The sequence below is a fragment of the uncultured Vibrio sp. genome (assembly GCF_947488985.1).
Lineage (GTDB): Bacteria > Pseudomonadota > Gammaproteobacteria > Enterobacterales > Vibrionaceae > Vibrio.
Genome location: NZ_CANLBV010000008.1, coordinates 1 through 57671, shown reverse-complemented (window position 1 = coordinate 57671; position 57671 = coordinate 1). Strand labels below are relative to the sequence as shown.

The 57671-nt window shown below is 45.7% G+C and carries 50 protein-coding genes and 10 tRNA genes (1 of these 60 running past the window's edge); 14 read left to right on the top strand and 46 right to left on the bottom strand.

Annotated elements, in window-relative coordinates:
• Positions 1-706: the 3' portion of a pantoate--beta-alanine ligase gene (panC, locus tag Q1A70_RS03275; protein WP_299686899.1), read on the top strand. 185 nt of this gene lie to the left of the window's left edge; only the last 706 of its 891 coding nucleotides appear in the window; the start codon falls outside the window, past its left edge; its stop codon occupies positions 704-706.
• Between the two features lie 122 nt (positions 707-828).
• On the opposite strand, the gene Q1A70_RS03270 is transcribed toward panC, so the two are convergent.
• From Q1A70_RS03270 to Q1A70_RS03260, 3 genes are all read right to left on the bottom strand, one after another.
• Positions 829-1599, bottom strand: a complete 771-nt coding sequence (locus Q1A70_RS03270; RefSeq protein WP_299686901.1) for an ABC transporter permease — start codon at positions 1597-1599, stop codon at positions 829-831.
• Position 1600: 1 nt separating this feature from the next.
• Entirely contained in the window at positions 1601-2518 is a 918-nt protein-coding gene (locus Q1A70_RS03265) for an ABC transporter ATP-binding protein (RefSeq protein ID WP_299686903.1), read from the bottom strand.
• A gap of 315 nt (positions 2519-2833) precedes the next feature.
• On the bottom strand, positions 2834-4465 hold the full coding sequence (locus Q1A70_RS03260; RefSeq protein ID WP_299686987.1) for a SulP family inorganic anion transporter: 1632 nt from the start codon (positions 4463-4465) through the stop codon (positions 2834-2836).
• A gap of 288 nt (positions 4466-4753) precedes the next feature.
• Between Q1A70_RS03260 and can the strand changes: the two genes are divergently transcribed.
• On the top strand, positions 4754-5413 hold the full coding sequence (gene can / locus Q1A70_RS03255) for a carbonate dehydratase (protein WP_299686905.1): 660 nt from the start codon (positions 4754-4756) through the stop codon (positions 5411-5413).
• A gap of 90 nt (positions 5414-5503) precedes the next feature.
• On the opposite strand, the gene hpt is transcribed toward can, so the two are convergent.
• On the bottom strand, positions 5504-6034 hold the full coding sequence (gene hpt, locus Q1A70_RS03250) for a hypoxanthine phosphoribosyltransferase (RefSeq protein WP_060982661.1): 531 nt from the start codon (positions 6032-6034) through the stop codon (positions 5504-5506).
• A gap of 334 nt (positions 6035-6368) precedes the next feature.
• On the opposite strand from hpt, the gene Q1A70_RS03245 reads away from it, so the two are divergent.
• Positions 6369-6974: a LuxR/HapR/OpaR family quorum-sensing transcriptional regulator gene (locus tag Q1A70_RS03245; protein WP_299686910.1), complete on the top strand. Its 606-nt coding sequence runs from the start codon at positions 6369-6371 to the stop codon at positions 6972-6974.
• A gap of 297 nt (positions 6975-7271) precedes the next feature.
• On the opposite strand, the gene lpdA is transcribed toward Q1A70_RS03245, so the two are convergent.
• The 5 genes from lpdA to ampD form a co-directional block, all read right to left on the bottom strand.
• Positions 7272-8699, bottom strand: coding sequence for a dihydrolipoyl dehydrogenase (gene lpdA, locus Q1A70_RS03240; RefSeq protein WP_299686912.1), 1428 nt, complete (start codon positions 8697-8699; stop codon positions 7272-7274).
• A gap of 241 nt (positions 8700-8940) precedes the next feature.
• Complete coding sequence (gene aceF, locus Q1A70_RS03235) at positions 8941-10848, bottom strand: pyruvate dehydrogenase complex dihydrolipoyllysine-residue acetyltransferase (protein ID WP_299686914.1); 1908 nt, start codon at positions 10846-10848, stop codon at positions 8941-8943.
• Positions 10849-10878: 30 nt separating this feature from the next.
• Entirely contained in the window at positions 10879-13557 is a 2679-nt protein-coding gene (aceE, locus tag Q1A70_RS03230; RefSeq protein WP_299686916.1) for a pyruvate dehydrogenase (acetyl-transferring), homodimeric type, read from the bottom strand.
• A gap of 62 nt (positions 13558-13619) precedes the next feature.
• Entirely contained in the window at positions 13620-14381 is a 762-nt protein-coding gene (gene pdhR / locus Q1A70_RS03225) for a pyruvate dehydrogenase complex transcriptional repressor PdhR (RefSeq protein WP_299686918.1), read from the bottom strand.
• A gap of 565 nt (positions 14382-14946) precedes the next feature.
• Positions 14947-15555, bottom strand: coding sequence for a 1,6-anhydro-N-acetylmuramyl-L-alanine amidase AmpD (gene ampD / locus Q1A70_RS03220; protein WP_299686920.1), 609 nt, complete (start codon positions 15553-15555; stop codon positions 14947-14949).
• Positions 15556-15638: 83 nt separating this feature from the next.
• On the opposite strand from ampD, the gene nadC reads away from it, so the two are divergent.
• From nadC to yacG, 8 genes are all read left to right on the top strand, one after another.
• On the top strand, positions 15639-16529 hold the full coding sequence (nadC, locus tag Q1A70_RS03215; protein ID WP_004738163.1) for a carboxylating nicotinate-nucleotide diphosphorylase: 891 nt from the start codon (positions 15639-15641) through the stop codon (positions 16527-16529).
• A gap of 255 nt (positions 16530-16784) precedes the next feature.
• Complete coding sequence (locus tag Q1A70_RS03210; RefSeq protein ID WP_299686923.1) at positions 16785-17195, top strand: prepilin-type N-terminal cleavage/methylation domain-containing protein; 411 nt, start codon at positions 16785-16787, stop codon at positions 17193-17195.
• Position 17196: 1 nt separating this feature from the next.
• The gene (gene pilB, locus Q1A70_RS03205) at positions 17197-18885 is read left to right on the top strand and encodes a type IV-A pilus assembly ATPase PilB (protein ID WP_299686925.1); all 1689 of its coding nucleotides are present in this window, start codon (positions 17197-17199) and stop codon (positions 18883-18885) included.
• A gap of 15 nt (positions 18886-18900) precedes the next feature.
• A complete protein-coding gene (locus Q1A70_RS03200) occupies positions 18901-20130 on the top strand; it encodes a type II secretion system F family protein (protein WP_299686927.1) in 1230 nt (409 codons plus the stop codon).
• Positions 20131-20196: 66 nt separating this feature from the next.
• Positions 20197-21066, top strand: coding sequence for an A24 family peptidase (locus tag Q1A70_RS03195; protein ID WP_299686929.1), 870 nt, complete (start codon positions 20197-20199; stop codon positions 21064-21066).
• A 2-nt stretch (positions 21067-21068) separates the two neighbouring features.
• On the top strand, positions 21069-21683 hold the full coding sequence (gene coaE, locus Q1A70_RS03190) for a dephospho-CoA kinase (protein WP_299686931.1): 615 nt from the start codon (positions 21069-21071) through the stop codon (positions 21681-21683).
• Between the two features lie 26 nt (positions 21684-21709).
• The gene (gene zapD, locus Q1A70_RS03185; RefSeq protein WP_299686933.1) at positions 21710-22450 is read left to right on the top strand and encodes a cell division protein ZapD; all 741 of its coding nucleotides are present in this window, start codon (positions 21710-21712) and stop codon (positions 22448-22450) included.
• 80 nt (positions 22451-22530) lie between these two features.
• The gene (gene yacG, locus Q1A70_RS03180; protein ID WP_299686935.1) at positions 22531-22728 is read left to right on the top strand and encodes a DNA gyrase inhibitor YacG; all 198 of its coding nucleotides are present in this window, start codon (positions 22531-22533) and stop codon (positions 22726-22728) included.
• Positions 22729-23179: 451 nt separating this feature from the next.
• On the opposite strand, the gene rplS is transcribed toward yacG, so the two are convergent.
• The 5 genes from rplS to ffh form a co-directional block, all read right to left on the bottom strand.
• Entirely contained in the window at positions 23180-23536 is a 357-nt protein-coding gene (gene rplS / locus Q1A70_RS03175; RefSeq protein WP_299686936.1) for a 50S ribosomal protein L19, read from the bottom strand.
• Between the two features lie 59 nt (positions 23537-23595).
• On the bottom strand, positions 23596-24336 hold the full coding sequence (trmD, locus tag Q1A70_RS03170) for a tRNA (guanosine(37)-N1)-methyltransferase TrmD (RefSeq protein WP_299686938.1): 741 nt from the start codon (positions 24334-24336) through the stop codon (positions 23596-23598).
• Between the two features lie 27 nt (positions 24337-24363).
• Positions 24364-24918, bottom strand: a complete 555-nt coding sequence (gene rimM / locus Q1A70_RS03165) for a ribosome maturation factor RimM (protein WP_017629425.1) — start codon at positions 24916-24918, stop codon at positions 24364-24366.
• A 24-nt stretch (positions 24919-24942) separates the two neighbouring features.
• Positions 24943-25191, bottom strand: a complete 249-nt coding sequence (gene rpsP, locus Q1A70_RS03160) for a 30S ribosomal protein S16 (protein WP_004410028.1) — start codon at positions 25189-25191, stop codon at positions 24943-24945.
• A gap of 212 nt (positions 25192-25403) precedes the next feature.
• Entirely contained in the window at positions 25404-26798 is a 1395-nt protein-coding gene (gene ffh / locus Q1A70_RS03155) for a signal recognition particle protein (protein ID WP_299686941.1), read from the bottom strand.
• A 200-nt stretch (positions 26799-26998) separates the two neighbouring features.
• Between ffh and Q1A70_RS03150 the strand changes: the two genes are divergently transcribed.
• Both Q1A70_RS03150 and Q1A70_RS03145 read left to right on the top strand, forming a co-directional pair.
• The gene (locus Q1A70_RS03150) at positions 26999-27793 is read left to right on the top strand and encodes an inner membrane protein YpjD (protein WP_299686943.1); all 795 of its coding nucleotides are present in this window, start codon (positions 26999-27001) and stop codon (positions 27791-27793) included.
• A gap of 126 nt (positions 27794-27919) precedes the next feature.
• A complete protein-coding gene (locus Q1A70_RS03145) occupies positions 27920-29191 on the top strand; it encodes a CNNM domain-containing protein (RefSeq protein ID WP_299686945.1) in 1272 nt (423 codons plus the stop codon).
• 157 nt (positions 29192-29348) lie between these two features.
• Here Q1A70_RS03145 and luxS read toward each other — a convergent pair whose 3' ends face one another.
• From luxS to Q1A70_RS03025, 24 genes are all read right to left on the bottom strand, one after another.
• Positions 29349-29867, bottom strand: a complete 519-nt coding sequence (gene luxS / locus Q1A70_RS03140) for an S-ribosylhomocysteine lyase (protein WP_299686947.1) — start codon at positions 29865-29867, stop codon at positions 29349-29351.
• Positions 29868-29891: 24 nt separating this feature from the next.
• Positions 29892-30542, bottom strand: a complete 651-nt coding sequence (locus tag Q1A70_RS03135; protein ID WP_299686949.1) for a hypothetical protein — start codon at positions 30540-30542, stop codon at positions 29892-29894.
• 10 nt (positions 30543-30552) lie between these two features.
• A complete protein-coding gene (gene gshA, locus Q1A70_RS03130) occupies positions 30553-32121 on the bottom strand; it encodes a glutamate--cysteine ligase (protein WP_299686951.1) in 1569 nt (522 codons plus the stop codon).
• 97 nt (positions 32122-32218) lie between these two features.
• The gene (locus tag Q1A70_RS03125; RefSeq protein ID WP_299686953.1) at positions 32219-35077 is read right to left on the bottom strand and encodes a pitrilysin family protein; all 2859 of its coding nucleotides are present in this window, start codon (positions 35075-35077) and stop codon (positions 32219-32221) included.
• Between the two features lie 9 nt (positions 35078-35086).
• The gene (locus Q1A70_RS03120; RefSeq protein WP_299686955.1) at positions 35087-35548 is read right to left on the bottom strand and encodes a YqaA family protein; all 462 of its coding nucleotides are present in this window, start codon (positions 35546-35548) and stop codon (positions 35087-35089) included.
• Between the two features lie 6 nt (positions 35549-35554).
• A complete protein-coding gene (locus Q1A70_RS03115) occupies positions 35555-36508 on the bottom strand; it encodes an NADP-dependent oxidoreductase (protein ID WP_299686957.1) in 954 nt (317 codons plus the stop codon).
• Positions 36509-36673: 165 nt separating this feature from the next.
• A complete protein-coding gene (locus Q1A70_RS03110) occupies positions 36674-37804 on the bottom strand; it encodes a sodium ion-translocating decarboxylase subunit beta (RefSeq protein ID WP_019825842.1) in 1131 nt (376 codons plus the stop codon).
• 9 nt (positions 37805-37813) lie between these two features.
• Complete coding sequence (gene oadA, locus Q1A70_RS03105) at positions 37814-39598, bottom strand: sodium-extruding oxaloacetate decarboxylase subunit alpha (protein WP_299686959.1); 1785 nt, start codon at positions 39596-39598, stop codon at positions 37814-37816.
• 31 nt (positions 39599-39629) lie between these two features.
• Positions 39630-39887: an oxaloacetate decarboxylase subunit gamma gene (locus tag Q1A70_RS03100; protein WP_299686961.1), complete on the bottom strand. Its 258-nt coding sequence runs from the start codon at positions 39885-39887 to the stop codon at positions 39630-39632.
• A 374-nt stretch (positions 39888-40261) separates the two neighbouring features.
• Positions 40262-40338 (bottom strand) — tRNA-Arg (locus Q1A70_RS03095).
• 82 nt (positions 40339-40420) lie between these two features.
• Positions 40421-40497 (bottom strand) — tRNA-Arg (locus tag Q1A70_RS03090).
• Positions 40498-40576: 79 nt separating this feature from the next.
• A tRNA-Arg gene (locus tag Q1A70_RS03085) sits at positions 40577-40653 on the bottom strand.
• A gap of 68 nt (positions 40654-40721) precedes the next feature.
• A tRNA-Arg gene (locus Q1A70_RS03080) sits at positions 40722-40798 on the bottom strand.
• 82 nt (positions 40799-40880) lie between these two features.
• Positions 40881-40957 (bottom strand) — tRNA-Arg (locus Q1A70_RS03075).
• Between the two features lie 79 nt (positions 40958-41036).
• Positions 41037-41113, bottom strand: a tRNA-Arg gene (locus Q1A70_RS03070).
• A gap of 69 nt (positions 41114-41182) precedes the next feature.
• A tRNA-Arg gene (locus tag Q1A70_RS03065) sits at positions 41183-41259 on the bottom strand.
• Positions 41260-41348: 89 nt separating this feature from the next.
• Positions 41349-41441, bottom strand: a tRNA-Ser gene (locus Q1A70_RS03060).
• Positions 41442-41485: 44 nt separating this feature from the next.
• Positions 41486-41562 (bottom strand) — tRNA-Arg (locus Q1A70_RS03055).
• A gap of 43 nt (positions 41563-41605) precedes the next feature.
• Positions 41606-41698 (bottom strand) — tRNA-Ser (locus Q1A70_RS03050).
• 474 nt (positions 41699-42172) lie between these two features.
• On the bottom strand, positions 42173-42370 hold the full coding sequence (gene csrA / locus Q1A70_RS03045) for a carbon storage regulator CsrA (protein WP_009847619.1): 198 nt from the start codon (positions 42368-42370) through the stop codon (positions 42173-42175).
• 92 nt (positions 42371-42462) lie between these two features.
• On the bottom strand, positions 42463-43644 hold the full coding sequence (locus tag Q1A70_RS03040) for an aspartate kinase (protein ID WP_299686989.1): 1182 nt from the start codon (positions 43642-43644) through the stop codon (positions 42463-42465).
• Between the two features lie 219 nt (positions 43645-43863).
• Positions 43864-46446: an alanine--tRNA ligase gene (alaS, locus tag Q1A70_RS03035; RefSeq protein ID WP_299686968.1), complete on the bottom strand. Its 2583-nt coding sequence runs from the start codon at positions 46444-46446 to the stop codon at positions 43864-43866.
• Positions 46447-46777: 331 nt separating this feature from the next.
• A complete protein-coding gene (gene recA / locus Q1A70_RS03030; RefSeq protein WP_299686970.1) occupies positions 46778-47815 on the bottom strand; it encodes a recombinase RecA in 1038 nt (345 codons plus the stop codon).
• A 139-nt stretch (positions 47816-47954) separates the two neighbouring features.
• Positions 47955-48449, bottom strand: a complete 495-nt coding sequence (locus tag Q1A70_RS03025; protein WP_299686991.1) for a CinA family protein — start codon at positions 48447-48449, stop codon at positions 47955-47957.
• A 124-nt stretch (positions 48450-48573) separates the two neighbouring features.
• Here Q1A70_RS03025 and mutS point away from each other — a divergent pair, with 124 nt between their 5' ends.
• Entirely contained in the window at positions 48574-51135 is a 2562-nt protein-coding gene (gene mutS, locus Q1A70_RS03020) for a DNA mismatch repair protein MutS (RefSeq protein ID WP_299686972.1), read from the top strand.
• A gap of 150 nt (positions 51136-51285) precedes the next feature.
• Here the strand turns inward: mutS and rpoS are convergent, their stop codons facing one another.
• The 8 genes from rpoS to ftsB form a co-directional block, all read right to left on the bottom strand.
• Complete coding sequence (gene rpoS, locus Q1A70_RS03015; RefSeq protein WP_299686974.1) at positions 51286-52263, bottom strand: RNA polymerase sigma factor RpoS; 978 nt, start codon at positions 52261-52263, stop codon at positions 51286-51288.
• 98 nt (positions 52264-52361) lie between these two features.
• A complete protein-coding gene (locus tag Q1A70_RS03010) occupies positions 52362-53312 on the bottom strand; it encodes a peptidoglycan DD-metalloendopeptidase family protein (RefSeq protein WP_299686976.1) in 951 nt (316 codons plus the stop codon).
• A gap of 35 nt (positions 53313-53347) precedes the next feature.
• On the bottom strand, positions 53348-53974 hold the full coding sequence (locus Q1A70_RS03005) for a protein-L-isoaspartate(D-aspartate) O-methyltransferase (RefSeq protein WP_299686978.1): 627 nt from the start codon (positions 53972-53974) through the stop codon (positions 53348-53350).
• Positions 53975-54718, bottom strand: a complete 744-nt coding sequence (surE, locus tag Q1A70_RS03000; RefSeq protein ID WP_299686980.1) for a 5'/3'-nucleotidase SurE — start codon at positions 54716-54718, stop codon at positions 53975-53977.
• Positions 54719-54799: 81 nt separating this feature from the next.
• Complete coding sequence (truD, locus tag Q1A70_RS02995) at positions 54800-55846, bottom strand: tRNA pseudouridine(13) synthase TruD (RefSeq protein WP_299686982.1); 1047 nt, start codon at positions 55844-55846, stop codon at positions 54800-54802.
• Between the two features lie 22 nt (positions 55847-55868).
• Complete coding sequence (ispF, locus tag Q1A70_RS02990; RefSeq protein ID WP_299686993.1) at positions 55869-56348, bottom strand: 2-C-methyl-D-erythritol 2,4-cyclodiphosphate synthase; 480 nt, start codon at positions 56346-56348, stop codon at positions 55869-55871.
• Between the two features lie 2 nt (positions 56349-56350).
• Positions 56351-57052, bottom strand: coding sequence for a 2-C-methyl-D-erythritol 4-phosphate cytidylyltransferase (gene ispD, locus Q1A70_RS02985; protein WP_299686984.1), 702 nt, complete (start codon positions 57050-57052; stop codon positions 56351-56353).
• A complete protein-coding gene (gene ftsB / locus Q1A70_RS02980; protein WP_299686986.1) occupies positions 57052-57333 on the bottom strand; it encodes a cell division protein FtsB in 282 nt (93 codons plus the stop codon). Before ftsB ends, ispD begins: the two co-directional genes overlap by 1 nt.
• Positions 57334-57671: the final 338 nt, after the last annotated feature.

Here is a 57671-nt window from a genome sequence, read left to right as displayed (position 1 = left end):
TGATCGCACCGATGACCTCAATAACTACCCTCGCACGTTAGAAGCGGATTTAAGCAAGCTAACTGGCGAAGGGGTTGAGTTGGTATTTACCCCGACCCCAGAAATCATGTATCCAGATGGCCTAGACAAGCAGACATTTGTTGAAGTCCCTGGTATATCTCAGATGCTAGAAGGGGCATCTCGCCCAGGTCACTTCCGTGGCGTCGCGACGATTGTCACTAAACTGTTTAATATCGTTCAGCCAGATTTTGCATGTTTCGGCGAGAAAGATTTTCAGCAACTTGCAATCATTCGCCAGATGACCACTGACCTGGCGTTAGACATCCAGATCGTGGGTGTGGCAACGGTTCGTGAAATGGACGGTTTAGCCATGAGTTCGCGCAATGGCAACCTGACGTTTGATGAACGCCAGCGTGCGCCCGTTCTGGCACGCAGTATGCGTTGGATCAGCAGTGCAATTCGTGGCGGTCGTGATGATTACGCTTCAATCATTGAAGATGCAACAGACCAGCTTCGCGCTGCAGATCTTCAACCTGACGAGATCTTCATTTGTGATGCGAAAACGCTGCAAGCGATCACTGCAGAATCAACTCAAGCCGTGATTCTAATGTCGGCTTTCCTAGGTAAGACCCGTCTTATCGATAACCAAATATTAGATTTGGTCACGGAAACCAAGGAAGAAGTGAAAGAAGAAACCGCAGACTAAGCGGATTCTGCTTGATACGCAGAACATAAAACGCGAAGCAAAGACACAAAAAAGGTCGATATTACATCGACCTTTTTCTTTACCTGTTATTCAGGATAACCAGTTATTTACTACGATTGGTATTAGCTACGTAAGCCAATCCCCTTGGTCACTAGGTAGTGTGCAATGCCATACAGCACAACAATAAACACACCTAGTACGCCAAACGACGTCACGATGCCCACATCAGACACACCTAAGAAGCCATATCGGAACGCGTTGACCATGTACACAATCGGGTTCAATTTCGATAGTCCTTGCCAGAACTCAGGCAATAGACTGATCGAATAAAACACACCGCCAAGATAGGTCAGTGGCGTTAAGATGAAGGTTGGAATGATTGAAATATCATCAAAGGTACGGGCGAAGACGGCGTTGATTAGGCCGCCAAGCGCAAACACGATCGATGTTAATAACACCGTCGCGATGATCACGCCCCAGTGGTCAACTTGTAGGTCAACAAAGAACAGTGAAACGAACGTCACTATCGTACCCACTAACAAGCCACGAACTACGCCGCCCATCACGAAACCTGCGATAATCACGTAGTTAGGAACCGGAGCGACAAGCAGCTCTTCAATGTTCTTCTGAAACTTGGCACTAAAGAACGACGAAGCAACGTTAGAGTATGAGTTGGTGATCACCGACATCATGATCAAACCAGGCACTATGTATTCCATGTAACTAAAGCCGTTCATCTCGCCAATGCGCGCACCAATCAGGTTGCCGAAGATGATGAAATACAGCGTCATAGTAATCGCAGGTGGCACGAGAGTTTGCACCCAGATGCGGGTGAAGCGATTGATCTCTTTGGTCAACAAGCTACAAAAAGCAGTCCAATAAAGGCTGTACATATTATTTACTCCCCTCACGGACGATACTGACAAACAACTCTTCTAAACGGTTGGCTTTATTACGCATAGAGAGGACTTTCACCTGTTGCTCACTCAATTGAGAAAAAATGGTATTCAAACCTAGGTTCTTATCAATTTCGATTTCTAACGAGCCGTTAACCATCACTTGGCTATTGACCCCCTCAAGCTTAGGTTCAACCACACCCTCTTCCAGATCTAGAATAAAGGTCTCTGCGCTTAGCTTACCTAGCAGCGCCTTCATGGTCGTATTCTCAATCAGCTCACCGCGATTGATGATACCAATATTGCGACACAGCATTTCTGCTTCTTCTAGGTAGTGGGTAGTCAGAATAATGGTGATGCCCTGCTTTTCGTTGATCTCTTTCAAGAACTCCCACATTGAGCGACGCAGCTCAATATCAACCCCTGCCGTTGGTTCATCAAGGATCAACAGTTGTGGCTCATGCATCAGTGCACGCGCGATCATCAAACGGCGCTTCATACCACCAGACAAAGTACGCGCCCGTTCACCGCGCTTTTCCCACAAATCGAGTTGAGATAGGTATTTTTTCGCTCTCTCTTTCGCCAGTGCTTTTGGCACACCGTAATAACCGGCTTGCTGCAACACAATCTGTTCAACGGTTTCGAACGGATTAAAGTTAAACTCTTGAGGGACTAAACCTAGATTTTGTTTCGCCAGCTCCAAGTCGGTATCGATGTCATAGCCGAACACCTTAACCTTGCCAGAGGTCTTGTTAACCAGAGAGGAAATCACACCAATAGTGGTCGACTTTCCGGCACCGTTAGGGCCAAGTAACGCGTAAAAATCGCCTTTTTCTACTTGTAAACTAATGCCTTTAAGAGCTTCAAAGCCCCCAGCATAAGTTTTTCTTAATTGCTCAATTTCTAATGCATACATAGAGATAGACTGCCATTTGCTATAGATAGATGTTGATGACCGAGCATGAGGAAGAGAGTGAAACGTAAAACGAACTAGCTGAAGCTAACTCAAGATTTGTCTACTCGGCCATTTTACGAACAAGTTTATCGTTGATTGACGATGAATACAAATGTCGATTCGTGCTTTATTTTTTAAACAATGGAAGTTCTAAGCTAACTGAAAACAATGCATGTGTTCGATAAATAAAAAAATGCCGCTAAGTCATTCGCTTAACGGCATTCTTATCAGAATAAAATGATGAACCGATTAATAAAATAAATTCACCTCTGAAGCTTAGACTGACTCAAATTGGTACTCGTCTCTCTCAACATAGCTGGTTGCAGCCGTCAGCGCTTCATATCTGAATCGGTAAGTATTTGATTCAGGAACCAAGTCAATTACATGGAATTTCTCAAGCTGCTGGCGCGTATTTTCATTAGGACACAACAAGTACACCTCACACTGCGCATCCAAGGCATCTTTAATCGCGTTTTCTAAAGCCAGCCCAACCGTTACGTCGATCATCGGAACGTTCGTTAGATCTAAGATCATCGCCTCATAATCAGAGATACTGGAGTGCTGGCGAGAAATCGCCTTTGAAACGCTGAAGATCATCGGCCCAGAAAGATAGAAAAACAGCACTTTACCATTCGCGCTATCGAGTAGCTGACGTTCACTATCTGTGAGTGGAATATCATCTTCGTTATCACCATCACTGATCGCCTTAACTTGCCTAGCTTGCTCTCGGCTGAGCCTTTCAATGATAAGGATATTCGAGATAAAGACACCAAGCCCTACCGCAATAATAAGGTCAACGAATACGGTTAGCAGCATTACACCATACATAACGCCCATGCCAGCATAACTGACCTTGTGTGCGCGCTGAATGAAACTCCAATCAAGGATGTTGAAACCCACATACATGGCGATACCTGCCAACACCGCCATAGGAATAGGTTCGGTTAAGCCACCAGCTACCAAAACAACTAGCGCTAATACTAAGGCACGGATTACACCAGACAGTGGAGAGCGTGCACCAACCTGAATATTGGTCACAGTACCCATAGTCGCCCCCGCACCAGGCAGTGCGCCGAACAGGCCAGAAAGCATATTTGCGATACCTTGTCCTCGCAGCTCTTTATCAGAGTCATGCTCTTTACGAGTCAGTGAATCACCGATAACCGCAGTCAAAAGCGTGTCAATACAACCCAGCGTACCAAGCACTAGGGCGTCGATAACCATAGTGGTGAACTGCTCGCTGCTGATCGTCGGGATCACAAGAGAAGGCAGCCCCGCTGGGATTTCACCAATGCGGCGAATAGAATCGGTATCGAAGAAGATAACAGACAGCAGAGTCACAGCCACTAACGCGACCAGTTGCGCCGGCACATATTTACGGTATTTTGAAGGAAAACCAAACAGGATACCGAGCGTCAATGCACCTAAAAACAGCTCGCTGATTTTCATGTTGGCTAAGGTATCAGGCAGCACAGACAGTGTACCCATTACGCCACCTGATGGTGCGGCGTGTCCTAATAAAGGCGAAAGCTGCAAGATGATCAGAATAACACCGATGCCCGACATAAAGCCGGAGATCACGCTATATGGCATCAAGGTAACGTATTTACCGAGCTTTAATGTGCCTAATACTATCTGAAATGCTCCGGCCATCATCACCACGGTAAAGGTCATCGCCATGCCCGTCTCAGGGTATTTAGCGACCATACTGGTCATCACCGCTGTCATGATCACCGTCATCGGCCCGGTGGGCTCTGAGATCAAGCTGCTTGAACCGCCGAACAGTGCCGCAAATAGGCCGACCATAATCGCGCCCCATAACCCCGCCTCAGCGCCTGCTCCAGAAGCAACACCAAATGCCAACGCTAAAGGCAATGAGATGATCGCGGTTGTCACACCACCAAACATATCCCCTTTGAGATTGATATCCGTAAAACGACTTCCCAACAAAATACACCTTCCCTGATGATTGAAATGACAAACCTTATCACTGTAACAAATGGATCGCCCTCTCAGAAAGTGTTAATGCAATTACATTATTTATGTCTTATAACCAGAACTGTATTTTTTAGCTAAGTTAATGATTTTAAGAACTATGAGACATCAGACGAGTGCTATTTGACACAGTTTTTACAAGATTGAATTTATAACATTGTGTATAGTTGGGGTTCTTAATTAAGGGATGTAAGACGCAAAATGCCAGAGATTAAACAGCTTTTTGAAAACAACTCTAAATGGTCTGAAGAAATCCGCTCTGAAAGACCTGAGTATTTTACAACGCTTGAAGAGGGTCAAAGCCCTGGTTTTTTATGGATCGGCTGCTCAGATAGCCGTGTTCCAGCCGAGCGTCTCACCGGTTTATATTCAGGCGAACTGTTTGTTCACCGTAATGTGGCAAACCAAGTGGTTCATACTGACCTAAACTGCCTATCCGTGGTGCAATACGCGGTCGACGTACTCAAAGTAAAACACATTATCGTTTGTGGTCACTACGGTTGTGGCGGTGTCAATGCCGCAATTGATAACCCTAGGCTAGGTCTTATCAATAACTGGTTGCTGCACATTCGCGATAATTACCTAAAATATCGCAAGCAAATTGAATCACTGCCTCGTGAACAATGGGCAGATAAACTGTGCGAAATTAACGTTGCAGAGCAGGTGAACAACCTAGGCAACTCGACCATCATGCAAACCGCATGGGAACGAGGCCAAGACGTGGAGATCCACGGTATGGTTTATGGGATCGGTAATGGCAAACTGCAAGACCTTGGGGTACGTTGCTCAAGCTATGAGACATTAGAAAACCTTCACTTAGATGCGATTGAAAAGATCTTATCAAAGCCAACCCTTAGCTAGTCTATGCTCTAAAAACAAGGCTCGCATAATGCGAGCCTTGTTTGTTTATATTGTTCTCAGAGTGGCGATTACTGTTCAGCAGAGTCGTTATTACTCTTGAGGTACCACTTTACCGATGTACGGCAGGTGACGATACTTCTGTGCATAATCGATGCCCACACCCACAACGAACTCGTCTGGGATTTCAAAACCGATCCATTTCGTATCAACCGTCACTTCACGACGTGAAGGCTTGTCTAGTAGTGTACAAATCTCGATAGATTTTGGACCACGTAAGCTCAGGATCTCTTTTACCTTAGTCAAGGTGTTACCCGTATCGATAATATCTTCGACAAGCAGTACGTCTTTGCCTTGTATATCGTCATCAAGGTCTTTCAAAATACGAACATCGCGTGAGCTTTCCATGCCGTTGCCGTAGCTAGATGCGGTCATGAAATCAACTTGGTGGGTTAAATCGATAGCACGAGCAAGATCCGCCATAAAGACAAAGGAGCCACGTAACAGACCCACTAAGACAAGATCTTCACTACCTTGATAGTGCTCCGTGATCTGTTTGCCTAGTTCGTTCACTCGATCCTGAACTTCTTGCTCAGAGATCATGACTTCAACTGTATGCTTCATACTGTTCTCATTTTATTTGGTGATTGCGACGAGTGCTGATCGTTTAATCTCAGATGTCGCTCAATTTTGAGGATAAGTCTAGCATTGCTCAAATATCCGTACCACCATGCGGGGCGAATTTAATATTATATGGTCAACGCAATCCCCACCAATCCTTCGCCCAAGACCCGCTTTCGCTTCCTCCTGTACAAATCACACTCGGGTCCAAGTGTGTTTCCCCTGTCTACAAAACCATCAAAAAGGATTGACCATTTGCATATGCACCATTACACTCATCTTGGCTTAAATAATAATAAAATCATTAATATAAAAATTCGTTGGCAAGGAACATAAAATGGACTCAATATCTAAGAGGCCTAGAACTAGGCTTTCCCCCCTAAAAAGAAAACTCCAATTAATGGAGATCGCCCTTGAGGTATTCTCTCGTCGCGGTATTGGCCGTGGTGGACACGCTGATATTGCAGATATCGCTCAAGTCTCTGTCGCAACCGTATTTAATTACTTCCCAACTCGTGAAGATTTGGTTGATGAAGTACTGAATCATGCGGTACGCCAATTCTCTAGCTTCCTTTCTGACAATATCGATCTCGATATTCACGCAAAACAAAACCTGCATAATATTGCAACTGAAATGGTGACCTTAGTGGCGCAAGATAGCCATTGGTTAAATGTGTGGTTCGAGTGGAGTGCATCGACTCGCGATGAGGTATGGCCGCTGTTCGTTACAACGAATCGTACCAACCAAATGCTGGTGCAGAACATGTTTATCAAAGCGATTGAACGTGGCGAAGTCAGCGACAAGCACAATCCAAAACACCTAACTAACCTGTTCCATGGCATTTGCTACTCACTCTTTATTCAAGCGAAACGTGTAGAAATGCCTGAAGAGCTTTCAAGCTTAACGGATAGCTACCTAAACATGCTGTGCATTTATAAGTAGATTCGAGAAGAATTACGAAGGGTTGACCTAGTGGGTCAACCCTTTTTGTTTTTAGCACTCGCTCTTCGTATCCCGGAGCACAGCGTACTCGCATCTCGAAGTGAAACACTCCTGCTCCTTACTTCAGACATAAAAAACCGCTGACTAATCAGCGGCTTTTATAATCTAGATATACTCAAAATAATTGGAGTTGCAGCTAGGCAACAAGTAAGTTCAGCCCTATGAGCATAGATTTACTATGTGATTAGGGTGAACTTACGCAGTTAACAACGCTGCGGCTTCAAGTATGAAGAGTATTTACTTTTTCTTTTTCACTGCTTTCTTATTTGGAAGGTCAGTGATTGAACCTTCGAATACTTCCGCTGCTAGACCCACAGACTCGTGTAGAGTTGGGTGAGCGTGGATAGTCAGTGCGATATCTTCTGCATCACAACCCATTTCGATTGCTAGACCGATTTCACCAAGAAGTTCACCACCGTTAGTACCCACAACCGCACCACCGATCACGCGGTGCGTATCTTTATCGAAGATCATCTTAGTCATGCCGTCAGCACAGTCAGATGCGATAGCACGGCCAGAAGCAGCCCAAGGGAAAGTCGACACTTCGTAGTTAATACCTTCCGCTTTCGCTTCTTTCTCTGTCTTACCTACCCAAGCGACTTCTGGCTCAGTGTAAGCAATTGAAGGGATAACTTTAGGATCGAAGTAGTGCTTCTTACCAGAGATAACCTCTGCCGCTACGTGACCTTCATGCACACCTTTGTGCGCAAGCATTGGTTGACCAACCACGTCACCGATCGCATGGATGTGAGACACGTTAGTACGCATTTGCTTATCTACGTTGATGAAGCCACGCTCATCAACTTCGATGCCCGCTTTTTCAGCATCGATAAGCGCACCGTTTGGCACACGACCGATAGCAACAAGAACCGCATCGTAGCGCTCAGCTTCTGCTGGTGCTTTTTTGCCTTCCATTGAAACGTAGATACCGTCTTCTTTCGCTTCAACCGCGGTCACTTTCGTCTCAAGCATTAGCTTGAACTTGTCTTTGATACGCTTAGTGAAGACTTTAACGATGTCTTTATCTGCCGCTGGAATAACTTGATCGAACATCTCAACCACGTCAACGTTAGAACCTAGAGAGTGGTATACCGTACCCATCTCAAGACCGATGATACCACCGCCCATGATAAGCAATTTTTCTGGTACTTCTTTTAGCTCTAGTGCGTCCGTAGAATCCCAAATACGTGGGTCTTCATGTGGAATGAACGGCAGTTTAATTGGGCGAGAACCCGCTGCAATGATTGCGTTGTCGAAGGTTACTGTTGTTGACTCTTCGCCTTCCACTTGAATCGTGTTCGGACCAGTAAACTTACCAAAACCATTTACAACCGTTACTTTACGCATCTTAGCCATGCCATTAAGGCCGCCAGTCAGTTGATCGACAACCTTCTCTTTCCAGATACGAATTTTGCTGATGTCTGTTTGTGGCTCGCCGAATACAACGCCGTGCTCTGCCATCGCTTTTGCTTCTTCGATAACTTTAGAAACGTGAAGCAGTGCTTTTGATGGAATACAACCAACGTTTAGACATACACCACCAAGCGTGCTGTAACGCTCAACAAGTACGGTTTCTAGACCTAAATCCGCACAACGGAATGCTGCTGAGTAACCAGCAGGACCTGAACCAAGTACAACAACTTGGGCTTTAATTTCTTTGCTCATTGTGACCTCTTGTAGTCATTATCCCTAACAGGCTGAGTAGATGTTCTTAAAATTATTGGACTTTCAAACAGCCAACATTTTACAGAGATGTTAACAGTGTGAAAGTAGCTTTAAGTTAGCCTGTGAGCTAGACAACAATTCCCTTTCGCTTTGTGAGAAATGCAGAAAACTGCTGTCTAAAAATAGTCTTGATATAAAGAATTAAGGTGACTCGAAAGCCACCTTAATTATTACTTTCTAATTACAGTACTAGACGACGAATGTCAGATAGTGCGCTGTTTAGGAAAGTAATGAAGCGTGCACCTTCAGCGCCATCGATCACACGGTGGTCGTATGATAGAGACAGTGGAAGCTGTAGACGTGGTTGGAACTCTTTACCATTCCACACTGGCTTAATTTCAGACTTAGATACCCCTAGGATACCTACTTCTGGTGCATTTACGATTGGCGTAAATGCTGTACCGCCAATACCACCAAGGCTAGAGATTGTGAAACAACCGCCTTGCATGTCTGCCGCTGTTAGCTTACCAGAACGTGCTTTCTTAGACACGGCCATTAGCTCTTCAGATAGCTCGTAAATGCCTTTTTTGTTCACGTCTTTGAAGACAGGAACAACTAGACCGTTTGGTGTATCAACCGCGATACCCACGTTTACGTATTTCTTGAGAATGATGCTTTCACCATCTTCAGAAAGAGAAGAGTTAAACGCTGGGAATGCTTCTAGCGCTTTAGCAACAGCTTTCATGATGAACACAAGTGGAGTGATCTTCATGCCAGTGTCTTTCTTCGCTTCGATTGCGTTCTGTTCTTTACGGAATGCTTCTAGCTCAGTAATGTCTGCGTTATCCCACTGTGTAACGTGAGGGATCATTACCCAGTTACGGTGTAGGTTTGCGCCAGAGATCTTCTTGATCTTAGAAAGTTTCTGAACTTCAGTTTCGCCGAACTTGCTGAAGTCAACTTTTGGCCATGGTAGTAGACCAAGAGCACTGCCGTCGCCGCCTTTGCCAGATGCCGCAGCACCAGACTCAAGACGCTTAAGTGCATCCTTAACGTAAGACTGAACGTCTTCTTTAAGGATGCGGCTCTTACGACCCGTACCTTTAATCTTAGAAAGGTTAACGCCAAATTCACGAGCAAGACGACGAACTACTGGAGAAGCGTGCGCGTAGTCACCGTTCTCTTGGAAGTCGCCAGCTGCTGCTGGAGTCGCTGCAGGTGCTTCTGCTTTAGGAGCAGGTGCCGCCGCTGGAGCTGCTGCTTGTGCAGGTGCTGCAACAGGAGCAGGCGCTGCGCCTTCAACTACGAAAGTCATGATTAGAGAGCCAGTTGACACTTTGTCGCCTGCTGCAATCTTGATCTCTTTTACTGTACCAGCGAATGGTGCAGGAACTTCCATTGAAGCTTTGTCACCTTCAACAGTAATTAGAGATTGCTCTTCTTCTACTGTATCGCCAACCGCTACCATGATTTCAGTAACTTCTACTTCGTCACCACCGATATCAGGAACGTTTACTTCTTTCTCAGCTGATGCTGCTGGAGCCGCTGCAACAGGTGCTACCGCCGCAGGAGCCGGAGCTGCTGCAGGTGCTGAACCACCCACTTCGCCTGTTTCTACAGAGAAAATCATCACTAGAGAACCAGTAGAAACTGAATCACCAGAAGCGATTTTGATTTCTTTAACTATACCAGCGAATGGTGCAGGAACTTCCATTGAAGCCTTGTCGCCTTCAACAGTAAGAAGAGATTGCTCTTCTTCTACTGCGTCACCGATAGCTACCATGATTTCAGTTACTTCAACTTCATCACCGCCGATATCTGGTACGTGAACTTCTTTCAGTTCTGCCGCTGCTGCCGCTACAGGAGCTGCTACTGGAGCTGCCTCTGCTGCTGGAGCAGGTGCAGCTTCAGCTGCACCCTCGGCTTCGAAAATCATGATTAGAGAACCAGTAGAAACTGAATCGCCTTCAGCTACTTTGATTTCTTTAACGATACCTGCTTGAGACGCTGGAACTTCCATAGAAGCTTTGTCGCCTTCAACAGTGATCAGAGACTGTTCTTCTTCAACCTTGTCGCCAACGCTTACAAGAATCTCAGTAACTTCAACCTCATCCGCACCGATGTCAGGTACATTAATTTCGATTGCCATTGCTTATTTACCTTCTAGTTAAGCGCTGTATTAAGCGTATTGTGGGTTTGTTTTTTCAGTGTCGATATCGAATTTAGCAATTGCTTCAACAACTACAGATTTCTCGATATCACCACGTTTAGCCAGTTCAGTTAGAGCTGCAACTACGATGTAGCCAGCGTTAACTTCGAAGTGACGACGTAGGTTTGCACGGCTGTCAGAGCGGCCAAAACCATCAGTACCAAGTACTTTGTAAGACTCGCTTGGCATGTAAGCACGTACTTGCTCAGCGTAGTTCTTCATGTAGTCAGTCACTGCGATTGCAGGTTCTTTACCAAGTACACTTGTGATGTACGGTACTTTCTCTTCAGCTTCTGGGTGAAGCATGTTGTCACGCTCTACCGCTTGGCCGTCACGAGTTAGTTCGTTGAACGATGTTACAGAGAACACGTCAGATGCGATGCCGTACTCTTCGCTTAGAATTACTGCAGCTTTACGCGCTTCGTTCATGATAGTACCAGAGCTCATTAGTTGAACTTTGCCCTTAGGCGCCTGTCCACCTTGAGGAGCGTGAGATTCAAGCTTGTAGATACCCTTACGGATGCCTTCTTCAGCGCCTTCTGGCATTGCTGGCATTGCGTAGTTCTCGTTCATTACTGTTAGGTAGTAGTAAACGTTCTCTTGCTCAGGGCCATACATGCGACGGATACCGTCTTGCATGATTACTGCTAGCTCGTAAGCGAATGTTGGGTCGTAAGAGATACAGTTCGGGATAGTGTTCGCTTGGATGTGCGAGTGACCATCTTCGTGCTGTAGACCTTCACCGTTCAGTGTTGTACGACCAGCTGTAGCACCTAGTAGGAAGCCACGAGCTTGTTGGTCACCTGCTAGCCATGCCATGTCGCCAATACGTTGGAAACCGAACATAGAGTAGTAGATGTAGAACGGGATCATCGGTAGATCGTTGGTGCTGTATGAAGTTGCAGCTGCAACCCATGAAGCCATAGAACCTAGTTCGTTGATACCTTCTTGAAGAACTTGGCCAGATGTTGCTTCTTTGTAGTAAGAAACAATGCCTTTATCTTCTGGTGTGTATTCTTGACCGTGTGGGTTGTAGATACCAACCTGACGGAATAGACCTTCCATACCGAATGTACGCGCTTCATCACAGATGATAGGAACGATGTTCTTACCGATGTTCTTGTCTTTAAGAAGGATGTTTAGCGTACGTACATAAGCCATAGTGGTAGAGATATCACGCTTCTGCTCACCTAGTAGAGGTGCGAATGCGTCTAGCTCAGGAACCTTGAACTCTTGAGTAAACTTAGGAAGACGTGCAGGTGTGTAACCATGTAGAGCGTTACGACGAGCGTGCATGTATTCGTACTCAGGCGTACCTTCTTCCAGTTTCAAGTAAGGAAGTTCAGCGATCTTCTCATCTGAAAGGATGTCTTCTAGGCCTAGGCGATCACGTAGGTGTTGAACATGAGTCATGTCCATTTTCTTAACACCATGTGCAATGTTCTTACCTTCAGCTGCATCACCCATGCCGTAACCTTTGACAGTCTTAGCTAGGATTACCGTTGGCTTACCGTTTGTCTCTTTTGCATTGTTGAATGCCGCAAACAGTTTAGAAGAATCATGGCCACCACGCTTAAGCGCGAAGATTTCGTCATCCGTCATGTCTGCAACTAGTGCAGCTGTTTCTGGGTACTTACCAAAGAAGTGCTCACGTACGTATGCGCCATCTTTAGATTTGAATGTTTGGTAGTCACCATCGATAGTTTCGTTCATTAGTTGAAGAAGCTTACCAGTCGTGTCTTTAGCCAGTAGAGAATCCCAGTTGCTACCCCAGATAACCTTAACAACATTCCAACCTGCGCCTTTGAATAGACCTTCAAGTTCTTGGATGATGCTACCGTTACCCATTACAGGGCCGTCGAGACGCTGTAGGTTACAGTTGATTAGGAAACATAGGTTGTCTAGCTTCTCACGCGCAGCGAAAGAGATAGCACCGCGTGATTCTGGCTCATCCATCTCACCGTCACCTAGGAACGCGTATACGCGTTGCGCTGAAGTTTCTTTCAGGCCACGGCCGTCAAGGTACTTAAGGAAGCGCGCTTGATAGATAGCAGAGATCGGGCCAAGACCCATAGATACGGTTGGGAACTGCCAAAACTCAGGCATCAGTTTCGGGTGCGGGTAAGAAGGGATACCTTTACCATCAACTTCTTGACGGAAGTTATCTAGCTGCTCTTCAGTTAGACGACCTTCAACGAATGCACGCGAGTAGATACCTGGAGAGATGTGGCCTTGGTAGTAAACCAGATCGCCACCGTCTGTCTCGTTTGGAGCACGGAAGAAGTGGTTGAAACATACTTCGTAGAACGCTGCTGCTGACTGGTAAGAAGCCATGTGACCACCAAGGTCTAGGTCTTTCTTAGAAGCACGCAATACGATCATGATTGCGTTCCAGCGAATAATCGAACGAATACGACGCTCAAGAGTTACATCACCAGGGTAAGCTGGCTCTTGTGATGCTGGAATGGTGTTAATGTAGTTTGTGTTGATACCTGTAGCCATATCAACACCATCTAAACGCGCTTTATCTAGAACTTGTTCTAGTAAAAACTGTGCGCGTTCTACACCTTCTTCACGTACTACTGATTCAAGAGCTTCTAACCAATCTTGAGTTTCCAGAGCATCAACGTCATGCTTCATGTCAGACATGGCGGTCTATCCTTTTTGTTAGTTGTATTCTACTAAACACGTAACTAGCCGAAGTATTACGGCTAGTTACCCTGTTGGATTCGACGCAGAGAACGTTCGCGACGTGACTCTTCTTTGGTCAAATCCAGCAATGTTTCTTCGATATAAGCTAAATGAGAGTGTGACATTTCACGCGCCTTCTCAGGCTGACCAGAAACGATCGCATCCACAATGTTAGCTCGATGTATACTCACTTTCTCCACAACGTCTTGACGACGATGCAACAGCTTTAAATTCTCTAAGACATTTTGCTCGAGTAAAGGAGCCAAGCTACGAACAATGTGCAATAACACCACATTGTGCGCTGCCTCTGTTAAAGCAATAAGAAACGCCATCACCGCTGCCGATTCGGCTTCAATATCGCCGTCATCTTGTGCGCTATGAATGGTTTCTTGGCATGCTTGAATTCGAGCAAAGTCTTGATCGGTACCACGCAATGCCGCGAAGTAAGCCGAGATCCCTTCCATCGCATGACGCGACTCCAACAAGTCGAGTTGGGTTTCAGAATGGGACGACAACAAATTAAGTAATGGATCTGAAAAGCTTTTCCAGATATTTTCGCTGACAAATGTACCGCCACCCTGACGACGAGTGAGTAGTTTTTTTGCCTCTAAGCGCTGTATTGCTTCTCGGATTGAAGGACGAGACACATCGAACTGTTTTGCCAGTTCACGCTCTGGTGGCAATTGCTGCCCTGGAGCCAGTGTTCCTTCCACTATCAACCTTTCTAACTCTTGCTCGATAACATCGGAGAGCTTGGGCTGACGAATCCTTTGATAAGCCATAATTCGTTGTTCTTCTTCGCTGACAATTGGTAATACCAATTTTATGTTGCGCAGAAATTAACATAATCAAAACGCGACTGTCCAGTATAAAATTGACCTACATCATAGAACGCAGTGCAAGTTAACCAATAATTAACAAGTGGAGTTTAAAACAGCAACCAATTTGGTATTACCATTTACAGAGGTAATACTTTTGGGGAGGGGTCATGCTAGAAAGTGTCAGGATAAACATCATTTGTTTCAAAAAAATGGGCCTTGGCTTGGTAAAAATCCAACCAAGCGCACATTTAGAATAAAAAATCTGTTCATAAATTTTAACGTTATACAGATTTAAAGCTCAATGATGGATTCGACTTATTGATACGCTAACTTTAACCATTTTATTTACATCGCAACAACACGCTATTACAAGTGTTGAGACACGTCATTTAGCTCAGCGTTGATGACATAAATACCCGACTATAAATCAAGCCATGTCCGCTATTTCAGTTAGCTGTTGGTCGTTGCTCACTGGTTGTGACAATTGGCGGTTGAGGTATTGCATTGACCCCTTGGCACTTGGCACTTAAGCATTGACCCTAGTGACTGTTTGTTTGAATTTGTGCCAATCGAACACTAAGCCCGGATCGGTTTTACGCAGCGGTGCAATGTATTGATGGCCAGTGATGCGTTCGAGGGTTATTTGACAATAGTTAGCTCGCAAGGTGGCGGTTAATTGACCTAGCGCTTGATACTGCTGTTCGGTATAAGCCACAAAGTCACTCCCCTCTAACTCAATACCAATCGAATAGTCATTGCATCCCTCACGCCCTGCAAAGCTCGACTGACCCGCATGCCAAGCTCGGTCAAGAAACGAGACAAACTGCACAACCTCACCATCACGACGAATCAGGCAGTGTGCCGATACGCCCATTTGGTGAATCACCTGAAAAAATGGGTGTTCCGACGGGTTTAGCTTACCCGTAAAAAACTGCTCGATATAAGGTCCACCAAATTGCCCTGGCGGTAAGCTAATATTGTGAACCACCAATAGAGAGATATCATCAACACTAGGCCTTACATCAAAATACGGGGAAGGAACATGCCGAGCGTTGTCGTACCATCCGTTGCAGCTGATCGTCATCTTGGTCTCACTTTCTTTTCTGCTAGCATAATAAGATGTGACCTTGCCCATAGAGCAGTCGCGCTAGCCTCTTTAATTTGCGGTTAACCAAGAGTATCATTCCATTCCCACTCCCTTTCAAGATTAGATTTGCGATGAAAAACACACATAACAGCCACCAACGCCTTGACTACTTAAAAGAGCAACTGCCTCTCGAGATCACTCGTGCAGTAGCCGAGACTATCAAAGAAGATCTAGGTGGCACGTTAGATCCAGCGGCTGATATCACAGCAAGTCTAATCCCAGCAGACGCAATAAACAGCGCAACCATTATTACTCGTGAACACGGTGTTTTCTGTGGTAAAGCTTGGGCTGATGAAGTGTTTAAGCAATTGGGCGGTGAAGTAACAATTGAGTGGAATGTAGAAGATGGCGATAAGGTTGAACCCAACCAAACGCTTTGCACGCTAACTGGCCCAGCACGCGCACTACTAACCGGTGAGCGTAACGCAATGAACTTCATTCAAACGCTATCTGGCTGTGCGACAGCCACCGCAATCTATGCCGATAAGATCAAGCACACCGAATGCCGCCTGTTAGATACCCGTAAAACCATTCCCGGCCTGCGCAGCGCACTAAAATACGCAGTCGCTTGTGGTGGTGGTTTCAACCACCGCATCGGCGTTTTCGATGCCTACCTAATCAAAGAGAACCACATCATTGCTTGTGGTGGTATTGAGAAAGCTATCTCTACGGCAAAAGAGCTTAACCCAGGAAAACCTGTTGAAGTAGAAACAGAGAGCCTAGAAGAGCTAGAGCAAGCAATCAACGCGGGTGCAGACATCATCATGCTAGACAACTTCACCACAGACATGATGCGTGAAGCCGTTAAAATTAACGCGGGTCGCGCTGCACTAGAGAACTCTGGCAACGTGACGCTAGATACGATTGCAGAATTTGCTGAAACGGGTGTGGATTACATCTCTGTCGGTGCATTAACTAAGCACCTAAAAGCAATGGATCTATCAATGAGATTCAAAGCGTAATATACTGAATAACAAACAATTTATCGCTAAAGGCACTGTTAATGACAGTGCCTTTTTTATTGCCTTAATTGTCGGTATTTCAAACAGTTATTTAAGTTGATCGCATAAATTTGCACACGATATGAAACACAACACTAATAAATACAAAACCACTCGCGACCATACCTGAACACCATTCCACTTCCTCATCTCGACTTCTATTCTCTCAATCAACCAGTGTCTGCACTGAAATAAACTAAACAATGGAATTAGACAATGAATAACAAGAACAGAAGAACAAATCAGAAAGGTTTCACCTTAATTGAATTAATGATCGTGGTGGCGATCATTGGAGCATTATCTGCGATAGCCGTTCCAGCATATAAAGACTATGTGTCAAAAAGCCAAGCATCCTCTGCATTAGCGACATTAAAAGCACTAATTACACCAGCTGAATTATTAATCCAAGAAGACGGTAGTATTAGTGGCGGTGTCAGTGCATTAGGTGTTTCATCAGGGTCAAACACATTAGGGACAATCTCAGCTTCAGGAACAACTATATCGTTTTCATTTGTAGAAGGTAGCCTTGATGGTGATAGCATGACTATGACAAGAGATCCGGATACTGGTTGGTCATGTTTGCTGTCAGCCTCAAGCTCAATCCCTTCAATAGAAGGCTGTAACTAACTTGGGACTAACCAACCTCCCAACCGTTCTACGTCAGGCTGATTTACTTAGCCTGACTCAGGAACAAGCCGTGGCAGAACATGTACATGCTTCAGGTGTATCTACACCCGAAGCTTTACTCGTTCTTGATTGCTTCACTAGCGAGAGTCTCGCACATAACATTCAGGCTATCTTCGGTCTGCCATCGGTGCTGCTCGCCAATACTGACTACGAAGCCTTATGCAACCAATTGGGTCTTCGCGAGCTGATCACCAAGTATCACGCAATCCCAGTTTTAGTCTCTAGCTCGATTCTCACCCTCGCTTCTGCTGATCCGACGGATTTACAAGCGGAAGATGATTTCCGATTCGCCACTGGGTTGCAGATAGAACTCGTTGTCGCTAACTATTCTGAATTAGAAGGTGCAATACGAAAGTTGTATGGCCGCTCTATTTCAGGGCAAGACTCTAAGCGTAAAGAGATCACCCAAGACGAACTCGCCAACCTAGTTGAAGTCTCAGACGATGAAATGACTTCAATTGAAGACCTCAGCCAAGACGACTCCCCGGTTAGCCGTTTTATCAACCAGATACTGGTCGATGCGGTACGTAAAGGTGCTTCCGATATCCACTTCGAACCTTATGAAGAACACTACCGTGTGCGACTGCGTTGTGATGGTATTCTTGTTGAAATACAGCAACCTGCCTCCCACTTAAGTCGTCGTTTATCTGCTCGCTTAAAGATTCTCGCCAAACTTGATATTGCCGAACGGCGCTTGCCGCAAGATGGGCGCATTAAGTTACGCTTGAACGACGATCTCGCGATAGATATGCGTGTATCAACACTGCCGACCTTATGGGGCGAGAAGATAGTACTGCGACTGCTTGATAGTAGCGCTGCCAATCTCGATATCGACAAGCTTGGCTACAGTGAAGATCAAAAAGCCCTCTACCTTAATGCCTTGAAACGCCCGCAAGGAATGATCTTAATGACCGGGCCGACTGGAAGCGGAAAAACCGTTTCTCTTTATACTGGACTTCGAGTACTGAATACCACTGAACGTAACATCTCTACAGCCGAAGACCCCGTCGAGATTAACCTGTGTGGTATAAATCAGGTACAAGTGACACCTAAGATCGGTTTTGGGTTCGCTGAAGCGCTGCGATCGTTTTTACGACAAGATCCCGATGTGGTGATGGTGGGTGAGATCCGCGACTTGGAAACTGCAGAGATCGCAATCAAAGCCTCGCAAACCGGACACTTAGTGCTTTCAACGCTGCACACCAACTCCGCCGCAGAAACCGTGACTCGACTCGCTCATATGGGCATTGAACCCTTCAACCTTGCGTCATCATTGAGTTTGATTATTGCCCAACGACTGGCAAGGCGACTGTGTAACCATTGTAAGGTTGTTGATGACTCACCAGAGATCTTTCTGCGTCACTCTATTCCCAACAGCCATACCATCTATAAAGCTCATCCACAAGGATGTAATGAGTGTACTCGTGGCTATTCAGGGCGAGTCGGTATCTACGAAGTGATGCCGTTTACTGAACAACTTAAAAGCAGCTTAATGAGTAAACCGGACGCGCTGGCCATTGAAAATCTCGCCCGTCGCGAAGGGATGCGAACACTGCAAGAGTCTGGTTTAGACAAACTGGTCGAAGGCACCACCAGCTATCAAGAGCTGCAGCGTGTTCTGTACATATAATTCAATGGAGCACCAATGAGCAGTAAGTCCAAGCAGTCCCAACTAAAAAGCTATCATTGGAAAGGCATTAATAGCTCAGGCAAAAAGGTCGCAGGGCAAAGCTTAGCGCTCACCGAGTTGGAAGTGCGTGAAAAACTCAAAGAACAGCATATTCAGATCAAGAAAATCAAAAAGAGAAGCATCTCAACCCTGACCCGCATGACTCATCGAGTCAAAGCCAAAGACATCACCGTATTAACTCGCCAACTTGCCACTATGCTAGGTTCAGGGGTGCCGATCGTACAGGCGATAAAACTGGTCTCCGATAACCACCGTAAAGCCGAAATGAAATCTATCTTGTCGCATATCTGCAAAGGGGTCGAAGCAGGAACGCCAATATCAAAAGCGATGCGAACCGCAAGCCGCCACTTTGATGAGCTTTATACTGACTTAGTGGCGACTGGCGAGTTGTCCGGCAACCTCGCGCAAGTCTTTGAACGCTTAGCCACCTATAGAGAAAAGAGTGAACAGCTAAAAGCCAAAGTGGTGAAAGCGCTGATTTACCCGGCAATGGTGGTCAGCGTCGCACTGCTCGTCTCATACCTAATGCTGACCATGGTCATTCCTGAGTTTGAGTCAATGTTTTCAGGCTTTGCCGCGGATCTGCCTTGGTTTACTCAGCAAGTACTCCACCTTTCCGATTGGATGCAGGCTTACAGCTTTTATACGAGCGTGGGCATCGGATTAATCGCGCTTTTTATTCATCAATTATGCCAACATTCTTATTCGATCCGCCTGTCAGTCAGCCGCTTGGCGCTGCGATTTCCGGTGCTAGGAGGCGTACTGTCAAAGGCCTCTATCGCTAAATTCAGCCGAACCCTATCCACCAGCTTTAGCTCTGGTATTCCGATTTTGATGGGTCTGAAAACCACCGCTAATACTGCGGGTAATCTGCATTATGAATCGGCGATCATCGAGGTTCACCGTGAGACCGCAGCAGGAATGCCGATGTATATCGCGATGCGCAATACCAATGCCTTCCCAGAAATGGTATTGCAGATGGTGATGATTGGCGAAGAGTCAGGCAACCTTGACGACATGCTCAACAGAGTCGCCTCGATTTACGAATTTGAGGTTGATAATACCGTCGACAACTTGGGAAAAATATTAGAGCCATTGATCATCGTATTCTTGGGGACCGTAGTCGGTGGGTTGGTTGTTGCGATGTACTTACCGATCTTTAATCTTATGAGTGTGTTAGGATAGCCAACAGTAATTAAACAGCGATGAGTAATCACCTCTACTCATATTGATTAAGTGGTAAAGGACACTATGGAAGTATTTCACTACTATCCTTGGCTATTCCCCGTATTAGCTTTCATTTTTAGCCTTCTTATCGGCAGCTTCCTCAACGTGGTCATACATCGTCTACCGATCATCATGGAACGCGAGTGGCAACAAGAGTGCGCGGAGTATTTCTCTCAATATAAAATCCCAGCACCTGAAGGTAAATTTAATCTCAGTGTGCCACGCTCAACCTGCCCGAAATGCAAAAGCCAATTGAGGATAGTCGACAACATTCCGCTCTTAAGCTGGCTGTTGTTAAAGGGTAAGTGCCATAGCTGTGCTAACCCGATCAGCATTCGCTACCCTTTGGTTGAGCTGCTTACCGCGATACTTTGCACCCTAGTGGCAAGCCATTTTGGTTTCAGTGATTACTCCATTGCACTGATTTTTTTCACCTTCGCATTGATCACCTTAACCTTTATCGACCTCGATACCATGCTGCTGCCGGATCAAATCACCTTGCCATTAGTGTGGTCTGGTATTGCTTTGGCCCTGTTTAATATCAGCCCAGTATCTCTGCAAGACTCTGTGGTCGGCGCAATGGCTGGCTACCTGGCACTGTGGTCTGTGTACTGGCTGTTCAAACTCCTGACCGGCAAAGAAGGCATGGGCTATGGCGACTTCAAACTGTTGGCTGCTCTTGGTGCATGGCTCGGTTGGCAGCACCTGCCGATGATCATCCTGCTATCGTCGCTGGTTGGTTTGGTATTTGGCTTGATCCAACTGCGTTTAAAACAGCAAGGCATAGATAAGGCCTTTCCGTTTGGCCCCTACCTTGCCATTGCAGGTTGGGTGAGCCTGATGTGGGGCAACGACATCATGGGCTGGTATTTCACTTCAGTATTGGGGAATTAATCATGGCTATCATTATTGGGCTCAGCGGTGGCATTGCCAGTGGCAAAACCACGGTTGCTAACCTGTTCAATGAACATTTTAATATTGATATTGTTGATGCTGATATCGTGGCACGTGAAGTCGTGGCAGTCGGCAGTGAGGGGCTACATCAGATTAGCGCGCATTTTGGTGAAACGATCTTACTGGAAGATGGCACGCTAAACCGAAGTCGGTTGCGTGAATTAATCTTCTCAGATCCTAAACAGAAACAGTGGCTGAATGATCTTCTTCATCCCATGATCCGTGACAAAATTGACCGCGACCTGTCTAAAATCACCTCCCCGTATGGTTTACTCGTCGCACCGCTGTTGATTGAAAATCAAATGCAAGGTATGGCGGATCGCGTATTAATTGTTGATGTGCCTACCGATGTGCAAATAGAGCGAACGATGAGCCGTGACCATGTTTCAAAAGAACAAGTCACCGCCATTTTAAAATCACAGGCCTCAAGAGAGCAGCGCTTAGCCGTTGCCGATGATGTGATCGAAAACCATACAAAAAACCAAGAACTTTTGCCTCAAATCACAGATCTCCATCAAAAGTATCTGGCAATCAGTGCCGTAGATAGGTCAGAATAGGACTATGTTGAATAAAGGCTTGCTTAATGATCACCCACAAATTTGAACATCCACTAAACGAGAAGACACGGATCTACTTAAGGGTTGAATCACTCTTGAGGCAGCTGCACCTATCTTCGACCTTTTCCGATGCTCAACAGTACCAACTCTTTTTCCGCTCGATCTTTGATCTGATTGAAATTTTTGAACAGATCCAACTCAAGAGTGAGCTCGCAAAAGACATTGAGAAGCAACGGGTCGCCTATAAAAGCTGGCTAAACGTTGAGGGTGTTGATCAAGAGATGTTAACGTCATTGCTCAACGATATTGGCCACATCTATCGAGAGTTGATGCAAGCGGAGCGTTTTGGTCAATCACTTAAGGAAGATCGATTCCTCAGCGCGATTCGCCAACGCTTTAATTTGCCCGGCGGCTCATGCTGCTTTGACTTACCTGCACTGCATTATTGGCTACGTCTTCCGCTCGATAAAAGAATCCGAGACGCGAAAACGTGGATGGACAGCCTACAACCTCTCTATGAAGCACTGACACTATGGTTAAGGCTCACCAGAGAGACAGGGCACTTTAAAGAACAAGTTGCGCGTGCTGGCTTTTTCCAGAGTGATGCTGATGAAGCCAATATCCTTCGCCTATCGATTCCAATGCAATACGGTGCCTACCCGATGATCTCGGGGCATAAAAACCGTTTTGCGGTTAAGTTCATGAGCTTTGAGACCGGACAAGCCTGCACTCAAGACATCGAATTTGAATTGGCTATCTGCAGCTGATTAATTTCCATTTATTGTTTGGCTTGAGTCCTCACTCGAGCCTAAACTCACTCTTATTATTCTTCAAATTAAGAACCACTATGTCGAAAAAAATCACCATCGTAAAATGCCCTCAATGTAATGCTGACGTTGAATGGGGCGAACAAAGTCCATATCGCCCGTTTTGCAGTAAGCAATGTCAGATGATTGATTTTGGCGAGTGGGCAGACGAAGAGAACAGTATCGCTGGCGCACCAGACATGTCTGACAGTGACGGTTGGTCAGAAGACCAGTACTAAAGATTCGAGATTCGAGATTCGAGATTCGAGATTCGAGATTCGAGATTCGAGATTCGAGATTCGAGATTCGAGATTCGTAAAAATGATTGAAGGGTTGGCGTTTTGCGTCAATTCTTTTTTTATTGCGATAGTTTGGTGTTTACTGAAAGAGATTCCCTACTCCTTCCTTCGTCAGTCTAGGGAATGACGGTTATACGCAGCTTGTTCTAAATCGTCTCGCAAGACTAGATTTCTGACTACGCTCCTTCGTCGCTATCGAAAATAACGGCCAAAGTTATCCCATTATCAGCTCCTTTAGTGTCATGTACTAACTCGGTAACTGAAACCTACCCGGATTCCCAATAGTGAGGAACGAGCGAGTTGGGGATCTCTGGCTTTAAAAACTCCAAATAGCAGACACAAAAAAGCGGAGCCAAATGGCTCCGCTTTTATCGATAGAATGCAAAAAGAATTACTTCTTCTTAGTAAGCTTCTCTTTAATACGAGCTGACTTACCAGAACGCTCACGTAGGTAGTACAACTTGGCACGACGTACTGCACCACGGCGTTTAACTTCGATGCTATCAACCATTGGAGAGTGAGTTTGGAACGCACGCTCTACACCTTCACCGTTCGAGATCTTACGAACTGTGAATGCAGAGTGAAGACCACGGTTACGAATAGCGATTACTACGCCTTCGAAAGCCTGTAGACGCTCACGGTCACCTTCTTTTACCTTAACCTGAACTACAACAGTGTCACCTGGTGCGAATTTAGGAAGGTCTGATTTTAGTTGCTCTTCTTCAAGAGCCTTAATGATGTTGCTCATTTGTGTAAATTCCTAGAATAAACTGATACTAAATTTAATAGGTTACTGCTTGCTTTTCGTTAAGAGCGTTGCTCTTTAATGAATTCAGCCAGTAATTGTTCCTGTTCGTCAGTCAGAGCTAGGTTTTCCAGGAGCTCTGGTCTTCTTAGCCAAGTACGGCCTAACGATTGTTTCAATCGCCAGCGACGAATGTCCTTATGGTTACCAGACTTGAGTACCGAGGGCACTTCTTTGTCGTCTAGCACCTCAGGGCGCGTATAATGAGGGCAATCTAGCAAGCCATTGGCAAAAGAATCTTCTTCTGCTGATGCGAAATCTCCCAGTACACCCGGCACAAACCGAGAGACGGAATCAATCAACGTCATGGCTGGCAGCTCGCCACCCGTCATCACAAAATCACCAATCGACCATTCTTCGTCGACTTCAGATTGAATGATGCGCTCATCTACCCCTTCATAGCGGCCACAAATAAGAAGTAAATTCTCGTTTGTTGCCAACTCTTCAACACCTTGCTGGTCGAGTTTACGACCTTGGGGTGAAAGGTAGATAACTTTCGTCTTTCCCGGTGATGCTTGCTTGGCTGTTTGGATAGCGTCGCGCAAAGGCTGAACCATCATTAACATGCCAGGACCACCACCGTAAGGTCGGTCATCAACAGTGCGATGTTTATCATGAGTGAAATCGCGAGGATTCCATGTCTCAATAGATAAAAGACCTTTCTTTACCGCTTGACCCGTTACTCCAAAATCAGTAACTGAACGGAACATTTCAGGAAATAGGCTAATTACGCCAACCCACATGTGTTCTCTCGCTCTATGATTTTAAAGTTAGAATCCAGGATCCCAGTCAACTTCGATCCGTTGAGCTTCGCGATCAACTTTCTTGATCACTTGCTCTTCAAGGTACGGTACTAACCGTTCCTTTTGCCCGAAAGCATCCTTAAGATTTGCTTTGATTACTAGAACATCGTTTGAGCCAGTTTCTAGCATGTCAGTAACGACACCTAGATCGTAACCTTTAGTGGTTACGACTTGCATACCAAACAATTCACGCCAGTAGAATTCCTCTTCTGACAATTCAGGTAATGAAGCAGGGTCTACTGCAATTTCAAAGTTGGTCAGTACATGAGCGTCCTCGCGGATCTCAAAACCTTCCAGCTTACACACCATCCCTTTGTTATGGCGCTTCCAGCTTTCTACTTTGAATTCAACCCACTTCCCCTTTTGGTTAACATACCAAGGGGAGTAATCAAATATGCTTTCAGCATTGTCTGTGTAGGAAAAAACTTTAAGCCAGCCACGAATGCCATAGGTAGCACCAAACTTGCCCATAACAATTTTTTCGTCTTGCTTGCTCATCGTTTCTTTACCCTTCATCGACATAAGCTATTTCTCTTTAAAAAAGAATTAAGCCGCTTTTTGAGCGTCTTTAACTAGCTTAGCTACACGATCAGATAGAGATGCGCCTTGACCAACCCAGTGGTTAACGCGATCTAGGTCTAGACGTAGACCTTCTTCTTGACCTTGAGCTGTAGGGTTAAAGAAACCTACTTTCTCGATGAAACGGCCAGTTGCAGCGTTACGGCTATCCGCAACTACGATTTGATAAAATGGGCGCTTCTTTGCACCGTGACGTGCCAAACGAATGGTTACCATGTCGTCCTCTTTGCTTTCTTAATAAAATAATTAACCCCAAGTATAAGTAAATAGCTTGGGGTCTCGTGCCAAATTAAAGCCCCGGAATTTTACTCTTATTCCGGTTCAATGCAAGAGCTTTAGCTACTTTTTCACCAACATAGTTGGCGTACACTTTTTGTGACACGTCTAACACTATGAAAAGTAACGCAGCTAAAGCTTACATTTGTCGGTTATCGACCGAACGGGTTAAAACCACCACCCATTCCGCCCATACCGCCACCGCCGCCCATCATGCCTTGCATGTTGCGCATCATGCCTTTCATTCCACCCTTTTGCATTTTCTTCATCATCTTCTGCATTTGAGTGAACTGTTTTAACATACGGTTTACATCTTGTACTTGAGTACCAGAACCAGCAGCAATACGCTTTTTGCGTGAGCCTTTGATCAGCTCAGGGCGCTGGCGCTCTTTCATGGTCATAGAGTTGATGATTGCTTCCATCTGCTTAAACATCTTGTCATCGACTTTATCTTTAACGTTGTCTGGCAATTGAGACATGCCTGGCAGCTTATCCATCATGCCCATCATGCCGCCCATGTTTTGCATCTGACCAAGCTGTTCACGGAAGTCTTCAAGGTCAAAGCCTTTCTTCTCTTTGAACTTCTTCGCTAGCTTCTCTGCTTTTTCGGTATCGACGTTTTTCTGCAGGTCTTCAATAAGAGACAGTACGTCGCCCATGCCTAAAATACGAGAAGCAACACGATCTGGGTGGAACGGTTCTAGTGCGTCAGTCTTTTCACCAACCCCTAAGAATTTAATCGGTTTGCCTGTTATATGACGAACAGACAGTGCAGCACCACCACGCGCATCACCATCCACTTTGGTCAAAATAACACCGGTTAGTGGCAGCGCATCACCAAAAGCTTTTGCCGTGTTCGCGGCATCTTGACCTGTCATTGCATCAACAACAAACAGGGTCTCTACCGGTTTAATGGCAGTATGAAGCTCGGTGATCTCGCCCATCATCTCTTCATCGATAGCCAAACGACCGGCAGTATCGACTAATAGCACGTCGTAGAATTTCTTCTTCGCGTGGTCGATAGCAGCGTTTGCGATATCAAGAGGCTTTTGATCCGCTGAAGATGGGAAGAAGTCGACACCAACATCGCTTGCTAACGTTTCAAGCTGTTTGATCGCCGCTGGACGGTAAACGTCGGCAGACACAACCAAAACTTTCTTCTTGTCACGCTCAGTAAGAAGCTTAGATAGCTTACCTACCGATGTAGTTTTACCCGCCCCCTGTAGACCTGCCATTAAGATCACGGCTGGCGGCTGCGCGGCTAGGTTAAGAGCCTCGTTAGACTCACCCATTACCGCCTCAAGCTCAGCTTGAACAAGTTTAATGAACTCTTGACCCGGTGTGAGAGATTTAGAGACCTCAACACCGACAGCGCCTTCTTTTACACGCTTAACAAAATCGCGGACAACGGGTAGTGCCACGTCGGCTTCAAGTAGCGCCATACGCACTTCACGCAGCGTATCTTTAATATTGTCTTCGGTCAGGCGACCTTTACCGCTGATATTCTTCAGCGTTTTGGATAGACGATCCGTTAGATTATCAAACATAGTTTTCTCTTCGCTCAATCCTGCGACTATTACTGTCAGTATACATTAGCGTGGATTAGAGTCATACCCGTTGGAGCGCGTTAATCATCCACGCTTGTGATATGAGACGCTGTTCACTTGGAATTGAGTGCGGTTCACCGTAGCCCCAAAGGGCGATGCAAGGTATAATTCGCCTACTAGTAATCATTAAAATGGATACCATGGACAGTCTAATTGCGATCGCAGCAGCCTTTCTTTATACAATGGCGATTTCCACGATCATTCCAGGTCTCGTGCACCAAACAGGAATCCGTGTAAAAACGGTGTTTATAAGCGCATTACTTGCTTTAGCTTTCCATGCTTTGTTGCTTGGTGATTTGATTTTTAATGCCAACGGTCAAAACCTCAGTATCTTGAACGTGGCCTCATTAATCAGTTTAATCATATCGCTAGTGATGAGCAGCGCGATGCTCAAAACTCGCTTGTGGTTTATCTTGCCAGTCGTTTATAGCTTTGCCGCGCTGAACTTAATAGCAGCGACGTTTCTGCCGAGCACCTTTATTAAACATTTAGAGAATGATCCCAAGCTACTGGTTCATATCTCCCTTGCGCTATTCTCATACGCGACGCTGACCATCGGTGCGCTGTACGCTCTGCAACTCGCATGGCTGGATCACAAGCTTAAAAAGAAAAAAGCACTAGTGATAAACCCGAATCTCCCTCCCTTAATGATGGTAGAAAGACAGCTTTTCAAAATCATTCTTATCGGTAACGGCTTATTAACCGGCACGTTGTTAACAGGCCTTATCTTCGTGCAAGATATGTTTGCGCAAGGAAAAGCTCACAAGGCGGTGCTGTCTTTTATCGCTTGGGTTATCTACTCCATTCTTTTATGGGGACATTACCAAAAAGGTTGGCGTGGACAAAAGGTAACCTGGTTCGCTCTTGCGGGTGCTAGCATGCTGACATTGGCCTACTTTGGTAGCCGCTTTGTTCAGGAAATCATTCTCAAGTAATCGGTCAATTAAGGGCAAGGTTTTACACCCCTGCCCTTAAAGTATAGAGTGCTATATATTCAATTGACATCTCGACCATGTTCGGTCATAAATTAGTCAAGATACACAAATAGGAAAAGCATAGTTTTGGACGACATATCTACGGGTATCTTATTTGCGCTACTCGCGTGTCTCATTATAATTTCTGGTTATTTCTCTGGTTCTGAAACGGGCATGATGTCCTTGAACCGCTACCGCCTAAAGCACTTAGCCAATACTGGCCACAAAGGTGCTAAACGGGTAGAAAAGCTGCTAAGCCGCCCTGATAGATTGATAGGCCTCATCCTCATAGGCAACAACCTTGTCAATATTCTTGCTTCTGCGATCGCGACCATTCTTGGTATGCGAATCTACGGGGATATTGGGGTCGCTATCGCGACCGGAACCCTGACATTGGTGGTCTTAGTCTTTGCTGAGGTCACCCCTAAAACCATCGCATCTCTATTCCCTGAGCGCGTCTCTTACGCCAGCAGCATCTTATTGATGATACTGATGAAGGTACTGTCTCCCTTGGTGATCTTGGTGAACTTCATTACCAACGGCTTCATTCGCTTGTTAGGTGTAAAAGCCAACCACGATGCGACTGACCATTTAAGTTCAGAAGAGCTTAGAACAGTGGTGAATGAAGCCGGAAGCCTGATACCCCAACGCCACCAAGATATGCTGGTTTCTATTTTGGATTTAGAGCATGTCACCGTGAATGACATCATGGTACCTCGCAATGAAATCACCGGCATCGACATCAATGACGACTGGAAATCTATCGTTCGTCAACTGACTCACTCGCCTCATGGCCGTATCGTGCTGTACCGTGATCAGATCGATGAAGTGGTTGGTATGCTTAGGTTAAGAGAAGCTTACCGCTTAATGCTAGAAAAGAACGAGTTCAATAAAGAAACGCTATTGCGTGCCGCTGATGAGATCTACTTCATTCCAGAAGCGACACCACTCAACATCCAACTACTCAAATTTCAACGCAATAAAGAGCGTATCGGTTTAATTGTTGATGAATATGGCGATATCAACGGCTTAGTTACCCTTGAAGACATTCTAGAAGAGATCGTGGGCGAGTTTACTACCTCTATCGCCCCAAGCCTCTCTGATGAGATCACACCGCAGAGCGATGGCAGCTTCTTGATTGAAGGCAGCGCGAATATTCGAGACATTAACAAAGGCTTGCAGTGGGCACTGCCGACGGATGGCCCGAGAACCCTTAATGGTTTAATACTGGAACACCTTGAAGATATTCCGGAAAGTCACTTGAGTGTTCAGGTCGCCCATCATCCGATGGAGATCGTCGAGCTCGAAGAGAACCGTATCAAGCTAGTACGTGTGTTTCCGCAGATCGTTGATGGGTAGTAAGTCGCTCGAAGTAAGTCATCACAAGCTCACCTGCGACAACTGCCTCGTAAAATACGTTTATCTCGTCCTAAAATACGTGGACGAAAAAGGCCCGGTTCATCGAACCGGGCCTTTTAATATCTAACTCACCTTATTCAAGGTAAACCAAAATTAATTAGTCGATTTTAAGCTCTTGCAGCATCGACTCTGGCAATGCCAGTTCATCGTTCTTGTTGACTGAGATACCGGCAGCGATGATGGCATTTGCGATCTCTTTCGCTTCGTCTAACGAGTGCATTGCAGCTGTACCACATTGATATTCGTTCAGCTCTGGGATCTTATTCTGGTTCTCAACTTTCAGTACATCTTTCATCGCAGCCAACCAACCGTCAGCCACTTGCTGCTCTGTTGGTGTACCAATTAGGCTCATGTAGAAACCTGTACGACAACCCATAGGTGAAATGTCTATAATCTCTACATCTGAACAATTCAATTGATTACGCATAAAACCAGCGTATAGATGCTCAAGAGTATGGATACCTTTCTCAGATAGGATGTCTTTGTTTGGCGCAGTGAAACGCAGGTCAAACACAGTGATGGTATCCCCTTTTGGGGTTTGCATTGTTTTAGCAACACGAACTGCAGGTGCGTTCATGCGTGTGTGATCAACAGTGAAACTATCTAATAAAGGCATTGCTCTTCTCCGTGACGGCTGGCTTTAGAAAAACCAGCTTCGATTGTCTTCTAGTTCTTTGCGGCACTGTTTCAGCTGCCATCCATAATCTTTTGCTTGCTGTTCGACTTTGCGAGCCACCTTAATCAACGATGGCTTGCTGTTGTATGACTTACGCTTATAACCACCACGGCCTTCATGATAAGCCAGGTATTGGTTATATGGGTCCCATAGCGAAATACCCAACTGACGACGTGTCTCACTGGTATACCAACCAATAAACATCAGTGCATCATCAAAGTTGGTTCTTGAACCACCGTGCTTGGTCGCCTTTTGAAAGTCTTGCCAAGCAGGGTCCTGTGCTTGCGCATAGCCGTAGGCGCTGCTCACTCGCCCCCACGGAATAAAGCCCAGAATGTATTTTTTGGGCGGGCGCGCATCATGACGAAAGCTACTCTCTTGTTTGACAAAAGCCATCGCGATATTAATCGGCGTGCCCCACTCCTCTTGCATATCCAAGGCATCTTCGTACCACGATGGGTGCTCCCTGAAGATGCTGCACAAGTTATCTTGCTGCTTAGGCGGTGGTGTTGCACACCCAACCAACAGGCTAGAGACAACACCTACAGTCACCACAGGTAACCATTTCCCCCCCACCTGAGTGGGTTGACCTAATAAGGCTTGCTTACTTTCCACCAAAGCCTCGCTATGCTTTTAAATACGAAAAATAATCCGCTAAGAAGCCATCAAAATCTTGAGAGCTTGCTTCTTCAGCTTGTTGCTGAGCCATTACAGATCGCTGAACTTCCGCTTCCATTAACTCTGCTGAGTAAACTTTATATTGGTGTGCTTTGTGTTGTTGAGCGTACGTTTTACCTAACGCGCAACCCACTTTACCTAAGCCACCCAGTTTTTTGGTCTCTTCTAGCAACTGGCCAGAAATCGTTAACTCTGGATTATCAATCCAAGCCTCAAGCGTATCGCATGTTTCTTGGTATGCACGACCACCTTGCTCTGCGTCCATCATTTCGGCAATAGAGCGTAGGTCTTTGAACACGCGCTTAGCCCAATCTTGCAGAGACAATCGCTCACCGTCACAACCAATTTTCAGCTCTAAACCAACCTGACGACCTTCTAAGATCACCTTGTTCCAGTTATCACGCCAGCATTCAAGCTCACAGTTATCCATCTCAGCAGAGTCAGTTAGCACACTCCACGTTAGGAATAGATCTAAGAAGCGAACTTGCTGTTCAGTGATACCAATTGAGCTGAATGGGTTTACGTCTAGAGAGCGAACCTCGATGTACTCAACACCGCCACGAGCCAATGCTTCAGATGGTTTCTCACCACTTTTCGCGACACGCTTAGGGCGGATAGGGGCGTAAAGCTCGTTCTCAATTTGCAGAACATTACTATTCAACTGACGGTATTCACCCTCAACCTTAGTGCCAATTTCAGCGAATTCTTGTGATGGTGTGCGAATCGCTTGGTTCAAACCTTCAAGGTATTGCTCTAGGCTATTAAAGCCAATTTTTAACGCACTTTGCGCACTGTTAGTGTAACCAAGATCACTCAGGCGTAGCGCCGTTGCGTTGGGTAGGAAAAGCGTCTCACCAACCTTTTCAAAAGGTTGCTTGGTCTCTCTTCCTTTGATGAAAGAAGAGCACAGCGCTGGTGACGCACCGAAGAAGTAGGGAATTAACCAACCAAAGCGGTAGTAATTGCGAATCAAACCAAAGTAAGCATCTGACTTAGCTTCACAACGCGCTTCCTCTGTTTGCTCACCAAATAGGCTATCCCAAAAGCTTTCCGGGAAGGAGAAGTTAAAGTGAACACCCGAAATAATCTGCATCAAGCTACCGTAACGACGCTTGAGGCCTTCACGATATAGCGTCTTCATTTTACCGTTATTCGAGGTACCATATTGCGCTAGCGGAATATCATCTTCACTGCCTACATAACAAGGCATAGAGAGCGGCCACAGTTTTTCTCCCTCTAACTTAGTTTGCGTAAAGTGATGAATATCAGACAACTGATTCAAAAGAGTAGGAACATCATTAGAAACTGGCGTGATAAATTCCAGTAGCGACTCAGAAAAATCGGTCGTTACCCATTCATTCATCAACGCCGCTCCCAGAGCTTTAGGGTGCGGCCCTGTAGCAAGATGCCCATCATCCGTGTAGCGTAACGTTTCCCTTTCAACACCACGACCAAATTGAGAGAAGGTCTTAGGGTTGGTTGCAACTTGCTTTAGTCGCGCAGTAAAATCAGTCAAAATTCAGTTCACTTATCTTATATTGTTCTGAGTAGAACTTTCATAAATTCGGTTGGAGGAGAAAAGTAGAGTCTCTTCCCCCCTTTTAATGTGTACTCTAACGAACAATTTCAAGCTCTTCTATTGGAATATCGAGCTTTTCTAATTCGGGGCGAAGCGAAGTCGCATCACCCACGACAATTATTTGATAATCATTCGGGTCAAACCATTTCTTCGATAGCTCGTTTAAGGTCTCTTTTGAGACGGTTTCCACTATCTTATTACGCTGTTGTAGATAGTCCTCATCAAGACTCAATGCAACAATATTACTTAACAACCCGGCCTTTTGGCTTGGTGTTTCATACTTCAGTGCATCTTGCTGACCTACCGCTAAGCGCATGAAGTTCATCTCATCATCAGTTAAACCACTTTGGCTAAACTCATTCATCTCATTAATAAACTCTTGAATTGATGGAAGTGTTGCATTAGCTCTGACCTGAGCACTGAATACCACCGCGCCCGTTTCTCGAGTACTGGCAAAGTAGCCGCTTGCGCCGTAAGTGTAAGCCTTGTCTTCGCGTAGGTTCTGATTGATACGGCTATTGAAGTTGCCCGCTAAGTTAAAGTTCGCCAATTGGCTCAAATACAATTCACCCGTTGCATCAAACGGCAAGCCTTTACGCACCAAGCGCACAATACTTTGTGGCGCGCCCGGCTTGTCCACTAGATACAAACGCTGCTCTGCAAGATCGTTGATGATCTGCGGACGAGTGAGAGGTGCAGCATCACCTTGCCACTGTTCAAAAAATTGCAGTTGTTTTTCAACCTCTCTCTTGGTGATATCACCCACCACCACAATATTGGCACCTTGTGGGGTGTAGTGTTGGGCATAGAACTCTTTCACATCGTCTAAGGTCAATTTCGATAGAGACTCCTTAGTGCCATCGCTTGAACGCGCAAAAATACTGTTACCGAATAGCACTTCACGCGTCGCTTGAGAAGCCATCCAACTTGGTTGCTGGTGCTGATATACAACGCCCTCTAACATCTGTCGCTTAACACGCTCGAAATCTTGGCTATCAAACTTAGGCTCAAATAGGATCTCTTGTACGATGGCTAGGGTTTGAGGTAGATTTTTCTCAAGCGTGGAGATTGAAAGTGCGGTGGTGTAACTGCCAGCGCTAATACTCACGCTACTGCCAAGCTTATCTAAGGTCGCCTGCAACTCTTCCACCGTTCGTTGAGTCGAGCCTTCTTCCATCATGGCCGCCGTAAGGTTTGCCAAGCCTTCTTGTCCTTTCGCGACATAACGCTCACCAGCAGGAAGTTGAATTTGCAATTGTACGGTTGGGGTTTCACGGGTGACAGTACCAATCAAATCAGTACCATTTGCATAGTGCATGCGATACAACTCAGGCATGGTCGCTTGAACACCAAAGCTCACTTGTGGCATCACGCTGCGATCAAAGGTGTTCGGTGCCTTTCTGAAATCCAGTTGCTCTTCCGTTACCTTGCTGTATTCAGGAAGGGTACGGGCTGGCGTCACAAAGGTTGCATCACGAACGGCTAACTCGAGCTGTTTTTTCGGAACGACACTCAAGGTCACCTTATGCTTACCTTCAACAAAATCTTGAAAGGCTTGGCTGACACTGTCTGGGGTTACCGCGCGAATTTGATCGAGTTGAAACTCAATACGATCCGGCTGATTATAGAAGGTTTGATTAGACGCGAGCTGTGATACCTTACCTTTTACACTTTGCAGGGCAAAAACCGCATCCGCTTCAGCCATGCCGGTGATCTGGTCTAGACGCTCTTGCTGAACGCCCTCTTTCGAGAACTGCTCTAGGGTATCCATCAATTCTTTATTAAGAACCGTCAAATCACCTTTTTCTCCTGAGTTACCCATCGCATACACATACATGGTACAAGCAAGCTCAGCACAATCATGGAAAGAGCCAGCACTGACCGCTTTTTGCGTTTTGACTAGGTTTTGGTATAAGTAACTGTTGGTGCCAGAACCCAATACATTAGAGAGTGCATTCAATGACGCCTGAGTCTCTTCGCCACGATAAGTGGTTGGCCAACCGACAAGTACCATAGGCTGACGAATATTATCTTCTAAAGTAATGTACTTATCTTCTGTCAGAACAGCAGGTTGCTTTTCTGCTGCTACAACTTCTGGACCTTGCGGGATAGGGCCAAAATACTGATCGACCCACTCTAGGGTCTCATCAACGTCGATATCACCACCGATAGTCAGCACCGCGTTGTTTGGACCATACCAACGCAAGAAAAACGCCTTAAGATCATTGACGTCGACACGGTCTAGATCTTCAACATAACCGATTGGTTGCCAAGAGTAAGGGTGACCTTCAGGGTACAGTGCTTCCCCCATGCGCTCCCACATCAAGCCATAAGGACGGTTTTCATAACTTTGAGCACGTTCATTTTTAACCGTGCCTCTTTGAACTTCGAATTTCTTCTGAGAAACCGCATCCAATAAGAAACCCATTCTGTCTGACTCTAGCCACAACATTTTCTCCAGTTGGTTAGAAGGAACGGTTTCAAAGTAGTTGGTTCGGTCACGGTTGGTGGTGCCGTTGAGTGAGCCCCCCGCCTCAGTGATGATCTTAAAGTGCTGTTGATCACCTACATTCTCTGATCCTTGAAACATCATGTGTTCGAAGAAATGAGCAAAACCCGATTTACCCACCTCTTCACGAGCGGAGCCGACGTGATAAGTCACATCAACGTGCACCAGTGGATCGGAATCATCAGGGGACAGAATGACGGTTAAGCCATTGTCAAGCTGATACTTGGTGTAAGGGATCACCACTTTGTCTTTAGAGGGCTTAACCTCTTCTAAAAGAGTGATACCTTCTGGCAATGAGGAAAAGAAGGATGTTGAGCTAGGTACATTGTAAGAACAGCCTGCGATGGCGATAATAGAAAGTGTACCCAGTAAAACCTTTTTCATAGGTTCTCCTTAGAAAAAACCGAAGTAGATAGCAGCAAGTAAGCTGTAGCGAGCGGCTTTGCCAATCGCTATCAAGATCAAGCTAGGGATGAATTTCATTCTTAGCCACCCCGCCGCGAGACACAGAGGATCACCAATGATCGGTAACCAACTAAATAGCAGCGTCCAGTAACCATAACGGCTCAGCCAAGCCATAGCCTTATGACCATGCTTTTCTGATTGAGTTCGATTAGGCAGCCACAAACCAATCCAATAATTGGTTAGACCGCCTAAGGTGTTACCTAATGTCGCCACAAGAATGATCGATGAGGTTGAAAAATGATCTAAGCTCAATGCCGCCACAAGGCTGGCTTCAGATCCACCGGGTAATAGCGTGGCACTCAAGAAGCCACTGATAAAAAGGACCCATAGCGCTGAATCTGAAAACCACAGTGCGATATGTTCAAACAGGGAATTAAAGAACTCTAACACTGCCTATCAGCCTTCTTGCATTTTTAGTAGTACCTTGCCTCTGGTGTGTCCGGTTTCAACCTGTAGATGCGCCGACTGCGCTTCATCTAATGGGTAGATACCTTGAATTTCTGTTTTAAGCAATCCAACACTCACCATATAAAGCATGGTGTCCATTTGCTCAGGGTTTGGTTCAACCAGCATGCCTGAAGCCGTAAAGCCTAATAGCGTGGCTTTTTCACAGATCAATTCAGCTGATAAGGTGGGGACTGTTACTACTCTTGCACCATCTTTTAAGCACTTCAAGGCATCAAGCGCCGTGTCACCACCGACTAAATCAATCAACACATCCACATCAGAAACGCGTTCCGAGGCTGGTGCAAATTGATAGTTGATCGCATGCGCACCTAACGTTGCTAAATAATCAAGATTCGCTTCGCTACAAGTGGTGTAAACCTCAGCTTTGGCTGCCACAGCGATTTGAACCGCAAGGTGACCAACACCACCCGCGCCCGCTAAGATAAGCACGCGATCGCCCTCTTTCACTTCAGCTTTATTGAGCGCTTGTGCTGCCGTTTGGCTAGCCAGTGGCAATGCCGCTGCCGCTTCTAGGGTGACAGAATCAGGCACCCTACTTAATGCTACTTCAGGTACACACACATATTGGCTGTACCCGCCGCCTTGCAGTGGAAAGCCGATAAAGCCTGCCACCTTATCGCCCACGCGAAAACGCTCAGCCTGTTCACCTAACGTGACAATTTGCCCAGAGACATCATAGCCGGGTACCCAAGGTAGGTTGCCCTTATTCTGCGCCGCAGCCCAACCAAGGCCGGCTCGGGTTTTAACATCAATGGGGTTAATGCCCGAAAAGGAAACTTTGACCACCACTTCTCCAACCTTAGGCTCAGGAATTGCTCGGGTTTGAAGGCTAAGGTTTTCGACACCACCGAATTGAGTAATCGCGATCTGTTTATTTTCCATTTCCACATTTCCTTGATTGAGAACAGCCCGTATGAGCCAGCGTCTTAATGAATAAAAAAAGGGATGCGAAAGCATCCCTTTGACTATAAACCATTTAATCAGGCTAAGTTAACCGCTCGTTCGTAAATTGACGACCAATTAACGTTATGTCGCTCAGTGAATCTATTAACCGACTAGTGCTAATAGAATACCCGCCGCAACCGCACTACCCAATACACCTGCTACGTTCGGGCCCATCGCATGCATCAACAAGAAGTTCTGAGGGTTTGCCTCAAGACCGACCTTGTTTACAACACGTGCCGCCATTGGAACCGCTGATACGCCAGCTGCACCAATCAATGGGTTGATGTCCTCTTTCGAGAAGCGGTTTAGAACCTTCGCCATCAATACACCACCCGCCGTACCAATACTGAACGCGACCGCACCTAAGCCAAGAATACCCAGTGTCTCTAAGTTCAAGAAAGTATCTGCTTGAAGCTTAGAACCAACACCGAGACCAAGGAAAATCGTCACTACGTTAATAAGCTCGTTTTGCGCTGTTTTCGATAGGCGATCAACCACACCCGCTTCACGCATCAAGTTACCCAGACAGAACATCCCCACCAGAGGTGTTGCTGAAGGTAGGAACAAAATCGTCATCAGTAGTACAGCAAGCGGGAAGAGGATCTTCTCTGCTTTACTAACGTGACGAAGTTGAGCCATCTTAATCTTACGCTCTTCAGGAGACGTTAACGCCTTCATGATTGGCGGTTGAATAATAGGAACCAATGCCATATAGCTATACGCCGCTACCGCAATTGCACCTAAAAGATCCGGAGATAACTTGCTCGCCAAGAAGATCGCAGTTGGGCCATCGGCACCACCAATGATCGCAATAGAAGAAGCATCGGCCATCGAGAATTCCATTCCTGGAACATAGTTCAGCAAGATCGCGCCAAATAATGTTGCGAAGATACCAAACTGAGCCGCAGCCCCTAGCCACAATGTTTTAGGGTTCGCAATCAACGCACCGAAGTCCGTCATCGCACCAACACCCATAAAGATCAGCAGTGGGAAAATACCTGTTTCAATACCAATGTAGTAAACGTAGTACAGCAAGCCACCTGGATCAGTAAACCCAGCATTTGGAATGTTCGCTAATACAGCACCAAAACCAATCGGTAGTAGAAGTAACGGTTCAAATCCTTTACGAATTGCCAAAAACAATAATAAGCAACCAACCAACATCATACAGATCTGGCCGAACTCAAAGTTCGCAATCCCTGTTTCAGACCATAAGGTCATCAATCCTTCCATGATACTCCCTTACGCCAAGCTTAGTAGTGGAGCGCCTACAGTAACTGCATCGCCTTCTTTAACATTCAGTTCTTGAACGATACCACCACGAGCAGCACGAACTTCCGTTTCCATCTTCATCGCTTCTAGGATAAGCAGAACGTCGCCTTCAGCAACCTCAGCACCCGCCTGAACGTTAACTTTAAAGATGTTACCCGCCAATGGAGCAGGAACCGCTTCAGCGTCAGAAGCTGCTACAGGTGCAGCCTGAGCCGCTTGTGCAGGTTTTGCTGATGGCGCAACAGATGTTAGTTCACCTTGTGGGCCAACCTCGACATCGTAAACTTGACCATCAACCTTCACGCTGTAGCTTTCGATGCCACCAGAAGCCGGTGTTGGCGCTGCAGCAACAGGAGTCGCAACTTCTGCCGTTGGTGCTGGTTCAAATGCTTCAGGGTTACGACGGTTCTTAAGGAACTTAAGACCCACTTGTGGGAAAAGTGCGTAAGTCAGGACATCATCAACTGTATCTTCAGCTAGAGAAATGCCTTCTGATTTCGCTTTCTCTAAAAGGTCCGTAGTCAGCGTATCCATTTCTGACTTAAGCAAGTCAGCAGGGCGACAAGTAATTGGCTCTGCACCATCCAGAACTTTCGCTTGCAGGTCAGCATCAACCTCAGCAGGAGCTTGACCGTACTCTCCTTTAAGAACGCCTGCCGTCTCCTTGGTGATGCTCTTGTAGCGCTCACCCGTTAGAACGTTAATCACCGCTTGAGTACCGACAATCTGAGACGTTGGTGTGACCAAAGGAATGTAACCAAGCTCTTTACGTACGCGTGGGATCTCCTTAAGCACTTCATCCATGCGATCGGCTGCGCCTTGTTCTTTCAGCTGGCCTTCCATGTTGGTTAACATGCCGCCAGGAACTTGAGCGATCAAGATGCGAGAATCGACACCTTTTAGCTGACCTTCCCATTTCGCGTACTTTTTACGTACATCACGAAAGTAAGCCGCGATGGGTGCGATTTGGTCTAGTTTAAGATTCGTGTCACGATCTGTACCTTCTAACATTGCGACAACCGTTTCGGTTGGCGTATGGCCGTAAGTACAGCTCATTGAAGAGATAGCCGTATCTAGAATATCGATACCCGCTTCTACTGCTTTAACGGCTGTCGCTGTCGATAGACCCGTTGTTGCATGGCTATGCAGCGCTAGCGGAACGTCACACGATGCCTTGATACGTGTAATTAACTCTTCTGCTTCATAAGGCTTTAATAAACCTGACATGTCTTTAATACATAGAGAATGACAACCTAGATCCTCTAGGCGCTTCGCTAAGTCAACCCAGTTATCTGAGTTGTGAACTGGGCTGGTCGTATATGATAAAGTACCTTGAGCATGACCACCCACATCTATCGTTGCTTTGACAGCTTTTTCAAAGTTACGTACATCATTCATCGCATCAAAAATACGAAACACATCCATGCCGTTCTTGTGGGCACGTTCAACAAACTTTTCGACGACATCATCCGCGTAGTGGCGGTAACCCAATAGGTTTTGACCACGAAGTAGCATCTGCATTGGTGTATTTGGCATGGCTTTTTTCAGCTCACGCAAACGCTCCCACGGATCCTCGCCTAGGAAACGGATACACGAATCGAACGTCGCACCGCCCCAGGTCTCTAATGACCAGTAACCGACTTTATCCAGCTCTGCAGCAATAGGCAGCATATCCTCGATACGCATACGAGTAGCAAATAGTGACTGATGGGCGTCACGAAGTACCACATCTGTGATAGCTAGTGGTTTAGACATGCTCATAAACTCCTTTTTAATCCTTTAAATGCTACTTAGCAGTAGACGTACGGTATTGATGAACCGCCGTCGAAATTGCTGCCACAACCTGTGGACTAACAGCTGAAGGGTTTGATTGTGATTTTTGAATTTTTTTAGGTGCTGCGATCGGCTCGGGTACTTCTTCTGGTACCAGTTTTGACATTAACCGAACGAGGTAAACTAGAATAGTTAGAAAAATAAAGACAACGGACATCCCCGTTATCATAAGAGTCGCCGCATCTCCTAGCAGGCTTCCAATATTAGTCATGTTGTTTCCTTTCTTCGTCATCCTGACATATGTACAGGATTTCAGCGAATAGTGATCCCGACACATGGATTATCTCGATTGCTAAAAGTTTGTCAATTTTGTTTAAGGCTCTGTTACGGATAACGCACACATAAGGTTGATTATTCGCCTATCAGATCACATAAATCTGTTAAGGACATCATTTTTAGGCATTTAAACTGCGACTTAAAAGAGGGTTTTCTTAGAAATGATATGAGAGAGGTAGAATAATAAGAATTCACTTGAGAATTACTTAAAATACAACGAGTTAAATGTTAATGAAATGTAACAAAAAGCACAAAAATAAAACCCCAGACATAAAAAAAGCCTCGTAAAAAACGAGGCTTTTTATAATGTGGCGCGCTCTGGAGGATTCGAACCTCCGACCGCCTGGTTCGTAGCCAGGTACTCTATCCAGCTGAGCTAAGAGCGCGCGGTTTTAATATCAATTCATTGTTACTAACAACATATCAATATAAGGATTTCATTCTTATAAGAATGAAGCCCATAAATAGTGGCGCGTCCTGGAGGATTCGAACCTCCGACCGCCTGGTTCGTAGCCAGGTACTCTATCCAGCTGAGCTAAGGACGCACGGTTTTGATATTAAGTCTCGATTAACGATTTATCAATATCAGGATTCAAATTCATATAAGAACTAAACCCAAAATAGTGGCGCGCTCTGGAGGATTCGAACCTCCGACCGCCTGGTTCGTAGCCAGGTACTCTATCCAGCTGAGCTAAGAGCGCGCGGTTTTTAGTATCGACTTTCGTCAACACAAGGATTTTCATTCTCATAAGAACTAAACCCAAAATAATGGCGCGCTCTGGAGGATTCGAACCTCCGACCGCCTGGTTCGTAGCCAGGTACTCTATCCAGCTGAGCTAAGAGCGCGCGGTTTTAATATCAATTCATTGTTACTAACAACATATCAATATAAGGATTTCATTCTTATAAGAATGAAGCCCGTAAATAGTGGCGCGTCCTGGAGGATTCGAACCTCCGACCGCCTGGTTCGTAGCCAGGTACTCTATCCAGCTGAGCTAAGGACGCACGGTTTTGATATTAAGTCTCGATTAACGATTTATCAATATCAGGATTCAAATTCATATAAGAACTAAACCCAAAATAGTGGCGCGCTCTGGAGGATTCGAACCTCCGACCGCCTGGTTCGTAGCCAGGTACTCTATCCAGCTGAGCTAAGAGCGCGCGGTTTTTAGTATCGACTTTCGTCAACACAAGGATTTTCATTCTCATAAGAACTAAACCCTTAAATAGTGGCGCGTCCTGGAGGATTCGAACCTCCGACCGCCTGGTTCGTAGCCAGGTACTCTATCCAGCTGAGCTAAGGACGCACGGTGTTCATTCACTTGGAATGAAGTTGTGAAATATATCACACTCTTCTTGCTACGAAGAAAAAAAAAGGCCATCGGCCTGTAATGAATGGCGGTGAGGGAGGGATTCGAACCCTCGATGCAGCTACAAACCACATACTCCCTTAGCAGGGGAGCGCCTTCGGCCACTCGGCCACCTCACCTAATTCATTATTCTCACAACACTTACAAGTAAGAGCAGAGAGAATGGCGCGCTCTGGAGGATTCGAACCTCCGACCGCCTGGTTCGTAGCCAGGTACTCTATCCAGCTGAGCTAAGAGCGCACATTTACATTGCCTAAGTTGCTAACTTTAGACTCGCAAGAAATGGCGGTGAGGGAGGGATTCGAACCCTCGATGCAGCTACAAACCACATACTCCCTTAGCAGGGGAGCGCCTTCGGCCTCTCGGCCACCTCACCGTCTTGCGGAGGCACATATTACGTTTTACCGAAAATATGTCAAACACTTTATTGAAAAAAAATGAATAAAAACACTCGATCGCTTGCTATTTAAGCAAAGCGCTTGCAAATTAAACTTATAACATTCAAATCGCGCTTTTTCCCTTAAAAATTAAGGTCAAAGATTGGTAATAATAAACAGGCGAAAACAATTATCCAAATTATCCAGCAGCAAGTGCTACCGCTAGTTGCACAATACTACGGGATGCGTATTTTCGCTATAGGTGAAGCTAAACAATCTTGAGCTTTGCCAACCAGAAGACATTGTAATCCTTGTAAGCCCCCTATCGACACCTCATAACACAACAAAGCATTCACGTTGCCACTTCAAGAGCGCCCAGCCATCCGAACTACCTATGTCCCAATGCGTGTTTCTATTCCTCCAAGATCAAAAAAGGCTAGCAACAATGCTAGCCTCTTCTCTACGCAAAAGTATTAGTAGTTGCCAGGCGCAACGTTACCATTACCTTTTTCAGCTTGAATGCGCATGTAGATCTCTTCACGGTGAACAGAGACTTCTTTAGGTGCATTAACACCAATACGTACTTGGTTACCTTTAACGCCAAGTACAGTAACTGTTACTTCATCACCAATCATCAGTGTTTCGCCAACACGGCGAGTCAAAATTAGCATTCTTTGCTCCTTGAGTCATCTCTAAATTTATCTAGCTACGAGAGCATTATCCAACAAAAGGTCTATTTTCGTAAACTATCGATTGATCTTATTTAACCCAAATGCACTTCTTTTTTAGGATAATCCTGTGCTTCACGCGCTACGATGTATGTATTATGTAATATATTAGCAGCCATATCGATTTGTGTTGGTGATACCACCAAAGTTAAAGACTGCTGCTGCAGTAAGTGATGCTGCACATCAATTTCGCCTTCAGACAACAATCCATGTGAACTGACCACAATTTCTTGTGTTCGGCTTCCTACCACAGTTAACAAACTAACCTGTTCACTATTACGGATTTTTTCATCAAAAACTAGTTTTAATTTAGCACTTATATCTTGTTTAATAATGAGTGCTGCCCATTCTGTTTCCTCGGTCACACTACAGACTTCGATCCCGAGTAGTTGGCAATGCGATAGAATAGACGGCAAATCATCATTCAAACACTCAATACGCACCATCTCTCTTTGGATAGCGATACCTGTAATATCATTCAAACACTGATCACCCACAATCAAGGTACCCGCGCCTTCATCAAAACTTGAAAGCACCCTTAGCGGTACATTGTTTTGCCATGCGTATTGAACACACGGCAGATGCAATACCTTAGCGCCTCGGCGTGCCATCTCTTCCATAGACGGAAAGTCTAAGGTGTCTAATTTCTTCGAGTGTTTTACAACTCGCGGGTCACATGTATACACGCCATCCACATCCGTATAGATGCGGCACTCTTTAGCCTGAAGTGCGCCCGCCAACGCAACCGCGGTGGTATCAGAGCCGCCTCGGCCTAACGTCGTGATATCGCCTTTAGCATTAAAGCCTTGAAAACCTGCGACAATCACTATTTTACCGTCATCGAGCAGAGCTTGAATTGGGGCGGTATCAATACGCTCAATCGTCGCATTATTATGATTAGAATCGGTGTGAATTTTGGCCTGATGACCTGTCATCGATATCGCTTCATAACCTAACTTGTGTAACGTCATCGCCAACAGCGACATAGAAACTTGCTCTCCAGCCGTTAACAGTACATCCAATTCTCGAGCGTTTGGTACGCTGTCAATTTGAGTGGCTAAGTTAACTAAGCGGTTTGTTTCTCCGGACATCGCAGAAACCACAACCACAATTTGATTGCCTTCATTTTTCGTTTCAATGATTTTCTCTGCGATATGATGGATTCGCTCTATCGAACCCACCGACGTTCCACCAAATTTCTGCACAATAAGAGGCATTTTCACCCGTCTCCACCTTCCCAAGACCCATGTCTGTATATGACAAAAAAACACATACTCCGCATCAGAGCGAAGCAATAAAAAATTCACCAAAGAGTCTAACCTTGCGATTAGACTTCTTGGTGAATCTCAATCAAACCTTTTTAGACACTCTTCTAATAGGCAAAATAAAAGATGCCCAATCGACGGATTGGGCATCTTTGTATCAATTACTTAAGCTTAAAGACGCTCTTCTAACCAAGTGCGTACAGATTTAAGCGCTTCTGGTAGTGCTTCAACATCAGTACCACCCGCTTGAGCCATATCTGGACGACCGCCGCCTTTACCACCAACTTGTTCAGCAACCATCTTAACGAGGTCACCCGCTTTAACTTTGCCGATAAGGTCTTTGGTTACACCCGCAATTAGGCCAACTTTACCGTCTGCTACGTTAGCAATCAGGATAATGCCGCTACCCACTTGGTTTTTAGCGTTATCAACCATAGTACGTAGGTTCTTGTTGTCTGCGCCCTCGATTGCAGCAACCAGTACTTTAGTACCTGAGATTTCTTCCACTTTGCCCATGATGTTTGCACCTTCAGCTGCAGCCATCTTTTCTTTAAGCAGTTGGATATCTTTCTCTAGAGATTTCGCTTTCTTAGCTGACTCAGCCAGTTTCTCTTCGTAAGCGTTAGCTTGAGCTTCTACAGCATCTAGAGCCGCTTCGCCTGTTACTGCTTCGATACGACGAATACCAGCAGCGATACCACCTTCAGAAGTGATCTTGAACAGACCGATATCACCCGTGTTGCTTGCGTGGATACCACCACAAAGCTCAGTAGAGAAATCGCCCATAGACAGAACGCGAACTTCATCATCGTACTTCTCGCCAAACAGTGCCATTGCACCTTTTTCTTTCGCTGACTCGATGTCCATGATGTTGGTTTCAATCACGTGGTTCTTACGAACTTGTGCGTTAACCAAACGCTCTACTTCTTTAATCTGTGCCGGTGTTACCGCTTCAAGGTTAGAGAAGTCAAAACGTAGGTTATCAGGCTTAACCAAAGAACCTTTCTGAGCAACATGCTCACCTAGAACTTCACGCAGTGCAGAGTGAAGTAAGTGCGTTGCAGAGTGGTTTAGTGAGATAGCAGCACGACGCTCAGCATCAACTGTTGCTTCTACTTTGTCGCCTTGAGCAAATACACCTTCAACTAGCTCACCGTGGTGTGCAAATGCGTTACCTAGCTTCTGAGTATCTTGTACTTTGAAAAGACCCGACGCTGTTTTTAGTGTACCAGCATCACCACATTGACCGCCTGACTCAGCGTAGAATGGTGTCTCTTCAAGGATGATGATGGCTTTGTCGCCCGCTGATAGTGAAGATACTTCTTCGCCGTCAACAAATAGCGCAGAGATTTCACCTGAACCTTCAGTACCTGTGTAACCACAGAACTCAGTGTTGGTGTCTACTTTGATCGTCGCGTTGTAATCCGTGCCAAATTGACCAGCTTCACGAGCACGCTGACGCTGTGCTTCCATCGCCTTCTCAAAGCCTTCTTCATCGATAGTAAAGTCGCGTTCACGAGCTACATCGTTAGTAAGGTCAGCTGGGAAGCCGTATGTATCGTAAAGTTTGAATACTGTTTCACCGTCAAGCTCTTTGCCTTCAAGTGCATCTAGTGCGTCATTAAGAATAACCATGCCGCGCTCTAGAGTACGACCGAAGTTCTCTTCTTCAATGCGAAGTACTTTTTCAACAAGCTCTTGCTGTTTCTTAAGTTCATCTGCCGCAGAGCCCATCACTTCAGCCAGTACACCCACAAGTTTGTGGAAGAACACGCCTTGTGCGCCAAGCTTGTTACCGTGACGAACTGCACGACGAATAATACGACGTAGAACGTAGCCACGACCTTCGTTTGAAGGCATAACGCCATCTGCGATTAGGAATGAACAAGAACGGATGTGGTCAGCAATAACGCGTAGCGATTGGTTAGATAGGTCGTCATGACCAACAACTTCAGCTGTCGCTTTGATTAGCTTTTGGAATACATCAATTTCGTAGTTAGAGTGAACACCCTGCATGATTGCAGAAATACGCTCAATACCCATGCCTGTATCAACAGCAGGCTTAGGTAACGGTTCCATTGTGCCGTCAGCGTGACGGTTGAACTGCATGAATACGTTGTTCCAGATCTCGATGAAACGGTCACCATCTTCTTCAGGTGTACCAGGACGGCCGCCCCAAATGTGCTCACCGTGATCGTAGAAGATTTCAGTACATGGACCACAAGGGCCAGTATCACCCATCGTCCAGAAGTTATCTGACTCGAACTTCTTACCGCCTTCTTTGTCGCCGATGCGAACGATACGGTCAGCAGGTACACCGACTTTTTTGTTCCAGATATCGAATGCTTCATCATCTGTCTCGTATACCGTTACCAGTAGGCGATCTTTTGGCAGTTGCAGAGTTTCAGTCAGGAACTCCCAAGCAAACGCAATCGCGTCTTCTTTGAAGTAGTCACCAAAGCTGAAGTTACCTAGCATTTCGAAGAACGTGTGGTGACGAGCCGTGAAACCTACGTTTTCAAGGTCATTGTGCTTACCACCCGCACGTACACAACGCTGAGCCGTAGTTGCTCGAGTGTAGGCACGCTTTTCGGCGCCTAAGAAGCAATCTTTGAATTGGTTCATACCTGCGTTAGTAAATAGCAGGGTTGGATCGTTATGTGGAACTAACGATGAACTGTCTACGATTTGGTGTTCTTTGCTCTCAAAGAACTTAAGGAACGCGTTGCGAACCTCATCAGTGCTCATGTACATGCAGCTCTTCCTGAAAATAGTCGAGTTAGAATTTTGCCGTATTGTAGATCATGGTTAAGGCTTCGACTAGTTTTCTTGTAGAAAAGACACTCTTGGACAGAATTTTAGTGGGAATCCGATAAAATGAAGAATATTCCACTATATCTAGCCGTGGAAAAGCACAACTAAATTGACGATCTAACGGAGAAAAAACTCTGGCTACGAAAGAGAGTTGACTAAAGACTGCAGGACGGGGTTGCTTCAATAAAAAAGCCCCGCATAAAGTATGCGAGGCTTTAAGTTCTTTCAAAGTGGGCATTGCTTTCAAACACCCACTCTTTAAAACGTTGGCTTATAGCTCTTCGTTTTCTTCTTGCTCTACGTCTTTCTCTTCAAGAACAACCGGAGTCAGTAACAACTCACGAAGTTTAGTATCGATCTCTAGGGCAACCTCTGGGTTTTCACGCAGGTATTTACCTGCGTTAGCTTTACCTTGGCCAATCTTGTCGCCTTGGTAGCTGTACCAAGCGCCTGCTTTTTCTACCAACTTATTCTTAACACCTAAGTCAATAAGCTCACCTTCACGGTTGAAACCTTTACCGTAAAGGATTTGAGTTTCAGCTTGTTTGAACGGTGCTGCAATCTTGTTCTTAACAACCTTGATTCGTGTTTCGTTACCAACCACTTCATCACCATCTTTAATCGCACCAGTACGGCGAATATCAAGACGAACAGATGCATAGAACTTAAGCGCATTACCACCTGTTGTTGTTTCAGGATTACCGAACATCACACCAATTTTCATACGGATTTGGTTGATGAAGATAGCCATACAGTTAGACTGCTTAAGGTTACCTGTTAGCTTACGCATCGCTTGAGAAAGCATACGAGCCTGAAGACCCATGTGGCTATCGCCCATTTCGCCTTCAATCTCAGCTTTAGGTGTTAGTGCTGCAACTGAGTCAATAACAAGAACGTCGATGGCACCAGAACGAGCCAGTGCGTCACAGATTTCAAGCGCTTGTTCACCAGTATCTGGTTGAGACACAAGAAGTGCGTCGATATCAACACCTAGTTTTTGAGCGTAGATAGGGTCGAGAGCGTGCTCCGCATCAACAAAGGCACACGTTTTGCCCACTTTCTGTGCCGCAGCAATAAGTTCAAGCGTTAGCGTTGTTTTACCTGATGATTCTGGACCGTAAACTTCAACGATACGCCCCATTGGAAGGCCACCAGCACCCAGTGCGATATCTAGAGATAGAGAACCTGTAGAAATAGTTTCTACGTCCATTGTACGGTTATCACCAAGGCGCATAATAGAGCCTTTACCAAATTGCTTTTCAATCTGACCAAGGGCTGCGGCTAACGCTTTTTGTTTATTCTCGTCCATTACTATCTCCACATAATCGGTTGTCTCAACAAGCGATCTAGAATCTATTTCTAACCCACATAGGGGTGACTAATTGGCTCTCATTATACTGTTGATTCATACAGTGTCCATACCTGTATGAAAATAATTTGTACAAATGTTACCTACCTTCCATTGATAGGTAATCATAAATAACTTGCAGGGCATGGTGCGTGGCTTGTTGGCGTACTTGTGACCTGTCGCCTGTAAATACATGCGTTTCTACTTTGTCCCAACCATTTAGCGCTTTCCACGCGAAGCATACCATACCAACAGGCTTATCTTCGGTCGCGCCACCTGGGCCAGCAATACCACTGATCGATACAGAGATAGTCCCGTTTGAATGTTGCAACGCCCCGCTCGCCATTTCTATTACGACAGGCTCACTCACAGCACCGAACTCAATCAAGGTTTTAAGCTGTACACCGATCATCTCCTGCTTGGCTTCATTGGTGTACGTAACAAAAGCGCGATCAAACCACCCAGAGCTGCCCGCAATGTCGGTGACTGCACTCGCAACTCCTCCGCCAGTGCAAGATTCTGCGGTCACTAACACCTGCTTGTGTTCGGCAAGTAGCCGTCCGAGCTTTTCACTAAGCGCTTGAGTCATCTGCATCATCAACTTCCCTTAATCTACTGTGATCTAATTTGGATTCGCATCTTTTCGCTTCCGCCGCTTTTCGCACGAAACGCTTTCACGTATCCTAAGCCGCAATAGAAATAAACGAAAGAAGTTAACCGTGAAAGCCGATCAAAAACATACTCCCATGATGCAGCAGTACCTAAAATTAAAAGCAGAAAATCCAGAAATTCTGCTGTTCTACCGCATGGGCGATTTCTACGAGCTTTTCTACGATGATGCTAAAAAAGCTTCTCAACTCCTCGATATTTCACTGACTAAGCGCGGCTCTTCTAATGGTGAGCCTATTCCTATGGCGGGCGTTCCGTATCATGCTGTTGAGGGATACCTTGCGAAGTTGGTACAACTCGGTGAATCCGTAGCAATTTGTGAACAGATTGGTAATCCAGCAACTTCAAAGGGTCCTGTTGAACGTGCTGTGGTTCGCATCGTCACACCCGGAACCGTGACCGATGAAGCATTGCTTTCTGAGCGCGTTGATAACCTGATTGCAGCGATTTATCACCATAAGGGTCAGTTTGGTTACGCGACACTTGATATTACCTCGGGTCGATTCCAACTCTGTGAGCCAGAAACAGAAGAAGCGATGGCGGCAGAGCTACAGAGAACCTCACCACGTGAGCTTCTGTTCCCTGAAGACTTCGAACCGGTTGAGCTGATGGCAAGCCGTAATGGCAACCGCCGCCGCCCAGTCTGGGAATTTGAATTAGATACTGCTAAGCAACAATTGAATAAGCAGTTTGGTACTCGCGATCTGGTTGGCTTTGGTGTAGAAAGTGCGAAACTGGGCCTATGTGCGGCTGGTTGTTTGATCCAATATGTTAAAGATACCCAGCGTACTGCCCTACCACACATCCGCTCACTAACAATGGATAAGCAAGATCACTCAGTGATCCTCGATGCTGCGACTCGACGCAATCTAGAGATCACGCAAAATCTTGCTGGTGGTACTGATAACACCCTTGCTGAAGTGCTTGATCACACCGCAACAGCGATGGGCAGCCGTATGCTGAAGCGTTGGCTACATCAACCAGTGCGTAATATCTCCGCACTCGATCAGCGTCTCGACGCGATTGGTGAGATGAAAGATTTGGCGCTATTCACTGAGCTACAGCCAACCTTAAAACAGATTGGTGATATCGAACGTATTCTTGCTCGACTCGCACTTCGCTCTGCTCGACCTCGCGACATGGCGCGTCTTCGCCAAGCAATGGCGTACTTACCAGAGCTTGCTGAAACGCTAATGCAGCTTAAGCACCCATACCTAACTCAACTTGCTCAATATGCTTCTCCTGTGGACGAAGTTTCAGAGCTACTCGAGCGAGCAATCAAAGAGAACCCACCGGTGGTTATCCGTGACGGTGGTGTGATTGCAGAAGGCTACAATGCCGAGTTAGACGAATGGCGTGACCTTGCAGCTGGCGCAACCGAATTTCTTGATAAACTAGAACAAGAAGAGCGTGAACGTCATGGTATCGACACGCTTAAAGTTGGCTACAACAACGTACACGGTTTCTTCATTCAAGTAAGCCGTGGGCAAAGCCACCTTGTGCCACCACATTATGTTCGCCGTCAAACGTTGAAAAACGCTGAGCGTTACATCATTCCTGAGCTAAAAGAGCACGAAGACAAAGTGCTTAACTCTAAGTCGAAAGCACTCGCTATCGAGAAACAGCTATGGGAAGAGTTGTTTGACTTACTACTGCCGTATCTAGAGCGACTACAAAACATCGCCTCTTCGGTATCTCAGCTTGATGTTCTACAGAACTTAGCGGAACGTGCAGATACGCTGGATTACTGCCGCCCAACCATGACTGAATCCGCTGGCGTGAAAATCCAAGCGGGGCGTCATCCAGTCGTTGAGCAAGTGATGGACGAACCTTTCATTGCTAACCCGATTGATCTTAACGAACAGCGTAAAATGCTGATCATCACAGGTCCAAACATGGGGGGTAAATCGACCTATATGCGCCAAACGGCACTCATCGCATTGATGGCACATATCGGTTGTTATGTTCCTGCAGAAAGCGCAACCATCGGCTCTATCGACCGTATCTTTACGCGTATTGGCGCATCAGATGATTTGGCTTCAGGTCGTTCAACCTTCATGGTTGAAATGACAGAAACCGCGAATATCCTACACAACGCTACACCAAACAGTTTAGTGCTAATGGATGAGATCGGCCGTGGTACTAGCACTTATGATGGTCTGTCTCTAGCTTGGGCAAGTGCTGAGTGGTTAGCCAATCAAATCAATGCGATGACACTGTTTGCTACGCACTACTTTGAGCTCACTGAACTGCCTAACCAAATTCCAAATTTAGCAAACGTACACTTAGATGCGGTTGAACACGGCGACAGTATTGCCTTTATGCATGCGGTTCAAGAAGGCGCTGCAAGTAAATCTTACGGCCTCGCAGTGGCAGGGTTGGCTGGTGTACCAAAAGCGGTGATCAAAAATGCTCGTGCCAAACTGACTCAGTTAGAAGCGCTCAGTATCGAGTCACCTACATCGAAGCCAAGCGGTGTCGATATCGCAAATCAGCTGAGCTTGATCCCAGAGCCAAGTGACGTGGAGCAAGCACTAGCGAATGTTGATCCTGATGATCTAACACCTCGTCAAGCATTGGAAGAACTCTACCGCTTGAAGAAGCTACTCTAGCTTTAGAAGCACTTTAGTTTAAATGGCACTCTAGTTTAAATAGCCAAGCGCTGTGGTTTCTAGCTGAATTCAAAGTTAAACCAGAAGCTAAAACTAAAAAACGCTGACATTAGGTCAGCGTTTTTCTATTTCGATATTGTGGAATACCGTTTAGTCGTTTTCAACGTTGAACAGGTTTTCCATGTTCAGACCTTGCTTAATCAAAATCTCACGTAGACGGCGAAGACCTTCAACTTGGATTTGACGAACTCGCTCACGAGTCAGGCTGATTTCACGGCCAACTTCTTCTAACGTTGACGGCTCATAACCTAGTAGTCCAAATCGACGTGCAAGCACCTCTTTCTGTTTCGGGTTCAGCTCATCAAGCCAGAAAATTAACGAGTTCTTGATATCGCTATCTTGAGTTGAAACCTCAGGATCTGAGTTGTTGATGTCTGGAATAATATCCAACAGCGCTTTCTCTCCATCTCCACCAATTGGTGTATCAACCGAGCTTACTCGTTCGTTTAGACGAAGCATCTTGCTGACGTCACTAACCGGTTTATCGAGCTTAGACGCAATTTCTTCTGCGGTTGGTTCATGGTCAAGCTTTTGCGATAGCTCTCTTGCGGTACGTAGGTAGATGTTCAGCTCTTTCACTACATGGATTGGCAAACGGATAGTGCGAGTCTGATTCATTAACGCTCGTTCAATGGTCTGACGAATCCACCATGTAGCGTAAGTTGAGAAACGGAAGCCACGCTCTGGGTCAAATTTTTCTACGGCGCGAATTAAACCTAGGTTGCCTTCTTCGATTAGATCGAGAAGAGCAAGGCCACGATTACTATAACGACGTGAAATTTTCACTACCAAACGCAGGTTACTTTCGATCATGCGCTTACGTGCAGCTTCATCACCGCGTAGAGCTCGACGCGCATAAAGCACTTCTTCTTCAGCGGTAAGTAGTGGTGAGAAACCGATTTCACCTAAGTAGAGTTGGGTAGCATCTAAACTTTTAGAGCTAACTTCCACTTCTTCTTTTTCTTTGGCTTCGGTTTTCTTAGTGACAGCTTGTCCAAGTACTTCTGATTCCGTAGCTTCTTGGTCAAGAACGAATTCTTCTTTGATTACTGCATTGCTTATACTCATAACGCCTCCCCCTGGCGAAATTAGCATGACATTACAACTTCATATGTCGCTAAATGACTATGTCACTCAATACAATACCTGACTACAGCATATTGTATTTAAGGCAAATACCGTTTTGGATTGACGGATTTACCTTGGTAACGAATCTCAAAGTGCAGCCTAACACTGCTGGTTCCTGAGCTTCCCATTGTTGCAATTTTCTGCCCAGATTTAACACTTTGCCCTTCAGATACTAATAATTTGTCGTTATGCGCGTATGCACTTAAGTAGTTATCATTGTGCTTCACAATCACTAGATTACCGTAACCTCGTAATGCATTCCCCGAATAAACGACGGTTCCCCCTGCAGTAGATACTATGGACTGACCTCGCTGTCCTGCTATGTCTATGCCTTTATTTCCTTGTTCACCTACAGAGAAATTCTTAATCACTCGACCTTTTGTTGGCCATAACCACTTGGATACCTTATCACTTGTTGGACTTGTGGTTGATTTAACATTTTGTTTACCTTTAGAGCCAACATACTCCTTTGATTTGGATTGTTCAACCTTCTTTGACGAATCTTTTTTGACCGTCTTGGTGGTATTTTGAGCTGGCGCAGAATTAGAGTTATTGCTCTTTTTTACCGCGGTTTGAGATTTACTCGCTGTCGATGATGATGCGGGTACAGATGAAGCGGTGGACGCAGTTGATGCTGCAGACGCGCCAACAGGAGTCGTTACGACCGCAACCGTGGCCGCTGACTGTCCATAAGCGGGGGCTTTGTATCTTGGACGCCACAACTTAAGCTTCTGCCCTGGATGGATAGTATAAGGAGCAGATAGCTTGTTATAACTGACAAGATCATTAACGTCTTTATTGGTTATGTAAGCAATGAAATAAAGGGTATCGCCTTTTTGTACTTCATAATAACTACCACGATAACTACCGCGATCGACCGATGAATAATTTTTACTTAAGCTTGATACAGGCGCAGGCGAATTCGCTGCACACCCAACAAGTGCACAGCTAAGCAGTAGAGAACTTCCTTTTAACACCTTCGAACACATCGACTATCTATCCACCTAAACCATTGATCTTATTATTAAGCCAGCTCACCAGGAACGAGAGGGACAAATCTCACCGTCTCAATCACATTCGATAAAAATTCATCGCCATGACGAACGATCTTCAATAATTGCTGTTGAGCATCACCAACAGGGATCAATAACCGCCCACCATCTTTAAGTTGTTGCAAAAGTGCTTGAGGAATCGACTCTGCAGCAGCGGTAACAATAATGGCATCAAAAGGGCCCTTCGAAGACCAACCTTGCCAGCCATCACCATGTTTAGTTGAGATATTGTAGAAATCGAGCTGTTTCAGTCTGCGCTTGGCATCCCATTGTAACGATTTTATTCTTTCAACTGAGTAGACATGATCAACCAGCTGCGCCAATACTGCCGTTTGGTAACCAGAACCCGTTCCTATCTCTAAAACATGGCTACCTTGCTGTAACTCAAGCAACTCTGTCATTTTAGCAACAATATACGGCTGCGAGATAGTCTGACCCAAGCCAATAGGCAGCGCATTATTATCGTAAGCCTGATGATACATCGCCTGTGACAAAAAACGCTCTCTTGGCAGTTGGTAAATAGCATCAAGCACCTTTTGGTCTTGAATACCGCTTTCAATCAGAAAAGTAATTAAGCGCTTTGCTTGTGGATGACTCACTTACTTGTCTCCTAACCATGTTGCCATCGCGCCCAGTGACTCATGAGCAGTGAGGTCCACTTGTAATGGGGTGACCGATACAGAGCCCTGCTCTATGGCATAGAAGTCGGTACCTTCACCAGCATCTTGCTCTTTACCCGGAGGACCAAGCCAGTAGATATCATGACCACGAGGGTCTTTTTGCTTAATCATATCTTCAGCATGATGGCGTGCCCCCAAGCGTGTCACTTGAGTAATGGACAACTGTTCCAAGGGTAAATCAGGAACATTGACATTTAATAAACGATTGGTTGGGATTGGGTTGGCTAAATGCTGCTCAACAATACGACGAGCAATTACAGCCGCTGTCTTAAAGTTTTGCTTTCCAACCAGGGAAAATGCCACCGACTGAACCCCTAAAAAGTGCCCTTCCATTGCCGCTGCTACCGTGCCTGAATACAACACATCATCACCTAGGTTTGCACCGTGATTAATGCCCGTTAACACCAGATCAGGCATGTCATTCTTTAGCAGCTCGTTTAACGCAAAATGCACACAGTCGGTCGGTGTTCCTTGTACCGAATAGGTATTTTCAGCAATCTCTTGAACACGCAGAGGCTGTTCTAAAGTTAATGAATTTGACGCACCCGAGCGATTACGATCAGGGGCAACAATGACAACTTCAGCAAGATCACGTAGCTCATTTGCCAGCTCATGAATACCTCGAGCGTGCACACCATCATCGTTGCTGAGTAAAATCTTCATCTTGTATCCTTTCTTTTGTTCCCATGCTAAGCCAAGTCACTTACATTCCAATATCAAGTGACCCAGCTCCAAGCAGGATCGTTATTGCTCGTAGGTTCTCTCTACGTGTACTTCTTCAACCAACTCACGAACGATAGCAGTAGCAAAGCAACCCGCATCGAGAGAAAACTTAAGAGTGACCTTATCTTCATTCACTTCCCAAGTAAGATCGGCAGGTTTTAACGATGCTTCACGACGGTCATGGCGCATGCGGTTACCGCGAATCAGCGCCATTAGGTCAGGTTCAGAATCAAGATGTTTTTGCTCTAACGCTTGAGACTCTTCAGTCGTTGGCAAAGCATTATCACCAGCCAAAGCAACAGTAATCCATGCAGAGCCATGCGCGATGTCTTGGTTTACGGCTTCGATATTGTCCGCTGTTACCGCTAGTTGAGCGCTGTCTTTCACCACAATATCGCCAACCAATGCCGATGCAAACACATCTTGCTCTATACGGTCTGATAGGATCAGATTGTAAATCCACGAGCGAGCTGCCGAAAGGTACAGGCTACGCTTATTTTGGTTACGAGTGCGTACGTTATCTCGGCCCCAACGGCGAGCTTCAGACAAGTTATTACCTTCATTGCCAAAACGCTGAGCACCAAAGTAATTTGGCACGCCGACTTGAGCGACTTTTTCCAAACGTTTTACCACATCATCACAGTCCGTTACTTCAGACAAGGTCAACTCGAATTGGTTGCCAACTAAATCACCTGGACGTAACTTTTTGTTGTGTCGTGCTGTCGCCAAGATCTCAATACTTGGGTATTGTGCTAAGAAAGCTGAAAAGTCAGGCTCACCTTTTGGTAGGTGTACACTCAACCACTGCTCAGTAACTGCGTGACGGTCTTTTAAACCTGCCCAGCTCACGTCTTTCGACTTAACACCACAAGCTTTAGCCAGCTCGTTTGCTACGAAACTCGTGTTTTCACCCGTTTTACGAATACGAACCATTAGGTGCTCGCCTTCACCAGTAAACTCAAAACCCAAGTCTTCATTTACGACAAAGTGTTCGGCTTTTGCTTTTAGTTTTGCTTTCGCAGTTGGTTTACCGTTGAGATAAGCCAATGAAGATAAAATATCTGACATGCTGTTCTTTTCGTGTTGGTGCTTACGCACTTTTAGTAATTAGGACCACCGCTTCACACGCGATACCCTCTTTGCGACCTGTAAAACCTAAACGCTCAGTGGTCGTGGCTTTGACATTCACATTGCTAATGCTGGTTTCTAAATCTTGAGCAATCGCTTGGCACATAGCGTCTATATGAGGCGCCATCTTTGGGGCTTGCGCCATGATAGTAATATCAGCATTACCGATCCCATAGCCTTGCTCTTTTACTCGACGGTAAACATCTTTCAGTAGTTCACGACTATCCGCGCCCTTCCATTCATCATCAGTATCTGGGAAATGACGCCCAATATCACCGGCTGCAATCGCACCTAATAGAGCGTCACACAATGCATGCAAAGCAACATCACCGTCTGAGTGCGCGATAAGACCTTGTTCGTAGGGGATACTGACACCGCCAATCATTACCGGACCTTCACCACCAAACTTATGGACATCAAACCCATGGCCTATACGAATCATCATTATTCCTTATTCTGACTTAAATAGAACTCAGCGAGCGCTAAATCTTCAGGCTGAGTAATCTTAAAATTATCTGATCGCCCAACTACTAAAGCGGGTGATAAACCTTGCCACTCAAAGGCAGAGGCTTCATCGGTAATCGCAGCGCCTTGTTGCAGCGCTTCACTTAATGCGTTCCACAGCGGCTCTGCTCGAAACATTTGCGGCGTAAGTGCATGCCATAATTCAGCTCGTTCAACGGTATGCTCAATCTGCCCTTGGGCACCTCGCTTCATCGTGTCACGAACTGGGGCCGCTAGAATTGCGCCCACATCATGTCTCATCGCGCCAGAAATTAGCTTGTCGATATCACTTAGCAGAACACAAGGCCTTGCCGCATCGTGAACCATGACCCACTCACCCAGTTGCTGCTCGGTAATATAATCCAAAGCAGAAAGCACGGAATCCGCTCGCTCACTTCCACCGGAAACCTTAGTAACGCGTGGGTTCAAGTTCAGGGCGAGATCTGAGTAGTAAGGATCATCATCGCTGATCGCTACAATAATTTGAGAAACTTGTGAGTGGGACAATAATTTCTCAACCGTGTGCTCTAAAATTGTGATGTCGTTAATCTTCAGATATTGCTTGGGCCGATCAGCCTTCATTCGACTACCGACACCCGCCGCAGGTACAATAGCAATCACGCATTGAGTTGAAGTCGACATTAATGGGATTCCTCACCAATGATACGATAAAACGTTTCACCTTCTTTGACCATGCCAAGCTCATGACGCGCACGCTCCTCTATCGCATCTAAACCTTGGCGTAGATCGTCAATTTCAGCAAACATTTCTGCATTTCGGATATTCAACTCTTCGTTTACTTGCTGCTGGATCTGAATTTCGTTATTCACATCGAAGTAGTCAGAGATACCATTTTTACCGAGCCACAGAGTGTGTTGTAGCCAGCCAAACACGAGAAGCAGTACTAAAGCAAAAATTCGCATAACACCTTTCGCTGGTTGAAAAAGAAGGAACTAGATTAAGGCACATATATACCATAATGCGCTTATCGGTGCGAGATATGCGGTGTAAGTGAATCGATAAGTCGGGGAATTATTGTTATTCGAAACCCGTGATGATATTTCCGACTCCGTTGGTCTCCAGAATGACGAATAATACAGAAACCTCTGCCGACGAAAGAATCAAAGACAGTGTACCTCCCAGCGCCACAGGCTCTCGTCATTCCTAAAAAGGAGGAACGACTAATACCAATTTGATTAAATTTCTGATCTAATAGTAACTCTGCTCGGAGGTACTATATGGACATTAATTTCCCTCAACT

Coding starts and splice junctions, on each gene's coding strand:
- Q1A70_RS03270 (WP_299686901.1), bottom strand. CDS start 1,599: ATGTACAGCCTTTATTGGACTGCTTTTTGTAGCTTGTTGACCAAAGAG.
- Q1A70_RS03265 (WP_299686903.1), bottom strand. CDS start 2,518: ATGTATGCATTAGAAATTGAGCAATTAAGAAAAACTTATGCTGGGGGC.
- Q1A70_RS03260 (WP_299686987.1), bottom strand. CDS start 4,465: ATGTTTGGTGGTGTGACAACCGCGATCATCTCATTGCCTTTAGCGTTG.
- can (WP_299686905.1), top strand. CDS start 4,754: ATGCCAGAGATTAAACAGCTTTTTGAAAACAACTCTAAATGGTCTGAA.
- hpt (WP_060982661.1), bottom strand. CDS start 6,034: ATGAAGCATACAGTTGAAGTCATGATCTCTGAGCAAGAAGTTCAGGAT.
- Q1A70_RS03245 (WP_299686910.1), top strand. CDS start 6,369: ATGGACTCAATATCTAAGAGGCCTAGAACTAGGCTTTCCCCCCTAAAA.
- lpdA (WP_299686912.1), bottom strand. CDS start 8,699: ATGAGCAAAGAAATTAAAGCCCAAGTTGTTGTACTTGGTTCAGGTCCT.
- aceF (WP_299686914.1), bottom strand. CDS start 10,848: ATGGCAATCGAAATTAATGTACCTGACATCGGTGCGGATGAGGTTGAA.
- aceE (WP_299686916.1), bottom strand. CDS start 13,557: ATGTCTGACATGAAGCATGACGTTGATGCTCTGGAAACTCAAGATTGG.
- pdhR (WP_299686918.1), bottom strand. CDS start 14,381: ATGGCTTATCAAAGGATTCGTCAGCCCAAGCTCTCCGATGTTATCGAG.
- ampD (WP_299686920.1), bottom strand. CDS start 15,555: ATGGGCAAGGTCACATCTTATTATGCTAGCAGAAAAGAAAGTGAGACC.
- nadC (WP_004738163.1), top strand. CDS start 15,639: ATGAAAAACACACATAACAGCCACCAACGCCTTGACTACTTAAAAGAG.
- Q1A70_RS03210 (WP_299686923.1), top strand. CDS start 16,785: ATGAATAACAAGAACAGAAGAACAAATCAGAAAGGTTTCACCTTAATT.
- Q1A70_RS03200 (WP_299686927.1), top strand. CDS start 18,901: ATGAGCAGTAAGTCCAAGCAGTCCCAACTAAAAAGCTATCATTGGAAA.
- Q1A70_RS03195 (WP_299686929.1), top strand. CDS start 20,197: ATGGAAGTATTTCACTACTATCCTTGGCTATTCCCCGTATTAGCTTTC.
- coaE (WP_299686931.1), top strand. CDS start 21,069: ATGGCTATCATTATTGGGCTCAGCGGTGGCATTGCCAGTGGCAAAACC.
- zapD (WP_299686933.1), top strand. CDS start 21,710: ATGATCACCCACAAATTTGAACATCCACTAAACGAGAAGACACGGATC.
- yacG (WP_299686935.1), top strand. CDS start 22,531: ATGTCGAAAAAAATCACCATCGTAAAATGCCCTCAATGTAATGCTGAC.
- rplS (WP_299686936.1), bottom strand. CDS start 23,536: ATGAGCAACATCATTAAGGCTCTTGAAGAAGAGCAACTAAAATCAGAC.
- trmD (WP_299686938.1), bottom strand. CDS start 24,336: ATGTGGGTTGGCGTAATTAGCCTATTTCCTGAAATGTTCCGTTCAGTT.
- rimM (WP_017629425.1), bottom strand. CDS start 24,918: ATGTCGATGAAGGGTAAAGAAACGATGAGCAAGCAAGACGAAAAAATT.
- rpsP (WP_004410028.1), bottom strand. CDS start 25,191: ATGGTAACCATTCGTTTGGCACGTCACGGTGCAAAGAAGCGCCCATTT.
- ffh (WP_299686941.1), bottom strand. CDS start 26,798: ATGTTTGATAATCTAACGGATCGTCTATCCAAAACGCTGAAGAATATC.
- Q1A70_RS03150 (WP_299686943.1), top strand. CDS start 26,999: ATGGACAGTCTAATTGCGATCGCAGCAGCCTTTCTTTATACAATGGCG.
- luxS (WP_299686947.1), bottom strand. CDS start 29,867: ATGCCTTTATTAGATAGTTTCACTGTTGATCACACACGCATGAACGCA.
- Q1A70_RS03125 (WP_299686953.1), bottom strand. CDS start 35,077: ATGAAAAAGGTTTTACTGGGTACACTTTCTATTATCGCCATCGCAGGC.
- Q1A70_RS03115 (WP_299686957.1), bottom strand. CDS start 36,508: ATGGAAAATAAACAGATCGCGATTACTCAATTCGGTGGTGTCGAAAAC.
- Q1A70_RS03110 (WP_019825842.1), bottom strand. CDS start 37,804: ATGGAAGGATTGATGACCTTATGGTCTGAAACAGGGATTGCGAACTTT.
- oadA (WP_299686959.1), bottom strand. CDS start 39,598: ATGTCTAAACCACTAGCTATCACAGATGTGGTACTTCGTGACGCCCAT.
- Q1A70_RS03100 (WP_299686961.1), bottom strand. CDS start 39,887: ATGACTAATATTGGAAGCCTGCTAGGAGATGCGGCGACTCTTATGATA.
- csrA (WP_009847619.1), bottom strand. CDS start 42,370: ATGCTAATTTTGACTCGCCGTGTTGGCGAAACACTGATGATTGGTGAT.
- Q1A70_RS03040 (WP_299686989.1), bottom strand. CDS start 43,644: ATGCCTCTTATTGTGCAGAAATTTGGTGGAACGTCGGTGGGTTCGATA.
- alaS (WP_299686968.1), bottom strand. CDS start 46,446: ATGTACATGAGCACTGATGAGGTTCGCAACGCGTTCCTTAAGTTCTTT.
- recA (WP_299686970.1), bottom strand. CDS start 47,815: ATGGACGAGAATAAACAAAAAGCGTTAGCCGCAGCCCTTGGTCAGATT.
- Q1A70_RS03025 (WP_299686991.1), bottom strand. CDS start 48,449: ATGCAGATGACTCAAGCGCTTAGTGAAAAGCTCGGACGGCTACTTGCC.
- rpoS (WP_299686974.1), bottom strand. CDS start 52,263: ATGAGTATAAGCAATGCAGTAATCAAAGAAGAATTCGTTCTTGACCAA.
- Q1A70_RS03010 (WP_299686976.1), bottom strand. CDS start 53,312: ATGTGTTCGAAGGTGTTAAAAGGAAGTTCTCTACTGCTTAGCTGTGCA.
- surE (WP_299686980.1), bottom strand. CDS start 54,718: ATGAAGATTTTACTCAGCAACGATGATGGTGTGCACGCTCGAGGTATT.
- truD (WP_299686982.1), bottom strand. CDS start 55,846: ATGTCAGATATTTTATCTTCATTGGCTTATCTCAACGGTAAACCAACT.
- ispF (WP_299686993.1), bottom strand. CDS start 56,348: ATGATTCGTATAGGCCATGGGTTTGATGTCCATAAGTTTGGTGGTGAA.
- ispD (WP_299686984.1), bottom strand. CDS start 57,052: ATGTCGACTTCAACTCAATGCGTGATTGCTATTGTACCTGCGGCGGGT.
- ftsB (WP_299686986.1), bottom strand. CDS start 57,333: ATGCGAATTTTTGCTTTAGTACTGCTTCTCGTGTTTGGCTGGCTACAA.